Raw genomic sequence first — 56208 nt, forward strand, 5'->3', positions numbered from 1 at the left:
TTCATTTGCGGCCGCTCCGAAAACAGCTGCGCCGCCGCCGACAGCCTGTCGTACTCGGCCTTGTCGCTCCATAGCCGCCTGACCGCGGCGACCCAGTCGTCGAGCGGTGCGTCATAGTCAAGTACAACGCCGCCGGCGCCGATCGCTTCCGGCAGGCCGCCGCGGCGGGACCCGACGACCGGAATGCCGCTGCAATGGGCCTCGGATGCCACGCGCCCCCAGGCCTCTTCCCATTTGCTGGGCGCCAGCAGGATCTTGGTGCGGCCATAGACCGTCTTCATGTCGCTGGTACGGCTTTCCAGCCTGACGTTGCGCAGCGGCGCGATGGTCCGTTCGATCTGCGCCCGGTGGTCGTCGTCGAGCTTCCAGCTTTCGACGAACAGAAACGGGATTTCGGGGCATTGGCCGGCGATGCGCACGGCGAGTTCGAACCCTTTTTCATTGTAAGGGTTGATCAGCGTGACGAATTCGCCGGTCGTCGGGGTGCTGTAGAGCCCGGGATTGATGGTCGGCGGAATCACGGTCGAGTCGATGCCGAACCTTTCCTTATAGGTGCGCGCGGTGAATTCGGAGTTGGCGATATAAAGCGCCGAATGCAATTCGCGCAGGTCGCCGGCCAGCTCGTGGAATTCGACGTTCCGCAGATAGACCACCAGCGGCACGCCGAGCGCCTGCAGCGCCTTTCCGATCGGCACCGATTTGTGGCACTGCACGACGGCGACATCGGGATCGAGCCGTTCGACCGCGAAGCGCGCCGCCTCCCAGGGAAACCACGCCCGCACGACCGGATAGCCGGGATAGCTGTCGATGACCGCACGCTGGCGAAGCAGTTTCATCTTGGCGCGCGCCTTGAAGCCGAACATGCCATCACCGAACAGTGCCGCCAGGACCGAGGCGTCATGACCGTGCTCGCGCAGCTGCTCGACCAGATGGTGCGTGCTCGACTGAACGCCACCGCTGAACTGCGGCGTGTAGCCGTTGCCGCCTGCAAACAGAACTTTCATGGACCTGGCTCCTTGCTGGACCGCCCTATCGTCACGCCGCCATTCTGCCGATGCTGTGGTATTCGATGCCGTGGCGGGCGATGACCTTGGGGTCGTAGAGGTTGCGTCCGTCGAAGATGACGGGCGTGGTCAGCGCGTCCTTCAATGCATCGAAGGACGGCGCACTGAAGCTCTTCCACTCGGTCACGATCAAGAGCGCGTCGGCACCTCGCACAGCGGCCTCTTTGGTGCCGCACAGCTGCAGGTCGTCGCGCAACCCGTAGATCGCCTGGCATTCCTGCATCGCCTCGGGATCGTAGGCCTGCACATTGGCACCGGCGGCCCAGAGCGCCTCCATCAGCGTGCGGGCCGGGGCTTCGCGCATGTCGTCGGTATTGGGCTTGAAGGCCAGGCCCCACAGCGCAAAGGTCTTGCCCTTGAGATTGCCCTTGAAATAGCGGTCCACCTTCTCGAACAGGACCGACTTCTGCTGGTTGTTGCGCTCCTCGACGGCACGCAGCAGCTTGGCGTCGAACTTGATGGCTTCGGCGGTCTTGATCAGGGCGCGCACATCCTTCGGGAAGCACGAGCCGCCATAGCCGAGGCCCGGATAGATGAAGTGGTAGCCGATCCGCGGGTCGCTGCCGATGCCCTTGCGGACCTCCTCGATGTCGGCGCCCAGTTGCTCGGCCAAATTGGCCATTTCGTTCATGAAGCTGATCTTGGTCGCCAGCATGCAATTGGCCGCGTATTTGGTAAACTCGGCACTGCGCACGTCCATCACGATCATCTTTTCGTGGTTGCGGTTGAACGGCGCGTAGAGCTCGCGCATCACCGCCTCGGTGTCCTCGTTGCTGGTGCCGACGATGATGCGGTCGGGCTTCATGCAGTCGCTCACAGCGGACCCTTCCTTGAGGAATTCCGGATTGGAGGCGACGTCGAAAGCCAGATCCTCGCGCCCGCGCGCCCTCAGCGTCTCGGCAATCCTGGCCTTTATCTTTTCGCAGGTACCGACCGGCACGGTCGACTTGCCGACGACGATCTTGGGCGCGTCCATCTCACGACCGATGGCCTCGGCGACGGCCAGCACATATTTCAGGTCTGCCGAACCATCCTCGCCCGGAGGCGTGCCGACCGCGATCATCTGGATCTGGCCATGCTTGATCGCCGCGGCGGCGTCGGTGGTGAACTTGATGCGGCCGGCGGCATGGTTCTCCTTGACCATGTTTTCGAGCCCAGGCTCGAAGATCGGGACATGACCCTGGTTGAGCCGCTCGACCTTTTTTGCATCGATGTCGACGCAGACCACCTGATGGCCGACTTCGGCAAGCACCGCCGCCTGTACAAGACCGACATAGCCGATTCCAAAGACAGTCAAATTCATTCGGTTTCATTCCTGTTCAAGGCTTCGGGGCCTGTTCGAGCTTCGGGCTCGGACCACCTTCGGCCCGGCGGGTTCAGATGCGCTTCTAGTTCGTTTTGCATGCCAGCGATTCCGGGAATTGGCAGGGCTGGCCGAGGGCGGTGAATGCAACGCGGTCCACTTGCATGGCGAGCTTGCGGCCCGGATCCGAGAACGGCCCCATCCAGCCCTTCATCGTATCGCTGCCCCACAGGCTGAAATAGATTCTTTGCGAATGGGTGGGCAGCTTCGCCGGATCGGTGATCTCGTGGACAAGCTTGCCGTTGACGTACCAGCGCAGCCGGTCCTTTTCCCAGACGAAGGCGTAGTCGTTGAAGGCCTTGTCGGTGCCCCCGGCGACGTCGACCAGCTTCTCGTTCTTGCCCTTGCCGGCTATGTAGGCGTTGACCTGGACCTTGGACGTGTCCTTGGTCAGCACCTCGAAGTCGATTTCATCATGCGGCTGCTTGTCGGCATCGCCGACGAAGCTGAAGAATGCCGCGTTGATGCCGGAGCCCGTGTCGGTCTTCATCCGCGCCTCGTAGGTGCCGTAGCCGAAGCGCTGCTTGGTCTGGATCTCGGCGCAGGCGAATTCGCGATCCTTCAGCTTGCGCTTCTCGAAACCGAGCGTCAGCATGCCGTCGGAAAGGCCGATCAGGCTTTTGGACCAGGTGCAGTTCTGATGCTTGCCGTTCGTCCAGCCGTCGGAAATGTACCAGCGCGCGCGACTGAGGCTGGTGAAATCATCGACAAAGGACGGCGCGGTTGGGAGATCCTGGGCGCGGACGGGCACCAGGCCCGCAACCAGGCTGCCGAGAACGATCAGCAGAAACGCGCCGTCTGAACGGAGCCGCCGCAGCTTGCCTGGGATCGGGCGCGTGAACGGGGTGCCGCCGGTTGCCGGGGTGGACGTGCTTTTAGGATCTGCGTTCATATCAAACTCACCTTTGTGCTGTGCGCCCCCAAAGCGATCGTTCGAACCGTGACGAAACAAGCTAATCTTGACCTCTGTCGCTCCTAGGCTCCGTGTAGCGTGCCCAAAACCATTGCGCCGACTCCGGGATATTCGCTCAACCTGTGCCGGGACCGGCGGGTTTCACAAAATCGGTCCTTATGTCTGGGCCGTTCTGCCGATCCTCCTCGAAGATTTCATCCAGCGAATGACGGAGATCCTTCATCATCTGCTTCTGGCGCGAGAGCGCAGCGATGCGCCGCTCGCAATTCAGGATCGACCTGGTCAGTTCGCCAACTTCGGAAGACCTGCGGGAGGAGACCGCCCCGTTTTCCATGGCCTCGACCAGGAAGGCGGCATTGGTGGCCGTTGTCCTGTAGCGGTTCTCAAGTCCGTTCTTCTCCGCCTCGACCTCGGCCGCGATCTGGTCCAGCAGCTTCGCCAAGCGATCGAGTCGCGCGGTGTCGGTCTGCGTGTCGCGCGCCGGATCTCTCGATCGGAAGCGAAAGATCGAGGCCATGCAGTCAGCGCCCCATCATCGTCGAGATGATGACCGGCCTTGGCGCCCGTCCACGTTCAAAAGACATTTCTCGCATCGTCCAGCTCCTCTGACAGGGGATGTCTCGGGCCAGTTCGGTTGGCCGTCCAAAATTGCTGCACCGCAACATAGATTGCCATTCCCCGCGCGCATAGGCAACCACCTAGATCGTAAACTCATAAATCGCGTCGAAATGGTGCGAGCCGACCGAGGTAAGGCGATCGCCACGTTGACGAGCCTAGCTTTCGCCGGCTGTGCTGGTTCCGGCCATGAGGAAGCGCAGCGGCGGCACATGCTGACGCTTAGCGGCGAAGCCAGCGCGGCGAAACAGCGCATCCAGCTTGTCGGAGGCAACGCCGCGGACGACGGCCGTGAGGTTGGACGAGCCGGCCAAGGCATAGGCCACAGCCGGCGCCAGCCCGCGCTCAGTCTTCACGTCTAAGAACTTCCGCAACCGGTATTTGTCGCGAATGTGCCGCTCGTGCCTTCTCAGCGCAGCCTTCGATGCCTCCGGCAAACTGTCGATCGCAAGCAGTGCCAGGTCGGCATCGGCCAGATGCTTCAGATCCTGGGTGTTGTGCCGTCCGCTCAGCGAATCGGCGCGCACGATCGCGCCGTAGCCACAGGATTTGATGACCTTGAAGCGCGCGCCATGCGCAACCGCGCGCGCATAGAGTTCATAGTCTTCGCCAAGGCGCAGCTTCTCGTCGTAGCGCAGCTCATGCCGATCGAGGAAGGCGCGGCTGATCACGGGTTTGAGGAAGCCCAGTTCCCCTCGTTGCACACGGCGCCTGGAGATGTTGGCGTCGATGAAACCCTCGAAATCGAGGAATTCCGGCTCGGGCGAAAACGGTGGAGCGACGATTTTCGAGACGTCGGTTGCCGCGTCATCCCTGACAAGCATGATGTTGTCTGCCGCGAAATCCCAATCGGTGCTGGCGAACAGTCTGTGAAACCTGCCTTCGAAAAAGAAATCATCAGCGTCCAGGATGCTGATGAACGGCGACCTGGAACCGGCTATCGCGGCGTTGCGGGCAAAGGAGGGGCCGCGATTGACGTCGAAGCGGATGACGGAAAGACGGCCCGTGCCGTCGTCGGCTGCATGGGCGACTTTCGCGGTATCGTCGGTGGACGCGTCGTCGACGACGACGACTTCCGCAACCTCCGGCTCGCGCAATGCCGATGCAATGGCAGCCGGGATTGTCCGCGCCGCGTTACGGGCAGCGATGATCACGCAGACTTGGGATGATGTCATGGACATGCCTCTCGATTGCAGAAATCGTTGCGGATTTCCTCGCCCTCCCCGCTCAATGCCTCACCGCCCGTCTGACATGCATCGGCCCAAATGCCTATGCTGCAAGTGCGAAGCAAGCATCGCCAAAATCATCGGCGCCGTCCAGTTTTTCATTTGGCTGGGTGTCATGACGCGGCTGGGCAGGCGGCGAGCCGCAATCGGGATAGCTCCCGAAAGGCGCCGCTTGGCAGAGCCGCTCCTGCACGGCCCGGATCAAGCCACTGGCGCGCTCAGTTGGCCAACCAGTCACTGCCGAGTAGGTCGTGGCGATGGAGAGCGGCCGCTTGGTGGAGGCCGGGAGCATCGAGGAATTGAAGAAACGGGATGCCGACTTGCGGCGTGTTGCTGGAGGCCAACGCCCGAAATCAGTGAAGGCCTCTCCTGGCGCTTAATTTCTCGCCTTCGGCCGCTTCGTTCGAACTCAGCTTTCGTTCTGCGTCGCGAATTTTGTCGGCCGAGGTCGGGGCATTTCTTGCGACCATGGCAAAGACCAGCAGAAAATAACCGAGTTGGATGACTATGGCGCAGCCGATGACGCGAAAAAGCGTCGTGCCGAGCGAGGCGCCGCCCAAATAGGACCAGACGACCACGATCGCCAGCGCAAAACACATTCCGATAATGAACTTTGGCAGTGACATACCCGATAGCCCATCAACCGGCTCGGGAAAAAATGTCGACAAGCCCACCCCGAGCACCTCCCTTAAACTCTGCGAGCTTGTTTAGGTTGCCCGCTTCTGGCCGGTTGCTTCCGGCCTTGCCCAATCTGTCCATACTCCGACAGAAACAATTTGCAACTCTATTGAGGCGAGCAATAGGCGGCAAGGGCAGCTACGGAATAATTTTAAGCGAATCCTCAGGATCGCCTCTGCCATGGTGCAATGCACACGTCGGCATCACCACTGATTGACGGATATCGACTCGCTCCAGTAAGATTTATAATATTGACCAGTATCTTATCATAACATCAGTCGATATTTTGAACTTCTAAGTGACGGCAAAGCTCCACAACCGGGTATAAAGAGCGATTCGCCCAAAATCAGCCCCAAAATTGGACTAGATTTTCCAAAATTGCCCATAATCTGTCGCCTTTGCGACATAAAGGCAAAATTTTGTGCAGGACGGGTTCATTATTTAGTCAGTTCATGACGCGACTATTACAGCCGGCTGGGAAATTGTGTGTTGCGCTGCAGCATTTTTTTGGTATCGTGCGCTAAACCATCCGTTCAACGTATGGAGTTTACGCATGAGGGACGTAGCCAAGCCGGCCGACGCGGATTTTTCGCAGGCCGGCGTCGATTTTCCGCCGCCGATCGGCGGCCTGCTCAAACGCAGCTTCGATATTGCCGGTTCGCTGATCGGCCTGATCGCTCTCAGCCCGCTGTTCGTGATGATAGCGCTGCTTGTCAGGTTTTCCGATGGCGGGCCGATTTTCTATGGTCATAGCCGGATCGGCCGCGGAGGACGGATTTTTCCGTGCCTCAAGTTCCGCACTATGGTTCCAGACGGCGAGCGGGTGCTTGCTGCCTATCTCGCCGCGAATCCGGAGGCCAACGCCGAATGGATAGCGACCCGCAAGTTGAAGAACGACCCGCGGATCACGCGCGTCGGAGCGGTGCTGAGGAAGCTCAGCCTCGATGAGTTGCCGCAGATCATCAACATCCTGCAGGGGGATATGAGCCTGGTTGGGCCTCGTCCCGTGGTACGCGATGAGTTGGAGATCTATGGCAATTCGGCCGTCTATTACCTGAAATCGCGCCCCGGCCTGACCGGGCTCTGGCAGGTTAGCGGACGCAACGATGTTTCCTACGACAGCCGCGTCGCGTTCGATCGACACTATGTCGAGAACTGGTCGATGTTCGAAGACATTCGCATCATCATCAAGACCGTACCTGCGGTCTGGATGTCGCGAGGCTGCTACTGACGGCCGCTTGCTGGCCGTGCATCGAGGAGCGACTGTCCAGAATTCGAGCCCGGAACTCAGGCCCCGGGACTCAGGCATCGGGCGGGGCAAACCAGATCGGAAACGCTCAGTTGAAAGCAGATATAATCGATATCTTTTGCACCGGCATTCTCTCCAGACGCATGCGGCGAGTACGACTTTTGACGACTTGCCTCACGCTGGCGACCGGCCTGTCGCTGGCCCTGCCGCAGTTTGCCTTCGCCGATGACTATCGGCTTGGAGCACAAGACAAGCTAACCATCCGCGTAGCGGAATGGCAGACCGTCGAAGGCACGTTCCGTGACTGGTCGGCCATCAATGGAGAATACACGGTCGGGCCGGCAGGAACCTTGTCGGTGCCGTTCGTCGGCGAGATGCCCGCATCCGGCAAGACGACCTCGGAGATCGCGGCATCGCTCGGCGAGGCGCTACAGCGTAAGCTCGCCCTGGCTGACAAGCCCGAGGCTTCCGTCGAAATGGCGCAGTACCGGCCGTTCTATATTTCTGGCGAGGTGCAATCGCCCGGACAGTATCCTTGCGTGCCTGGGCTGACGGTGCTGAAAGCGATGAGCATTGCCGGCGGAACGCGGCGGAACTCGGAGAGCGGGCAGCGCTACGACCGCGACCTGATCAATGCCAAGGGCAATTTCGACGTACTTCAAGACCAACAGGTCAGGCTGATCGTCAAGCGCGCCCGCATCGAAGCGGAACTGGCGAACAAACCGTCATTCGAAGTGCCGAAAGAAGTGGCCGACGATCCGAAGCTGCCCAGCATCGTTGCCGATGAGACGGCGATCCTGGCGGCCGACCAGAAGAAACTCAACCTACGCTTGCAGGCGCTCGACGACTTGAAGGCGCTGCTGCAGAGCGAGATCGATTCGCTGCAGAAAAAGATCGTCAACCAGCAGAAGCAGGTCGATCTGGCGAAGGAGCAGCTCAACGGTATCGGCTCGCTGGCGCAAAAAGGCCTGGTCGTCAACACCCGGGTTTTGAATTCCCAGCAAACCATCGCCGACCTCGAAGGCCAGATACTGGATTACGAAACGGCGATTCTCACGGCCAAGCAGTCGATCAGCAAGGCCACTCAGGACGCTATCGATCTGGAGAACACCCAGAACTCCACCCTCGCGACCGACCGGCAACAGACGGAAGCCGACCTCAACGAAGCGACGCTGAAGCTGAATATGGAAAAAGGCTTGATGACCGAAGCCCTGTCGGGCAACCCCATGCCGCAATTCTATGGCAACAACGAACCAGCCGCCATGTCGTTTTCCCTGGTGCGGGTGGTCGACGGCAAGACCAGCGAAATCACCGCCGACGAAGACACGCCGGTACTGCCCGGGGACGTGATCAAGGTCAAACCGGCGCCCCTGGCCATCCAGTAGCTTCTTTCCACCGGAGCGAAGCACCCACCTCGCAGGCGGCGGCCTGCGGGGTTTTGGGCTTCGTATTTTATGGATCAGAAAACAAGGCGGCCTTTGGGCGACGAACAGCCCGGATCGGCCCGCTCTAGCCTCGCACGGCGTCCGGTTCCTCGAGATGGTTCGCGGCGCTCCACCGGGAACGGGCGACGGACGGCACCTTCACCAGCTTGAAGTAGCTGTAATACAGCAGGAACGATCCCATGATGTAGGGATTGAGGGTCTCGACCTCGACGAAGGAGCGGATGAACAAAAGCACCATGACGCCGGCGAGAATCACAGACTCGGCTTGCCATGTCCTGAATATCAGCGCCGAGACGTGCCCCCAGAGCGTGCGCAGGATGATCAGCGACAGCAGTGTCGCTCCGACGAAGCCGAGTTCCACCAAGGTCTCGATGTAGGTGTTGTGGAAGTGGAAGCCGCTTCGGGCGGCGATGTAGAATTCATTCCACAGCCGCTCGGCCTCGGAGAAGCCCTGCACCCAATACGCCGCGTAGCCGACGCCGAGGATGGGCGATTGCTGCGCGGCATTCCAGCCCTGCTGCCAGAGGTAGGTCCGTCCGGTGAGCGTCGAATCCTTGCCAAAGAGGCCAAGGACAAAGTCCATTAACCCGAGATTCAGCGCAACCACGGTGCAGGCGACCAGCCCGCCTGCACCGATCACGAAAATCACCCGGCGATGGCGGAGCGAAAGCAGCTTGCCCATGGAAAGCAGCGCGACCAGGGCGAGAACCGCCGGGGTCGATGCCATCGACGTGGCCGAATGCGACACGACCAGCAGATAGCCCGACAGCAGGACGATCGGTACAATCAACAAAAAACCTATGCGGCCGCGCCTGAGAAAGGCCAGGTAGACAACGCAGAAATAGATGCCAAGCGATGCGACAAAGCCGATCTGGTTCTTGGAGCTGAAGGCGCCGACGAAATTATATGTCCCGTCGAGAACGTCGTAGGAATAACTCGCGACCTTGAGCGAGTAGAGCAGGACGACGAAAATCCCTATTAGGGCGCCTATGGTCAAGGTCCGGACGCTGACCGTGCGCGCGGCAATGTAGGCGCATGCGATATGGGAACAATATTGCACGGCCGTCCTTGCCGTGGTGCCGGGAGCTGCCGACCAGAACACCGAGAAGCAGACATAGGCTGCAAACGCCAGCGGAAGCCAGGCGCTGGAAGCGTGCCTTAATATTTTCCGGTAGTCGACCAGGATGAGCGGCAGCCAGACTGCATAATAGGCCAGGATCATGGCCTGGCCGAAAATGGTCGAGTAGGAGAACGCCCAGATCGAGACTGCAACGGCAAAGCTGCCATAGACCGTGTTCTTGTCCGGATCGATCAACAGAGATTTTGGAATCTTCATCTCGGTATCGGTTTTCCGCCCTTGCAGCTCAATGCCGATTTCATGGGCCGCTCATGGGTCGATTCATTGGATCGATGGGAGCCTCGCCTGCAGGCGCTCGCATTGTGCAGTGCAATATAGCGCATCCGGCGCTGCATGTCACCCGGATGACAAACTGGGCGAAGTCGTTCCTGCAGTTCTCCCATGCCGGACGAGACGATTTGGCCAGGAGGCAGTGCCGTTCAATTGCCTGGTGCTGGCCCATCACGAAGCTGTTCGGAGGCTGCAAGTCCGCGCTTGAACTTGTCCGCCGTTGACTTCACATTCGCCGCCGATTGGGAGGAAGACCACATGCCGATGAGTTTCGCGGGACGATTTGCCGGACGATCTGCTGTTATCACCGGCGGCGCCTCAGGCATCGGCCTTGCCGTCGCGCAAAGGATCACTAAGGAAGGCGGGCGTGTTTCGGTCTGGGATCGCGATGCCGCCCAGATCGAGCAGGCCAAGGCCATTGTTCCAGGCCTGCACAGCGTCACCTTAGACGTCGCCGACCCCATAGCGGTCGAAGCCGCCGCCCGAGAGACGATCGAAGCGATTGGCGCAGTCGATGTCCTTGTCACCAGCGCTGCCATCACCGGACCGAACATGACGACCTGGGAGTATTCCGTAGAGGATTGGCGCCGGGTCATCGACATCAACATCAACGGCGTCTTCTTCTGCAACAAAGCGCTGGTCCCGCATATGCTCGAACGCAATTACGGCAGGATCGTCAACATCGCCTCGATTGCCGGCAAGGAAGGAAACCCGAACGCCTCGGCCTACAGCACCTCCAAGGCCGCGGTGATCGGCATGACCAAATCGCTCGGCAAGGAACTGGCCAAGACCAGGGTAACGGTGAACTGCGTCACGCCGGCGGCCGTGCGCACCGCGATCTTCCAGCAGATGAGCCAGCAGCACATCGACTTCATGCTGTCCAAAATACCAATGGCGCGGTTCGGCGAGGTCGAGGAGGTGGCGGCGCTGATTTGCTGGATCGCGTCCGAGGAATGCTCGTTCACGACGGCGGCCGTCTTCGACGTCTCCGGCGGCCGGGCGACCTACTGAGGCCGGCCGGACGCAAACCGCCCGACCGGATCGCGGCGCCTCAGTCGTGAAGCTGCCGCGAGATCGGCGGGCCGATCGAAAAGTCGCTGAATGTGACCTCGAAGCCCTCGCGCTGCGGCGAGCAGCACATCATGCCGACATCGACCGTTTTCGACGGCGGGAAATAGGCAAGCCGCACCGGCTTCCAATGTTTGTCGGTCGCGTCCAGATACTGGACACGGATCGTCTCGGCATGACGCGTCAAGCGGATCCTGACGCCGTCCGGGTCGGCCGGAATATTGGCCAGCGACCAGTCGGAGGCATCGTTGGTGACGACGACGGAAAAATACATCAGCCCGTCGGTGTATTCGATGCCGGCCTTGATCCAATGGGTCTCGCTCAGGCGGACCATAAGCCCGGCTTGGTCGTAAAGCACCTCATAGTGCCCCTTGGCCGTGACTTCGGCGCTGAAATCGCCCTCGACCTCACGATAGAGGAAATGGCCATTGTCACGCCAGAAGCCGTAGAACGTCTCTCGCCAGAAGTCGGTCTCCTTGCCGGTCCGCACATGCACCGTATTGTCGCCGAACTCGTGGTGCGGCGGCGGATTGAGCCAGGTCAGGTCCGTATTTTCAGATGCCATCGATTTGCTCGCCTGCCTGGCTGGTCCCGGATGAGTGCCGCCGTGATCAGCCAGCGAATGTATAGGCGGTCTTCACGGTCGTGTAGAACTCCGCGGCGTAGCGGCCCTGCTCGCGTGGGCCATAGCTCGACCCCTTGCGCCCGCCGAAGGGCACGTGGAAGTCGACGCCCGCCGTCGGCAGGTTGACCATGACCATGCCGGCTTCCGAATTGCGCTTGAAATGCGTGGCATGCTTGAGGCTCGAGGTGCAGATGCCGGACGTCAGCCCGAACGGCGTGTCGTTGGCCACCGCCAGCGCCTCATCATAATTCTTGACGCGGATGACGTTAGCGACAGGTCCGAAAATCTCCTCACGGGAAATGCGCATGGCGTTGGTGGTTTCGGTGAACAGCGCCGGTTGCAAATAGAAGCCGCGGGTTTCGCGATCGAGCCGCTCACCGCCGAAAGCGAGATCGGCACCTTCCCGACGTCCGATGGCGATATAGTCCTCGTCCTGTTTGAGCTGGCTCTGGTCGACCACCGGCCCGATCTGGGTCTTGGCATCGAGAGCGTCGCCGATGACCAGCTTGCCCAGGCGATCTTTCATCGCCTCGACGAAGCGGTCATGGATGCCGTCCGTCACCACCAGGCGGGACGACGCCGTGCAGCGCTGGCCGGTCGAGAAGTAGGCGCCGTTGACCGCGCAGTCGACGGCGACGGCAAGGTCGGCATCATCGAGCACGACAAGCGGGTTCTTGCCGCCCATTTCGAGCTGGAACTTGCGCATGTGCTCGACGCTGGCGGCGGCCACGCGCTTGCCGGTGCCGACCGAGCCGGTGAAGGTGATGGCGTTGAGATCAGGGCTGTCGAGCATGGCCTGGCCGACCACCGAACCTTTGCCCATCACCAGGTTGAGCACGCCGTTGGGCAGTCCGGCGCGGTGCAGGATGTCGACAATTGTCCAGGCGCTCTCCGGAACGAGTTCCGCCGGCTTGAAGACGATAGTGTTGCCGTAGGCCAGCGCCGGAGCGATTTTCCAGGCCGGAATGGCGATCGGGAAATTCCACGGCGTGATGATGCCGACGACGCCGACCGCTTCGCGGGTGATCTCGACGCCGACGCCGGGCCGCACGCTTGGCACCAGCTCGCCCGACAGGCGTAGCGTCTCGCCGGCGAAGAAGTCGAATATCTGGGCAGCCCGCACAGTCTCGCCAATGCCCTCGACCAGCGTCTTGCCTTCCTCGCGCGCCAAGGCCCGGCCGATTTCATCTTTCCGCGCGGTGATCTCGTCCGACGCCTTCCTCAGCACCGCGTGGCGTGCCAGCAGGCCCGATCGGGACCATGCCGGAAATGCCGCCTTCGCCGCCGCGATGGCCTGCCGGGCGTGCTCGGCGCCTCCCGATGCATATTCGCCGACCACGTCGTCGAGATTGGACGGGTTGATATTGCGGGAGCCGGCATCGCCCACCCACTCGCCATCGATGAGGTTCTTTCGAAACGGGATCATGTCGCTGTCTTCCTTGTCGTCCTTCGATCGCCGTCTATCTGGACCACCGACCGCCACACCGCAAGGCCGAAAGGCGGGCAAACTTCTCCTCCTCGACAGGCATGTGATAGGGGTCGGGCTGGAAAAGATGATTCCAGTATGGTGCGTCGTGGATCGCACGGGAGGAAAAGTATCATGTCCGACAACGCGTTGCCGCTGGTGATCAGCGCACCCCATCCACGCACGCTCGACCTGATCTTCACGCCGGCTGCGCTGACGAAATTTCGGTCGAAATACCGCATCGTCGAAACATCGCCCGAAGGTGTCGCGGCGCTGCCGGCCGATATCCTTGGCGAGGCGCGCTACATTGTCGGCCAGCCGCCGATCGCGCCAGAGACACTGGAAAAAATGAAGGCGCTGCGCTGCATCTTCAATGTCGAGAGCAACCTCATCAACAACATGCCATATGAGACGCTGTTTTCGCGCGGCATCCATGTCGTCACCACTGGGCTGGTCTTTGCCGAACCGGTGGCCGAGCTCGGCCTTGCCATGGCGCTCAACCTTGCCCGCGACATCGTCGATGCCGACCTCGCTTTTCGTCAAGGCAAGGAATTGTGGGGCGGCGACGGCAACCGGACGGCGCGGCTTCTTTCCGGCGCGGATGTCGGCATCATCGGCTTCGGCGATCTCGGCCGCGCGCTCAACCGGCTTTTGACGGGTTTTCGCACGCGGACAAAAGTCTTCGACCCGTGGCTGCCGCCGTCGATCCTGATCGAGAACGGCGTTGAGCCGGCTTCGCTCGATGAAGTCCTGTCGAGCAGCGATTTCGTCTTCGTCGTCACTTCGGTGACCAGCGAAAACCAGGGTTTCCTCGGCGCCGAAGCCTTTGCCAGGATGCGCGAGGGATCCGCTTTCATCCTACTCAGCCGGGCTGGCGTGGTCGATTTTCCGGCACTGATGGATGCTGTCCGCAGCGGCCACATCGTCGCCGCCAGTGATGTTTTTCCTGAGGAGCCGCTGGCCCAAGATCACCCGGTCCGCACATTGCCGGGGTTCCTGCGCTCCGCCCACCGGGCCGGCGCACTCGACATCGCTTTCAAGCGGATGGGCGACATGGTGCTGGAAGACATGGACCTGGTCGACCGCGGCCTGCCGCCGATGCGTTCGAAGCGGGCCGAGCGTGAGACCGTTTCGCGAATGCGCTCAAAGCCGGTCGACAAGAATTAAGCCGTCTGTCCCGACGGTCGCACATGCTCAGATCGTGAAGGACCAAAACAGGCAGGCCAGTGTCGCAGCGGCGAAGACGACGAAGAACAGGCTTCTCAACAGGATGTTGCGCCGCAGTTCGTTGATGAAGAGATGGCATCCGACGATGGCTGCGACAAACAGGAACCGCCAGTTCAGCAGTGCCGAGAGCACATCGTGCTGACCGAAAGCAAATCTGGCGGCGAGACATCCAACGATGACCGCGAACAACACGATGACCGTCCAGAAGATTGCATCGGCGGCATGCGTCAGGACGATGCCGGCGAGCCTGATCGGCAGAACCATCATCAGCAGTGCGCTGAGGAAGTAGACCGCCGCGAGCGGAATGAATGCCCCTGCATCGGCGACGTCACTCAAGCGCTTGGCGCCGATCGCGCCATAGGGATAGCCATGCCTGGCCACCGCCAGGCTGAGCGCCATCAGCAAAGCCGTCAGCACGGCCGCAAGCGCGAATGAGGTCAGGGCTTTACTCATGGGGCTCCCGTTCCGAACGAATCGAAGTCAGAACGGTGGTAGCCTATGGTTTGTAAATTGCTAGTAAGCATCATGCAGCGGCGCGGCAGAGTTCCTCGGCGCATTCACTCTGCAGCTTGCAGACGCCGCCCGTCGATAATGGTCTTGATCTCGGCGCGGCAGGAGCCGCAATTGGTGCCGGCGTGAAGGGCGGCGCCGATTGCCGCGACGCTGGTGCAGCCGCCGCGCACCGCTTCCGCGATCTGGTTGGCACCGACCCCGAAACAGGCGCAGACGGTGGCGCCGCGGTCGACGCTCTTGCCGCCAGGCCTGCCGGCGACGATCGCCAGCCGCGCCTGCCGATCGGCATGGTCGGCACCCAGTTGTTCGGCCGCCCAGCCGCGCGACACCGCTACCGGGGTAGGCGCAAGATAGAGCGCGCCGACCAGCCGACCGCCCGCGAAACGGGCGAAGCGATGGTGCCCGCCGGCGATGTCGTGATAGGCGAGCGCCTCGCCTTCCGGGCCGAACAGCGCGGCGGCAAACCCGGTCCAGTCGCGGCTGTCCTGCAGCGCAATTTCAAGGCGCCAGCCGGCGGGGCAGCGGGCGAGGCTCCAATAATCGGCGTCGATGGATGCGGGCCGTTCCGCAAGCACCGCGAAGCCGAAGGCCGTGGCGGCGAACCGCTCGATTCGGGCGGCAACGTTCTTTGAAGCCGGCTGGCCTGAAATCGCATCAGTCGTCGGCGCGACCAGGGCATCGACGCGCGCGCGCGCGGAAAACTGATCGGTCCAGTGCATCGGCACGAACACAGAGCCTTGGCGTTGGCGCCCTGTCACCAGCGCGCGGACCACGACCTCGCCATAAGCTGTCGAGACGCGCACAATATCGGCATCGCCGATGCCGTAGTGCTGCGCATCCGCCGGGTGGATTTCGACGAACGGTTCGGCCATGTGCTGCGACAGGCGCGGGCTCTTGCCGGTCCGCGTCATGGTGTGCCAATGGTCGCGGACGCGCCCGGTGTTGAGGACGAGCGGGTAGTCCGGGTTGGTGCGGGTTTGTGCGGCTGGGCGGATGGCAATGAAGCGCGCCTTGCCGTCGGGCGTGTAGAAATTGCCGTTGGCGAAGAAGCGGGTGCTGGCTGAGCTATGTCCAGCCTGAACACCCCCCTCTGGCCTGCCGGCCATCTCCCCCTCAAGGGGGGAGATTGGCGGCTTTGCCGGCACCGCCTTTTCAGCAATGGCAACGATTGGCGAAACCGGTGGCGACATCCAATCTCTCCCCTTGAGGGGGAGATGGCCGGCAGGCCAGAGGGGGGTGCCTTGGCTCGGCGCTGGCCATTGGAATGGCGCCAACTCCTCATACGTCCCTGCATCAATCCCGGCGTACGCGCCTATATCAAAATCGCGAACGCCATCATTCTCGAAGCCCGACAACGCGGCATGCTCGGCGAAGATGTCGGCCGGCGACACATGCGAAAAAGCCTCGCCGAAGCCCATCCGCTTGGCGACTTCAGCGATGATCCACCAATCTGGCCTTGCCTCGCCGGGCCTGGCCAAAAAAGCCCGCTGGCGCGAGATGCGGCGCTCCGAATTGGTGACGGTGCCATCCTTTTCGCCCCATGCGGTGGCCGGCAGCCGGACATGGGCGTGGCGGACCGTGTCGGTCTCGCCCAGCACGTCCGAGACCACAACAAACGGGCAGGCCTTGATCGCCGCTTCGACGGCATCGGCATCCGGCATCGAATCGACCGGGTTGGTGGCCATGATCCACAGCGCCTTGATGCGTCCGTCGGCCACCGCTTGGAACATCTCGACCGCTTTCAGGCCGGGTTTTTCGGCGACGGTTGGGGCATTCCAGAAGCGCTGCACGCGTTCGCGGTGCCCGGGGTTTTCGATCTCCATGTGGGCGGCCAGCATGTTGGCCATGCCGCCGACCTCACGGCCGCCCATGGCGTTGGGCTGGCCGGTCACCGAGAACGGCCCGGCGCCGGGCTTGCCTATGCGGCCGGTGCCTAGATGGCAGTTGATGATGGCGTTGACCTTGTCGGTGCCCGAAGACGACTGGTTCACGCCTTGGCTGTAGACGGTCACCGCCTTCGCCGTCGCGGCAAACAGGCTGTAGAAGCGGGCCAGTTCGTCCTCACTGAGACCCGTGGCAGCCGCGATGCCGGCAAGATCGAGCGCCGAGGCGGCGAAAAGCGCTTGCCCGAAGCCGGTCGTGTGCGCCGTGATATAGGTGCGGTCCAGCGCGTTGTGCTGGCCGAGATAGGCGAGCAGCCCGGTGAACAAAGCGACGTCGCCATCGGGCGCGATCGCCAGATGCATGTCGGCGATGTCTGAGGTCATGGTGCGGCGGGGGTCGATCAGCACCACCTTCATCTCGGGCCGCTTTTCCCGGGCGGCGGCAATGCGCTGGTAGAGTACCGGATGGCACCAGGCGAGATTGGAGCCGACCAGCACGATCAGGTCGGCAAGTTCCAGATCCTCGTAATTTCCCGGAACGGTGTCCGAGCCAAAGGCGCGGCGGTGGCCGGCGACCGACGAGGCCATGCACAGACGCGAATTGGTGTCGATATTGGCCGAGCCGATAAAGCCTTTCATCAGCTTGTTGGCGACGTAATAGTCCTCGGTCAGCAACTGGCCGGAAACATAAAAGGCGACCGAGCCGGGGCCGTGTTCGGCAATGGTTTGCGAGAAGGTCGAAGCGACAAGGTCGAGCGCTTCGTCCCAGTCGGTGCGGCGACCGTGGATCTCCGGGTGTAGCAACCTGCCGTCGAGGTCGATGGTCTCAGCTAGCGCCGAGCCTTTGGAGCAGAGCCGGCCGAAATTCGCCGGGTGGTCCGGGTCGCCGCGAACGGTTATTTCACCGTCCGCGGCGACCTTCGCCAGCACGCCGCAACCCACCCCGCAATAGGGGCAGGTGGTCCTCACCTCGCGCGCTTCATCAATCTGCATGGTTCACGCCGCGCGGCTGGCCAGCGCTTCCAGCGCAATGAACAGCCGCTCGCCGTCGATCCGCACGGCAATGGTGCGCACCGCGCCCTCGTCCGCGCCGAGCGCCTTGCCTGTCTCCAGCGAGATCACCCAATTGTGCAAGGGACAGGTCACCGCCGTGCCATGGACGATGCCCTGGCTGAGCGGCCCACCTTTGTGCGGGCAATGGTCGTCGATGGCGAAGACTTGATCGTCGGCCGTGCGGAAGACGGCGATCTTGCCTTCGGGCGTGGCGACGCAGCGCGCGCCGCGACGCGGAATGTCCGAGAGCGTGCCGATCGATACCCAATTCATGTGGCCATTCCTCTTTTGCGCGTGTTCTTGTCCGAAAACCGCATTCCACTTTTCGGGAACACGCGCCTACTCCGCCGCCTGGGCAAAGCCGACCGAAGCCATCGGCCGGAATTCATGCTTGTCCTTGCCGGAAGCACGTTCCGACCATGGGTCGACCTGGGCGAATTTCTGCGAAAAGACGAAGCGCTCGAAATAGGCTTTGCGCTTCTCGCCATCGTCCATGATCTGACGCTTGATCTCAGCTATGCCGACGCGCTTGGCCCATTTGTAGATACGCTCGAGATAGCGGCCCTGCTCGCGATACATCTGCGTCAACGCCACGATATGCTCCAGCGCCTCGTCCTCGGTCTTGACCAGGCCGAGCACTTCGGTGCCCTTGATGTCGAGACCGGCGGCGCCGGCGAAATGGATCTCGTAGCCGCTATCGACGCAGATCACGCCGACATCCTTGCAGGTCGCCTCAGCACAGTTTCGCGGACAGCCCGACACCGCCATCTTGACCTTGGCCGGGGTCCACGAGCCCCACATGAATTTTTCTATACGGATGCCCAAGCCGGTCGAATCCTGCGTGCCGAAGCGGCACCAGTCCGAGCCGACGCAGGTCTTCACCGTGCGCAGCCCTTTGGCATAGGCGTGGCCGGAGACGAAGCCGGCCTGGCCGAGATCGGCCCATACCGCCGGCAGGTCTTCCTTGCGGATGCCGAGCATGTCGATGCGCTGGCCGCCGGTGACCTTGACCATCGGAATCTCGAACTTGTCGACGACATCGGCGATGGCGCGCAATTCGGCGGCGTTGGTGACGCCGCCCCACATGCGCGGAACCACCGAATAGGTGCCGTCCTTCTGGATGTTGGCGTGGACGCGCTCGTTGATGAAGCGCGACTGGTAATCGTCGGCGTATTCGTCGGGCCAGTCGCAGACGAGATAATAGTTGAGCGCCGGCCGGCATTTGGCGCAGCCGCAGGAGGTCTTCCACTCCAGTTCCTGCATGACGGCGGGAATGGTCTTCAAGCCCTTGGCCTTGATCAGCCGGCGGACCTCGTCATGGCCAAGCGCGGTGCAGCTGCACATCGGCTGGACCGCCGCGGGGTTGTATTTGTCGCCGATGGTCAGCACCATCAGCTTTTCGACCAGCCCGGTGCAGGAGCCGCAGGAGGCAGACGCCTTGGTGTGCGCGCGCACCTCGTCGAGCGAGGTCAGGCCCTTGGCCGTGATCGCGCCGGTGATCTTTCCCTTGCATACGCCGTTGCAACCGCAGATTTCCGCATCATCCGGCAAGGCTGCAACGGCCGCCATAGGGTCCAGGGGGGCGCCTCCCTGGTAGGACTGGCCGAAGATGAGCGTATCGCGCATCTCGGATATATCGGTCTGCTTCTTCTTGAGGTCGTTGAACCAGGCGCCGTCGGCCGTCTCGCCGTAGAGCACTGTGCCGATGATGCGGTCGTCCTTGAGCACCAGGCGCTTGTAGACGCCGGCCGCCGCATCGCGCAGCACGATCTCCTGGCGGTCATCGCCCTCGGCGAAGTCGCCGAGCGAGAACAGCTCGATGCCGGTGACCTTGAGCTTGGTCGGCGTGTCCATATGGACGAAAGCCGCCGCCTCGTTGCCGGCCAGATGGCTGGCGGCGACGCGCGCCATCTCGTAGAGCGGCGCGACCAGTCCGTAGACCTGGCCGTTGACCTCGGCGCATTCGCCGATTGCGTAGATATCGGGATCATTGCTGCGCATGCCGGCGTCAACGACGATGCCGCGATTGACCGCAATGCCGGCTTCTTTTGCCAGGACCGCGTTCGGCCTGATGCCCACCGCCATGACGACGAGCGTTGCGGGAATGACAGTGCCGTCGGCAAGTTCCACCCGCTCGACCTTGCCGTTGCCGGTGATCGCCTGGGTGTTGGCCTTGGTGATGACCTTGATGCCGCGCTGCTCGACGGCGCGCTGCAGGAGATATCCGGCGGCCGGATCGAGCTGACGCTCCATCAGCGTCGGCATGACATGCAGCACGGTGACGTCCATGCCTTGCGCATTCAAGCCCGCTGCTGCCTCGAGCCCGAGCAGGCCGCCGCCAATGACCACAGCCTTGGCCCGCGACTGGGCGGCAAGCATCATGGCCCGGACGTCGTCCAGATCGCGATACGTGAGCACGCCCGGCAGGTCATGGCCCGGCACCGGAATGATAAACGGCACCGAGCCGGTGGCGATGACGAGTTTGTCATAGGGCTCGGTCACGCCATGATCGGAGGTGACGGTCTTTGCCTGCCGGTCGATGGCGACGATCTTGTGGCCCTTGTAGAGGGTGATGCCGTGCTTGATGTACCAGCCGTCGCCATGGATGATGATCTCTTCATAGGCCTTTTCGCCCGACAGAACCGGCGACAGCATGATGCGGTCGTAGTTCACGCGCGGCTCGGCGTTGAAGATGGTGACCTGGTAGCGCCCAGGCGCCTTTTCCAGGAGGTGCTCCAGCATGCGCCCGGGGGCCATGCCGTTGCCAATGATAACGAGTTTCTCGGTCATGTCCTGATCCACTCCGGTCTCACTCAGCCGCGTAGGAAAGGCCTGAAGCTTCGTCAGACGCCGTGCGCTCCATCCGCCGGATGGAAAAATGCATCCAGGCAAAGCAGGTGGCGACGATGACGAAGAGCAGCATGAAGCAGCTCGACCAGACGCCGGTGAGGTCGTTGAGCGCGCCGAAGACGATTGGCAGGATAAAGCCGCCGAGCCCGCCAATCATGCCGACAACGCCGCCGACCGCGCCGACACTCTGCGGATAGTAAGCCGGGATGTGCTTGTAGACGGCAGCCTTGCCAAGGCTCATGAAGAAGCCGAGCACACAGGCAACGGCTATGAAGGCGAGCGGGCCGACCTCGAAATGGAAGGCGATCGGCCCGCTGACACCGCGCACGACGTAGTCTGCCGAGGGGAGAGACAGAACGAGAGTCGCGGCGGCACTGACAGCGAAGGTCCAGTAGAGCACGGTGCGGGCGCCGATCCGGTCGGAAAGCACGCCGCCATAGGCGCGGAAAATACTTGCCGGAATTGAATAGGCCGCGCCGATCATACCGGCGGTCGCAAGCCCGAAGCCGTAGACGCCGATCAGGTAGCGGGGCAGCCATAGCGAGAGCGCCACGAATGCACCGAAGGCGAAGAAATAATAGAAGGCGAAGCGCCAGACCTGCAGGTTCTTGAGCGGCGCGAATTCCTGCCAGAAGCTTCTCGAGGGCGCGGCCTTGCCGGCGCGGCGCTCGCGGATGACCGGATCGTCGCCGGTCGTGAACCAGAAGACGGCGGCCATGACGACGAGTGCTGCCGCCCAGATCAGCGCGACCGACTGCCAGCCCCAGGAGAGAAGCACGAACGGTGCCAGGAACTTGGTGACCGCGGCGCCGACATTGCCGACACCGAAAATGCCAAGCGCCGTGCCCTGCTTGCCGGCCGGGAAGAAGCGCGAGACATAGGCGACACCAACGGCGAAGGAACCGCCAGCGAGCCCGACGCCCAGCGCAGCGACCAGCATCTGCCCGTAGGTGTGCGCAAAAGCGAGCAGAAAGGTCGCGACCGCCGCCGCAAGCATGGTCGCGGTGTATACCAGCCGTCCGCCAAAACGGTCGGTCCAGACACCGAGCACCATACGCACGAGCGAGCCGGTGAGGATCGGCGTGCCGACGAGCAGGCCGAACTCCGTCTCGTTCAGCCCCAGCTCCTGCTTTATGCGCACGCCGATGATTGAAAAGATCGTCCACACCGCGAAGCAGACGGTGAAGGCGATGGTGGACATGACAAGCGCCTGCCGGGGAGCACTGTCCTGGCTGGGCGCGGCTGGGAGATTTGCGGTCATTTTCTGGCTCCGGTTAGCGGCGTGGGAAGCACCGCCCTTGTGCTGTTCGTTCGCGACTGTCAGCGGCGCGGCATCGCCCGCAGCGCGCTGACGGCGAGAAAATCGCGGCGCGTGAAGTCCGCGAGGGACGCGCCAGTTCCGATCCGTTTCGTCATCGTCGTCTCCGGTTGGGCGCCGCTTGGGACCAGCGCCGTCGATTGCGTCAAAACAAAAAAGCCGCCGGCCAGGTCTTCGCGTCCGGAGTTCCGGGAGCGCGTGTGGACCTGAGCGGCAGCTTTGCCTGTGGCGCCCGCCATTGGACGCCGTGTCACTTGGCCCTTGCGGACCTACATGTTGAAAAGCAGGAAGCGTGCCAATTCGACAGCGCTCTGAATTATCGAATGAAACCAATGTGAACCGCAGCCGCGCGACTTTTGACCAAGCTCGGCAGCGGATCAAAGATTAGTCAGAATGCCTTGCACAGCAGCATAATATTTGTGCAATGCGGTAGATTGCCCATTGCCGATGCAGATTGCCAATGATGATGACGAGTTTTCCGGTTATTGCCTTACTCCGCGGCTTCGACGAAGCGGTGGCGTTCGTAGAGGAATTTCAGCACCGCCTCGCGGCAGCGCAGGAAGGTGCGGTCGGAGGAAAGCTCGATGCGCCGACGCGGCCGGGCCAGCGGCACGGGAAGAACCTCGCCGATGGTGGCCGCCGGGCCGTTGGTCATCATGACGATGCGATCGGACAACAGCACCGCCTCGTCGACATCGTGGGTGATCATGACGGTCGTCGAACCGAGCCTCGAATGGATATCCATCACCGCGTCCTGAAGATGGGCGCGCGTCAGCGCGTCGAGCGCGCCGAAGGGCTCGTCGAGCAGCAGGATCTTCGGCTCCATGGCCAGCGCCCGGGCGATGCCGACGCGCTGCTTCATGCCACCCGAAATCTCGGCCGGACGTTTGTCCTTGGCATGCGCCATCTGCACGAGATCGAGATTGCGCATGATCCATTCATGCCGCTGGGCCCGGCTCTTGCTCCGGCCAAAGACCTTCGTGACTGCCAAATTGATGTTCTCGTAGACGGTGAGCCAGGGCAGCAGCGAGTGATTCTGGAACACCACGGCGCGTTCCGGGCCAGGGCTGTCGACTTCCTTGTCCTCGAGCAGCACGGCGCCGGCCGAGACCTTGGTCAGGCCGGCGATCAGGTTGAGCAAGGTCGACTTGCCGCAGCCTGAATGGCCGATGATCGAGACGAATTCACCTTTGTCGATGGTCAGCCGGATGTCCTTCAGCACGTCGCTGACCTGGCTGCCGCGGGCGAAGGATTTGTCGATGTGGTCGAGTTTCAGATAGGCCGTCATCGTCCCTCTCCTCACTTTGCCGTTGTGCCGCGGGTGACGAAGACGCCGACCGCCGCGACCAGGCGGTCGAGGCAGAAGCCGGTGACGCCGATATAGGCGAGCGCGACGATGATGTCGGGCAGCCGCGATGAGTTCCACGCGTCCCAGATGAAGAAGCCGATGCCGACGCCGCCGGTCAGCATTTCGGCGGCGACGATGGCGAGCCAGGACAGACCGATGCCGATGCGCAGGCCGGTGAAAATGTAAGGTGCAGCTGCCGGCACCATGATCTTCACGAAGAATTCGAACTGGTTGAGCCTGAGGATGCGGGAGACGTTGCGGTAGTCCTCAGGGATGTTGCGGACGCCGACCGCGGTGTTGATGATGATGGGCCAGATCGAGGTGATGAAGATGACGAAGATCGCCGACGGGCTGGAATCGCGGAACGCCGCCAGCGACAGCGGCAGCCAGGCGAGCGGCGGCACCGTGCGCAGGATCTGGAACACCGGATCGAGGCCGCGCATCGCCCAGATCGACTGACCGACAAGCGCGCCGAGCGCAACGCCGACGATCGCCGCAAGGCCGAAGCCGACGGCGACGCGCTGCAGCGAGATCAGCACCCGCCAGGCGAGCCCGATATCCTGCGGGCCGTTGTCGAAGAACGGATGGGCGATCAGGTCATAGGCCTCGTTCCACACCTGGCTTGGCGGTGGCAGGCTGGCTGTGGGCGACGAACAGGCGACCTGCCAGACGACGAGCATGATGGTGATGACAATGACCGGCGGCACCAGCGTGCTGGCCAGCTTGCCGGCGATCGCGGCCGGGTCGAAGCGGCGCCGCGCCCTGGCGGTGAAAGCGATGACCTCGGCGGGCTTGGCCGGCGCGGGGAACGGCTTCACCTTGCTGTCCTCGATGGCTTGGATAGACATTTCTCGAAAACTCCTTGGCAGCACATGCACAACGGGCGGCGTTGCCAACGCACTGTCGCGCATCTATGTCGGGCTCAGGCCGACGCCTTGATCTTCAGGCTGTCGAGATAGGCCGACGGATTCTCCGGATCGAAGATCTTGCCGTCGAAGAAGGTTTCGGTGCCGCGCGACGAAGACGCCGGAATATCGGCCGCGGCGACACCAAGATCCTTGGCCGCCTCGCGCCACAGATCCTCACGGTTGACCTGGCCGACCAGTGCTTTGATGTCGGTGGTCGGCGCGAACTTGCCCCAGCGGATGTTCTCGGCGAGGAACCAGCTGTCGTGGCTCTTGAAGGGATAGGACACGCCGCCCTGCCAGAACTTCATGTAGAGATCGGTGCCGTTGGCGACGCGGCCATTGCCGTAGTTGATGTCGCCCTTGAGGCGGCCGATGATGTCGGCGGTCGGCACGTTCATCCACTGCCGCTTGCCGATGATGGCGGCCATCTCGTCCTTGTTTTCTTTTGCCTCGCACCATTGCTGGGCCTCCATGACGGCCATCAGGATCGCCTTGGTGGCGTTCGGATATTTGTCGATGAAGGCGGCGCGCAGGCCGAGCGCCTTTTCCGGATGGCCCTTCCACAGTTCGCCGGTGGTGGCGGCGGTGAAGCCGACGCCCTGATGGACGAGCTGCTCGTTCCATGGCTCGCCGACGCAGAACACGTCCATGTTGCCGACCTTCATGTTGGCGACCATCTGCGGCGGCGGCACGACGATGGTCGAGACATCCTTGTCGGGATCGATGCCGCCGGCAGCCAGCCAGTAGCGCAGCCAGAGGTCGTGCGTTCCGCCCGGGAAGGTCATGGCGGCCTTGACCTCCTTGCCCGCGGCCTTCTTGGCGGCGAAGGCTTCCTTCAGCTTTGAGGCATCGAGGCCGACGCCGGTGGCGGCATATTCCTGGGCGACGGAAATGCCCTGGCAGTCGTAGTTGAGCCGGGCCACGATCGCCATCGGCAGCGGCTGTTTGTTCTGCGTCACCTTGCCGGTGTGCATCAAATAGGGCATCGGCGTCAGGATATGGGCACCGTCAATGCCGTTGGCTTCGCCGCCGAGCACCAGATTGTCGCGCGTTGCGCCCCACGAGGCCTGCTTGAGCACCTCGACATCGGGCATGCCGAATTTCTCGAACAGGCCTTTTTCCTTGGCAATCATCAGCGGTGCCGCATCGGTCAGCGCAATGAAGCCGAGCTTGGCGCCGGTGACTTCCGGCGCGGCGGGTGCCGCATAGGCCCCGGAGGGCAGCAGCGCACGCGCCGCCGCCAGCGTTGCCGCGGTGGCCGCGCTGATCCTCAGGAAATCGCGGCGGCTGATCGCCGGTTGGGCGGAATGGCTATTGGTGCGTTTCGTCATCGTCATCTCCGGTTGGGCGCGGCTTGGGATCGGCGCCGTCGATTGCGTGTTCGACCAAAACAAAAAGCCGCCAGCCAGGCCGCGCGCGTCCGTCATCCGGGATCGCGTGTTGACCTGAGCGGCAGCTTTGCCTGTAGCGCCCGCCATTGGACGCGTATTCCGTGACCCCGAGAAGAGTCTGCCTATTGCATTGCAGGAACCGTGCCAGTTTTCGGAATGGATGGCAAACATCAATGAGATCAATGACATACCACAATCGTCGGCGCGCCGGCCCGCTGGGCGCGCAAGCTAAGGAGTGTTCATTAGCGCAGTTGCACGCACATTTTTTGTGCAGTGCACAAGAATGGCGCGGAAATGATCAGGCTTCGGCGCGCGCCAATTTCTGGCCGGCAATGTAGGCGTCGATCTCGTCGGGATCGAAGATCTGGCCATCGAAGAACCCGTCGGGACCGAGCACCAGGCTTGCCCCCGCCGAACCAACTGGAGTCGCGGCCTTCAGCGCGCCCTCGACCTTGGCATTAGCACCGGGAAGCGCCACGCCAAGCGGCTTCAACGCCGAGCGGTAGAGATCGGGGCGGTAGCAGTCGCGGGCAACAGCGAGGTTTTCCGGCGTGTGCGCGACATGCCCCCAGCGCACCATCTGCGTGTAGAACCACAGCGCATGGCTCTTCCACGGGAAGTTTGCCGCCTTGTCGAAGGGCAGAAAGAAGTCGCCGACGCTCAGTTCGGCGCCGCCGCCGAGCGCAAGATGACCGCTGAGGATTGGCATCTGCAGCGCTGGCGCGAGGCCGAGGAGGGCCGGCTGCGCCATCAGGGCCGTGAGTTCGCCGCGGTTTGCCGGATCCTGGCACCAGCGCGCCGCATGATGCAGCGCGCGCAGCAGGGCCGAAAGCGCGTCCGGCTGTTTTTCCGCCCATGCCTTGCGCACGCCGATGACTTTCTCCGGGCTGGTCTTCCAGATGGCCGCCTTGACCGTGGCGATATGGCCGGTGCCGGCGACGACAGAGGCGCTGTTCCAGGGTTCGCCGACGCAGTAGCCGTCGATCCTGCCGGCGGCGAGCGCGTCCGCCATGAAGGGGGGCGGCACGATGACGATTTCGATCTCATGCGACGGGTCGATGCCGCAGGCGGCGAGCCAGTAGCGCAGTTCGTAATTGTGCCCGGAGTGCGGATGGACGACGGCGAAGCGAAGCGGATCGCCGCCGGCATTCGCCCGTTTGCGGATCAGCGCCCCCAACGCCCTGCCGGCCCGCGCCGGATCGAGGTCGGGTCGGGCGCCGTGCGCGGCCATGCCCGCCCAGACCGCGTTCGAAACCGTGACGCAATTCCCGCCAAGGCCGAGCGAGAACGGCACGACCGTGTCGGAGGCGAGCGGCGTCAGCCCCAGATTGCAGGCGATCGGCATCGGCCCCAGCATATGCGCGAGATCGAAATGGCCGATGGCGATGCGGTCACGGATGTTGGCCCAGGATGTTTCCCGGTTGAGCGTCAGATCGATGCCTTCGCGCAGCGCGAAGCCGATTTCCTTTGCCGCAACGAGGACAGCGCTGTCGAAGAGCGGCATGAAGCCAGCATTGATCCGGTGCTCGGCCGCCATCGTCAACTCTCCTCGGGATCCAGAAGGCCTGCCGCCGTCACCAGGCTCTGGGCGATTTCGCCGATCTTGCGGTTCTGGTTCATGGCGGTCTTGCGCAGCAGCGTATAGGCCGCGTCCTCCGACAAGCCGCGCGACTTCATCAATATGCCCTTGGCGCGATCGATCACCTTGCGGCTTTCCAATTCGCTGCGGGCCTCCTCCAGTTCGCGCGCCATGCGCGAAAACGCGTTAAAGCGGCTGATCGCCATGTCGAGGATCGGCTTGACCCGCTCCTGGCGCAGGCCGTCGACGACATAGGCCGACACCCCGGCTTCCACCGCGGCTTCGATCGAAGCCTGGTCCGAGCGGTCGACGAACATGGCGATCGGCCGCTTCACCACGCGCGAAAGCTGGAACATGTTTTCGAGCATGTCGCGGTTTGGATTTTCGAGATCGATGACGATCACGTCGGGTTCGATCTCGGCGATCCGCCGCGCTATGCCGGTGACGTCATGGATGACCGTGACCTGCTGATGCCCGGCCTCCCGCAGTCCTGCTTCGATTATCGAAGCGCGGATGTGGTTTTCATCGATCACCAGGACAGTGAGGGATTTGCGGATCATGCCGCATTTTGCGCAGGCGAGGCGATTGTGCAATGCGGTATGGCGAGATTCACGGAAACAAAGCCGGCGTCCAGGCGCCGCCTGAGGCATTAGATGCAACGGCCGCAGCGACCAACTTGATGCCGCGGGCGCCGGCACCAGCCTTCACCTTGAGCCGCACCGGCTTTGACCGCCTTCTCTATGCCGTCGGCGACAACGAGGCGGATCGCCAGGGAAGCGAGGCAAGCGAGGCAAGCGAGGGAAGGCAGCGTCACGTCGAGCCAGAGATTAAGAAGAACGGAGCCATCGCGGCATAGGCGTCTGCCTCCGTGGGTATGGACGGATTCACTCATGCGCAATATGGATGGGGAGGCCTGCCGTGGCGTTCACATTTTCGCCGCGTCGCTAAGGCAGGTGACGATCGTTCAATGACGCTACGCAGGGCGGGTTGCCGCCCGCAGAAGTGTCGATATCAGGGGATCTGGTCGATGACCGACAACAAGCCAGACGTTACCAAGGATTGGCAAGCGACGCAGGGCCAGAAGTCCTCCGCCACGCGTCTTCGCCTTTTCGCCGCACTCTCGTGGATCGTCGCCATTGGCGGCGAGATCTACGGGGTTATTCTGCTTCGCCAGAACAAGTTCGACCAGGGACACCTGCCGCTGATCATCGGCCTTCTGGTCGGCATCGCGATTTTCGCAATCGCCGGCAACTTGCTGTGGAAGGCGGCCAACAGGCACGATCCGGCCCGTGCATCCGACGCGGCCAGGTTCTTCTTCCAAAACCAGCTCGGCGCAATCATCACGCTGATTGCCTTCCTTCCGCTGGTTTTCCTGATCCTCACCGACAAAAACATGGATCCGCAAACCAAGAAGGTTGCCGGCGGCCTCGGCGCTGCGCTGGCCGTGCTCGCGACGGTCATGGGGATCAGTTTCAAACCCCCATCGGTCGAACAGTACACCCAGGATATGAACGCATGCGCAGCTCAGATCAAGTCGGGGCAGCCCACCACCGCCTGTTCGCCCGATGTCGCCGCTCAGGCGCAGGCGATCGCGACGGACACCGCCGCGGTGGCGGCGGCGACGCGGGACGCGAGCCACCCCGCCGGTCAGGATGTCGTCTACTGGATCGCGCCCGAAAACGGAGCCGCGAAGTCCACCGAGCCGCATGTTTTCCACCTCTGCGCAGGCGTGAGTCCGCTGAAGGACAAGACCGTGAATAGTGGCTCCGTGACGGAGGCCTACGCACAGAACGCCGTCCGCATCACGAAGCAGATCGATATGGAACAGAAGCAGTGCGGGTTCACCCCCACAACCAGCACCAACTGAACCCGCCTGCGCTCGATCGCGTCCAGCCGTTGGTCTTGTCGAGAGGGATGACGCGTAAGCGCAGGCTCAGTATTGACTCGCCGAAGCAACGCTAAATACCGGGATCGCCCCGGCTGGCCATTATTGTCCAGCTGCAAACTTATCCGCTGCGGGCAATGACTGGGCGTCCTTCCGCACGGCAGCTTCCGGCCTGAGCGCTTCGAATGGAGAATGACGTTAATGCGGCGCAAAGCAGACTTCACCCCGGCCTGATCCAGCGGCGCTTTCTCAGCGCGCCTGCCCCGCCGCTTCACCCCACGGCACGCCCCTGCTCCGCCTCCGCCGCATTCGGATCGCCCGGTGCCGTCGCCCAGGCGAGCTCCACCAGCGTCACCGTCCGCCGCCCGACCCCGTCGAGCTGGCACACGATCAGCCCCTGCTCCTCGATGTAGGTCAGCAGGCGCCGGGCGCGGCGTAGCGAGTGCGAGCCGTAGGCACGGGCGATCGCGGCATCGCTTGGGCAGGGCCAGCCCTCCTTGGCGGCGCGGGCGATCATCATGAACACGCCTTGCATGTCCTCGGGCAGCAGCGAGGCGCGCGCCGAGACGTCCTGCCAGGCGTCGTTGCCTGCCATGTCGGAGCCGAGCCCGGCGCGGGCGCGGGTCAGCATGCGGCGAAACTCCGGCAGGTCCGGCACGACCGCGGCGAGGCCCTCGATGCGGCAGCGGACCACGAACTCCTGATAGAGCACGCCGATGACGCGGAAGCCGGCATCGGGTTGCGCCAAGAGGCGGCTGATGGTGTCGGGACTGCGAGCAGCGCGGCATTCGCGGTCGGCTACGAAAGCGGGATGCCGAAGAGGCGAGAGGCAGAACCTTGGCCGCAGCATGAGCAGGCCGTGAGCAGCGATGAAGCCGGCAAAGGTCATCCTCAGGAGGCTAAGCGGTCGGCCGGAAATAGCCGATGTCGCGCTTGCCTTGCCGGGAAATATACCGTCCGTCAGGTCCCTCCATAGCGCCAATCATCGCGCACGTCCTCCCGATCAGCGCGAAAATCAGCGTGGAGCGATCTCTGCGACGAGATCGTTCGTCGTCTTGACCCCAGCCATGAAGCCGGCGGCATTGAATTCGTTCATGACGAAGAAAGCGCCGACGCCGCGTGTCGGTGCAATCGCAACATAGAGAAACATCCCTTGCAGGCCGCCGCTCTTCTGGAGGATGAGCGGGCGATGCTCGTTAGGGAGCATGATGACCCATCCGAGACCCATGGCGTCCATCGGCCCGCCGTCATCCAGCCCCATCACCGACGCGAGCCCGTCCCGGTACAAAAAAGCCGCGTGGTTCAAAAGGCGCAACTCGGCGTCGGCCGCGGAAGGCTTGTTGTCGACATGCCAGTTCATCCAGCGCAGCAGGTCGTCCGCGGTCGAGTACAATCCACCGGCGCACTCCATGGCTGTGCTCGTCGGCACGATTGGCATGGGGCTGCCGTCGAAGTTATGGCCCTGCATCAGGCGCGGCTCGTCCTCCGGTCTTGGGTTGAAAACCGTGTCTTTCATGCCGAGGGGATCGAGGACACGCTCTCGAAGGACCTCGGCATAAGGCTTTCCAGAGACATTCGCGAGCGCCGCTCCGAGGAGGTCGTATCCGAAGTTCGAATAGAGAACGGCGGCGCCCGGCGCGAACAGCAGCGGATTGTCCTTGAGGGCGGCAATCTGCGCCTCTTTGGTGTTCGTAGAGAAAGGGTCTGAGGGGGGCGCCTCGGCCACTGGCACCTCCCGCGGAAGGCCGGAAGCTTGCGCGACGAGATCGATCAGGCGGAGGGCGCGGCCGTCCTTCTCCGGGAGCGTGACGTCCCAGCCAAAGCGATCCTGCAGCCGGTCGGTGAGTTGTACCTTGCCGTCGATCGCCAGCGAGGAAAGCACACCGCCGCAGAACACTTTGCTCACGGACGCGGTGCGGAACATTGTGTCGCCGTCGGGCACTTTTTCACTCCCGTCGGCAATCTTGCCGAAACCGGCCAAGGCCGTCTCGCCGTTGCGGACGGCGCCGAAGATCAGGCCAGGCACCTTGGTGGAGAGATACAGGATCGTACCGTTGAACTGCACCGCTTCCGTCAGCAGCTTGTCCTCGGCATGTCCATAAGAGGGAAGGGTGACGGCTGCGATTGCCGTCAAAGCGATGGCCATAAGTCGGGCGCGATCGAGACAAACGCATTGCCAAAATCCTTTGATAAAGCTGCAGAATAAAATCTTCGGAAGAAGGGCCGCCGCGTAGTATCTTACCATCTCTCCAGAAGCAGGAGATGTCAACAGAATGAACCGAAGGGGTAATCGGCGGAGGTGGCGTAGGTTCGGCGGCTATTTGCGCTACAGTCCTGCCGTATTTCTCGTCCTTCTTCAGTTGATCGTGGCTGATCTCTTCATTCGCAAACTGACCCGCTGGTAGTTTAGAAGATATGTAAAGCGCCGTCGGCAAGAGGGAGTGCTGTAGCGTCGAACAACTTACAATAGCGGATCTGCGTCGCGCCAATCGTCGTCGTATGATGAAGACCGCGCTCGGCCGCCGCCTCACCCCACCGCACTCCGCTGCTCCGCCTCCACCGTATTCGGATCGCCCGGCGCCGTCGCCCAGGCCAGCTCCACCAGCGTCACCGTCCGCCGTCCGACCCCGTCGAGCTGACAGACGATCAGCCCCTGCTCCTCGATATAGGTCAGCAGGCGGCGGGCGCGGCGTAGGGAGTGCGAGCCGTAGGCGCGGGCGATCGCCGCGTCGCTCGGGCAGGGCCAGCCCTCCTTGGCGGCGCGGGCGATCATCATGAATACGCCCTGCATGTCCTCGGGCAGCAGCGAGGCGCGCGCCGAGACGTCCTGCCAGGCATCGTCACCGGCCATGTCGGAGCCAAGGCCGGCGCGGGCACGGGTCAGCATGCGGCGGAACTCCGGCAGGTCCGGCACGACCGCGGCGAGGCCCTCGATGCGGCAGCGGACGACGAACTCCTGATAGAGCACCCCGATGACACGGAAGCCGGCATCAGGCTGCGCCAGCACGGCGCGCAGCACCCGGTCGACGCGCTCGCGCCGCTCCGCCAACTCCTCGGCGCTGATCGGCGGCTCCACCGGTTCGGGGCGGATTTCCAGCGCCGCCGATTTTGCCGCCATCAGCTGATCGAGCAGGTCCGGCGACGAGCGACGCTGCGGCCGGACGGTTTCCGGCGGCGGCGCGGCCAGGATGATGGCGCGCGCATCCTCCAACGCCGCTTCCGGCAGCGGCATCAGGCGCGGGGTCGCGTTGCGCGGACTTGTATCGGTCGGGCCGATGCGCAAGCCGAGCGGACGGCGCGACAGCGCCGGGCCGAGCGCCATGAACTGTCCGCGCTCGAGGTCGCGGAAAGCCTCGGCCTGGCGCCGCTCCATGCCGAGTAGGTCGGCGGCGCGCGCCATGTCGATGTCGAGAAAAGTCCGGCCCATGAGAAAATTGGAAGCCTCGGCGGCGACGTTCTTGGCGAGCTTGGCCAACCGCTGGGTGGCGATGATCCCGGCCAGCCCGCGTTTGCGGCCACGGCACATCAAATTGGTCATGGCGCCGAGCGAGAGTTTGCGCGCTTCGTCGGAAACCTCGCCGGCCACTGCCGGCGCGAACAGCTGCGCCTCGTCTACCACCACCAGCATCGGATACCAGTGATCGCGGGCGACCTCGAACAGCCCGCCGAGGAAGGCGGCGGCGCGCCGCATCTGGTTCTCGGCGTCGAGCCCCTCGAGATTGAGCACCGTGGAGACGCGGTGGATGCGCGCCCGCTCGCCGGCGCTCTGCAGGCCGCGCTCGGTATGCTCCTCGGCATCGATCACCAGATGGCCGAAACGGTCGCCCAGCGTCACGAAGTCGCCTTCGGGGTCGATGATAGTCTGCTGCACCCAGGGCGCACTCTGCTCCAAGAGCCGGCGCAGCAGATGGGATTTGCCGGAACCCGAATTGCCCTGCACCAAAAGCCGCGTCGCCAGCAGTTCCTCAAGATCCAGCGCCGCCGGGGCGCCTGCGCTCGTCTGGCCCATCTCGATCGCAACGGTCATATCTTCGACTCTCCTTGGGGAGAGGGCTTATCAACCACATCACAGCCCGTCGAGCGCGCCATGGCCGGCGCTCCGTGTTGCGCACAGGCTGGATGCTGCTAGGGTCAAAGATACGAAACGTACCGTTTCGATTCGAGACTGCCGCTAAGGGGTGGATTCCTGTCCTTGGCATCGGCAACCGGATCAAACCGATCGCCCAAAGCCTTCATTGACGCGATGGAGATCGAGCGGCCGAAGCCGGTTTTTTGCGGACATTTGCCCGCTCCTCCAGGTCTCGCCAGAAGCCAAGCACTGTCGCCACGATCGCTTCCGGCGCGTCCTCCTGCATAAGATGCTTCGCGTTCGGCACGACATGGAAGGAAGCACTCGAAATGCGGCGCGCGAGCTCGCGACCGTCATCGATGGGAATCCACTGGTCGTCCTCGCCCCACAGGATGGCAACGGGGCAACGAATCTCGCCGTAGCGCCACTCGACCTCTTGCGAGTATTTGTCATCCATCTGAGCGACCTGGCGCCAGAAAGCTTTTTGACCTTCGGCTCCCAGCCACGGCGCGAGGTAGAGCGCCATCTCTTCCTCGCGCAGCGCATTCGCTACGGCGGCGCCGATATAGGCGCGCAGGATTGCTTCATGAATGTAGTGCGGAAGGCCGGAAAAGACCGCCTCGTGTTTCTTGGCGGCCTGAACAAGTGGTGAGCCTTGCGGGCTGATTGCGACCGGATCGATCAGCACCAGCGACCGATAGTCGAGCCCATTGAGCAAATGACCGCGTAACGCTGTAGAGCCGCCGAAATCATGCGCGACGACATCGGGGGCACGCAGGCCCCAATGATCGTAAAGGGCCGCGAAAAGCTCGTTCTGAATGCCACGAGACACGTCGCTATCGGGTTTATCAGATCGACCATAGCCGAGCATGTCAAAGCAATAGATTCGCCTCTGTTGGCCGAGCAAAGGCGCAATTCTACGCCATGCCGACGATGAGAAAGGCGTGCCATGCAGCAATACCGCGGGTGAGCCCTCGCCCATCGCGCCCCAGGCGATCGAGTTCCCTTGAAAGGTGAAGCGTTCAGGAAGAGGCCAGTCCGCTGTCGCCATCAGTCTCTCCTCCGATCCTAGCGCAGCCAGAGACCTACCCAACGGCAACCCATGGATCAGGTTCCAATGGTCCGCCTTTCACCGGCTGGCCTGCTTGGCCCTCGGCGATCCGGCGCGCGCAGCCGCTGCAAGAATGCTCTCCATCAGGTCCTTTTCGCGCAGCGGTTTGCCGAGCAGCGGCACGTCGGGGGGCCGGTCGGCGATCGCGTCGGCGTCGGCATATCCGGTTATCATCACCGCCGGCCAATCGGACCGCAGATTGCGGGCGAACCGGATGACCTCGAGCCCCGAGACGAGCGGCATGGCAAAATCGGTGACGATGACATCGAAATCGTACGGCGCCCGCTCGATCATCGCCAGCGCTTCCGCACCGCCCCCGGCGCAGGTAACCGCAAAGCCATGTTGGCGAAGCGATTGCGCCGTCAGTTCCCGCAGTACATTGCTGTCGTCAATCAGCAGGACCGACGGATAGTCCTCGCCGGCATTCACGACGGTGTTGTCGGCATCGGACTTGTCGGCGATTTCCACCGGGCGCTCGATTGAACGCGGCAGCCAGAGCTGGACGGATGTTCCACTGCCGACGGTGCTCTCAATGCGGAGCGTGCCGCCCGATTGCTTGACGAAGCCATGCACCGTGCTCAGACCGAGGCCAGTGCCCTTGCCGACCGGTTTTGTGGTGAAGAACGGTTCGACGACCTTGGCGAGAATGTCGGCCGGTATGCCCGACCCCGTATCCTTGACGGTGACCACGACATAGTCGCCCGCCGAAATATCCTCGGCTGCACTGCCTAGCGTTCGATTTTGCGCCTCCACGATTATCGTGCCGCCGGACGGCATGGCATCGCGCGCGTTGAAAACCAGGTTCATCAGCGCCAGCTCCAGCTGGCCGGCATCGACATGCGCCGGCCACACCGTGTCGTCGACAAGCCAATCGAAACGGATCAGGCCGCCCAGAACCGGGGCCACCAACCCGTTCATGGTGCCGCCAAGCGCAGCGAGGCGCACGGCCTGCGGCCTCAGTGTCTGGCGGCGCGAGAACGCAAGCATGCGGTTGACGAGCTCGGCGCCTTGTTTTGCCGACCGGCGCGTCAGTTCCAGAACTTGCCTGGCCTGTCCATCGAACTCGGCGTGGCGCTCGAGCAATCCCAATCCGCTGAGAATTGCGGCAAGCAGATTGTTGAAATCATGCGCCAGGCCGCCGGTAAGCTTGCCAATCGCGTCGAGGCGCTGCGATTGCAGCAGCTGGTTCTCAAGCTCGCGCCGCTCGGTAACGTCCAGCAATGTGCCGAGGATCTCGGGCCTCTGGCCATCGGAACCGTTCGACAGGACGCCCTGGTCGAGGAAAATCCGGTAATTGCCGTCGGCGCATTGCCAGCGGAATTCGCAGGTGTAGGAGCCGATGGCCTTGGCTGCGAGCAGGGCTTGCCTCACTCTCGGCAGATCGTCGGGATGAACCCGGCTTAGGCCGAAGCCTGGATCGGAGGTCAGCCGTTCGGCAGGAAAGCCGGTCAAGCGTTCGACCCCTTCAGTCACAAAGCTGGCGCCGAACGGCGGCTCCGCCGCCCTTGCGTGGAAGCAGACCGGAAGAGAGCTCAAAATGGCATGCTGCCGCTCCTGGGCGCTACGCAGCGCCCGCTCGGCCTCGAGTTTTTCCTGCTGCGCCTGCAGTGCCTGGGCCAGCAGCCGTTGCTCGGCAGCCGCCTTTTGCTGGATTTCGAGCGTCTTCTCATGAAGTTCGACGAACACGGCTACCTTGGAACGCAGCATGGCCGGGTCGAAGGGCTTGAACACGTAATCCACCGCGCCGGCGTCATAGCCGCGCAGCATGTGGGCGTCTTCCTTGTTGATGGCGGTGAGAAAGATTATCGGCGTTCGCCTGGATTGCTCGCGCTGGCGAATCAATCCAGCGGTCTCGTAGCCGTCCAGCCGAGGCATCAGCACATCCAGCAGGATGACTGCGAAATCCTCTTTCAGCAGAGCGCGCAGCGCCTCTTCGCCCGACTGCACGCAGACGACTTCGCCGACAGGGGCCAGAACCTCGCCGATCGCCAGCAGATTGCGCTCGTCGTCATCCACGGCCAGGATGCGCGCCTTTGCCGGCCCTGTCGCCGGGGCCATAACCTCCAGCTTCCTCGCTCCGTTTCTCGACAGTTTCTGCATCGAGCGGCCGTCAGTTCACTGCCATGAGCGTCTTTTCCGGACGATGGACACGGGATCGCGAGCGGCCGATCCAGACACGCAGCAAGGCCAGCAGCAGGTCGAGGTCGACCGGCTTGGCGATATAGTCAGAGGCGCCGGCGTCGAGGCACTTCTGCCGGTCGCCCTTCATTGCCTTGGCGGTAACCGAGATCAACGGGATATGGGCGATTGCCGGCATGCCGCGGATCTGCCGCATCGTCTCGTAGCCGTCCATCTCCGGCATCATGATATCGATCAATGCGGCGTCGATATCCGGGCTCTGCTCCAGAAGCGCAATACCTTCCCTACCGCGCTCCGCGTGCAGCACCTGGATGTCATAGGTCTCAAGAACGCTGGTGAGCGAATAGATGTTGCGGATGTCGTCGTCGACGATGAGGACCTTTGCGCCGGCGAGGTCGAATTTATCCGGCTGTTCGGCTGCCGAACTGTCGTGGCCTCGCCCCGGGAGCGTTGCGGATATCAGGAGAGCCAGCTGCGCGAAATTCTCCGCCCGCGGAACGTCCGCCAATGCCGGATGCAAGGCGAGCGACTGTTGCAGCGCTTCCGGATGCGGCGCGAAGAACAACAGTCGCGACACGGACTGCCCGAACAGGACGGCAATCTCATCCAGCATCTGGGCGTTGTCCTTGGCCGAGCGGCCAAGGCCGAGCACAACGGCATCATAGCCGGCGATGCCGATGTCGTCGGCATTCGCCGCGACGCGGCCGATCGCGGTGACCGAGGTGACGCCGTCGCGGATCGCCTCGATCAACGAGAGACGGCGCTCGGGATCGGTATCGGCAATCAGAACGCGGCGCTGGACGCGGAGCTTTCTGGAGTGAATGTCCTGGAAGACCTTCATCAGTTCGTCCGCCGACACGGGCTTGGTTGAAATGGTGGATGCGCCCTTGCGGGCAAGCACCTCGATATCTTCGGCACCCGAGATGACATGGACGGGAATGTCCTTGGTTTTCGGGTCATGGCGAAGCAGATCGAACAACACCCAGCCGTCGATATCCGATAGTCCGAGATCCAGCGTGATCGCATCGGGAACCAGCTTGCGGGCCAAAGCCAGCGTGCCAGAGCCCGCGGTCGACAGGACGCCCTTCAGCCGGGCCGAACGCGCCAGGCCGAGCAGCAAACCGCCAAAGGTCGGGTCGTCCTCGACGATCAGCACGACCCTATCTTCCGGTGAGATCGTATCGCGGTCATCAAGCAATTCGGAGGATGGCGGGCTCGGCTGCGCCGTCGTCGCGACCACCTCCATCGCCGGCAGCAAGGCCGCTTGCGGGGCCAAGGCCATCCGAGGTCCGTCGAACGGGACGACCAGCGTGAACGTCGAACCCTTGCCCGGCGTGCTCTCGACCCGCAATTCGCCGCCGATCAGCCGGGCGATCTCCCGGCTGATCGAGAGCCCAAGCCCGGTGCCGCCATATTTGCGACTGGTGGTGCCGTCGGCCTGCTGGAAGGCCTCGAAAATCAGCTTCTGCTTGTCCTGCGGAATACCGATGCCCGTATCGGTGACCGCGATAGCGAGCGCTTCCATCGGTTGCACCAAGCCGTTGTGACGGCCAGTCTTTTCGGCCCGGAAATTCAAGCTGACTTCGCCCTCGGAGGTGAACTTGAACGCGTTCGACAAGAGATTGAGCACAATCTGCTGCAAGCGCTTCTCGTCGGTGCGGACGGTCTCCGGAAGCTCGGGATCGACGTTGATGGCGAAGCCAAGCCCCTTGTCGGTCGCCAGCTGCCGGAAGGTTCGCTCCATATGCTGGCGAAGATGCACCACCGGCATGTCGTTGATATCGATCGAGACGGTACCCGATTCGATCTTCGACAGATCGAGGATATCGTTGATGAGGCTCAAAAGGTCGGTGCCGGCCGAGTTGATGGTGCGCGCGAACTCGACCTGCTTGTCGTTGAGATTGCCTTGCTGGTTGGTTGCGAGCAGGTTTGAAAGGATGAGCAGCGAGTTCAGCGGCGTACGCAGTTCGTGGCTCATATTGGCGAGGAATTCCGACTTGTATTTCGAGGTAAGCGCCAGCTGCTCGGCCTTCTCCTCCAGCGCACGGCGCGCCATCTCGATTTCGAGGTTCTTGTTCTCCACCTGCTTCTTTTCGTTCTCGAGCAGCTGCGCCTTTTCCTGCAGCTCCTCGTTGGTGGCGTGCAGCTCTTCCTGCTTTTTGGTCAGCTCGGTCTGACGCGCCTGCAGCTCCGAGGTCAGCAGCTGCGACTGCTTGAGCAGGCCTTCGGTGCGCATGGTGGCGGCGATGGTGTTGAGAACGATGCCGACGGATTCCATCAGCTGGTTGAGGAATGACTGGTGCGTGTCGCGGAATTCGCTGAACGAGGCGAGTTCGATGACGGCCTTCACCTCGTCCTCGAACAGAGCCGGAAGAATGATCACGTTGGCCGGCGCGGCATTGCCAAGGCCCGACGTGACGCGCAGGAAATTCGGCGGCACATTGTCCAGCATGATGGCGCGCTTGTCGGCGGCACTTTGCCCGACAAGGCCTTCGCGCAGATCGAGGCGTTGCTTGATCTCCGCCTTGCTTTCGGCGCCATAGGAGGCGGCGAGTTCCAGATAGAATTCATCCTCGTCGCGGTTGGTCACGTAGAACACGCCATATTGCGCATTCACCAGCGGCGCGAGTTCGGACATGATGAGACGCGAGACCGTGGCCAGGTCGCGCTCGCCCTGCAGCATGCGCGAGAACCGGGCGAGATTGGTCTTCAGCCAGTCCTGCTCGGCATTCTTCAGCGTCTGGTCCTTCAGATTGCGGATCATCTCGTTGATGTTGTCCTTCAGCGCCGCGACCTCGCCGGAGGCCTGGACGCTGATCGAGCGGGTCAAATCGCCCTTGGTCACCGCCGTCGACACCTCGGCAATCGCGCGCACCTGCGTGGTCAGATTGGCGGCGAGCTGATTGACGTTGTCGGTCAGGTCGCGCCAAAGGCCGGCAGCGCCGGGCACACGGGCTTGGCCGCCGAGCTTGCCTTCGATGCCCACTTCGCGGGCGACGTTGGTGACCTGGTCGGCGAAGGTCGCAAGCGTCTCGATCATGCCGTTGATGGTGTCGGCGAGCGAGGCGATCTCGCCCTTGGCATCGACCGTCAGCTTGCGCTTGAGATTGCCTTGCGCGACCGCGGTCACGACATCGGCGATGCCGCGCACCTGGTTGGTCAGGTTCGTCGCCATCAGATTGACGTTGTCGGTCAGGTCCTTCCAGGTGCCGGCGACGCCCTCCACCCGTGCCTGGCCGCCAAGTTTGCCCTCGGTGCCGACCTCGCGGGCGACACGCGTCACTTCGCCGGCAAAGGAGTTCAACTGGTCGACCATGGTGTTGATGGTCGATTTCAGCTCCAGGATCTCGCCCTTGACGTCGACGGTGATCTTCTTCGACAGGTCGCCGCGCGCCACTGCGGTGGTGACCTCGGCGATGTTGCGAACCTGGCCGGTCAGGTTCTCGGCCATCGAATTCACATTGTCGGTCAGATCTTTCCAGGTGCCGGCAACGCCGCGCACCTGCGCCTGGCCGCCGAGCTTGCCCTCGGTGCCGACCTCGCGCGCCACGCGCGTCACTTCCGAGGCAAAGGAATTCAGCTGGTCGACCATCGTATTGATGGTGTCCTTCAGCTCGAGGATCTCGCCGCGCACGTCGACCGTGATCTTCTTCGACAGATCGCCAAGCGCCACCGCAGTCGTCACCTCGGCGATGTTGCGCACCTGCCCGGTCAGGTTGGCGGCCATCGCATTGACGTTGTCGGTCAGGTCCTTCCAGGTGCCGGCAACGCCGCGCACCTGCGCCTGGCCGCCGAGCTTGCCGTCGGAACCGACTTCGCGCGCCACGCGCGTCACCTCGGAGGCGAAGGAATTCAGCTGGTCGACCATCGTGTTGATGACGTCCTTGATCTGCAGGATCTCGCCCAGTGCATCGACCGTGATCTTCTGGGTGAGGTCGCCGGTCGCAATTGCCGTCGCCACCTTGGACACGTCGCGCAACTGCACGGTCAGATTGCCGGCCATGGCATTGACGTTGTCGGTCAAATCTTTCCAGGTGCCGCCGACACCCTCGACATGCGCCTGGCCGCCGAGCTTGCCTTCCGATCCCACTTCGCGCGCCACACGCGTCACTTCGGAGGCGAAGGAGTTCAGCTGGTCGACCATCGTGTTGACGGTGTCCTTGAGCTCCAGGATTTCGCCCTTGACGTCGACGGTGATCTTCTTCGACAGGTCGCCGCGGGCCACGGCGGTCGTCACCTCGGCAATGTTGCGCACCTGGCCGGTCAGGTTGGCGGCCATCAGGTTGACGTTGTCGGTCAGATCCTTCCAGGTGCCGCCGACGCCCTTCACCTCGGCCTGGCCGCCGAGCTTGCCTTCGGTGCCGACCTCGCGCGCCACACGCGTCACTTCCGAGGCGAAGGAGTTCAATTGGTCGACCATCGTGTTGATGGTGTCCTTGAGCTCGAGGATTTCGCCTTGCACGGCGACGGTGATCTTCTTCGACAAGTCGCCCGAAGCAACCGCGGTCGTCACCTCGGCGATGTTGCGGACCTGGCCGGTCAGGTTCTCGGCCATCGAATTGACGTTGTCGGTCAAGTCCTTCCAGGTGCCGGCAACGCCGCGCACCTGCGCCTGGCCGCCGAGCTTGCCCTCGGTGCCGACTTCGCGGGCGACGCGCGTCACTTCGCCGGCAAATGAGTTCAGCTGGTCGACCATGGTGTTGATGGTTGATTTCAGCTCGAGGATCTCGCCCTTGACGTCGACCGTGATCTTCTTCGACAGGTCGCCAAGCGCCACAGCAGTGGTCACCTCGGCGATATTGCGCACCTGGCCGGTCAGGTTCTCTGCCATCAGGTTGACGTTGTCGGTCAGGTCCTTCCAGGTGCCGCCGACACCTTCGACGCGCGCCTGGCCGCCGAGCTTGCCTTCTGTACCGACCTCGCGCGCAACGCGCGTCACTTCCGAGGCGAAGGAATTGAGCTGGTCGACCATCGTGTTGATGGTGTTCTTGAGCTCGAGGATTTCGCCCTTCACATCGACGGTGATCTTCTTCGACAGGTCGCCGGAAGCGACGGCGGTCGTCACCTCGGCGATGTTGCGCACCTGCCCGGTCAGGTTCGTCGCCATGGCGTTGACGTTGTCGGTCAGGTCCTTCCAGGTCCCGGCCACACCTTTCACGCGGGCCTGGCCGCCGAGCTTGCCTTCGGTGCCGACCTCGCGCGCCACGCGCGTCACCTCCGAGGCGAAGGAGGCCAGTTGCCCGACCATGGTGTTGACGATCTTGCCGATGCGCAGGAATTCGCCGCGCAACTGCCGGCCGTCGATTTCGACCATCATCGTCTGCGACAGGTCGCCTTTGGCGACCGCGCCGATGACGCGCGCCACTTCGGCCGTCGGCTGAACCATGTCCTCGATCAGATCGTTGACGGAACGGACGCTCGATTCCCAACTGCCGGTAGCGTTGCGGACACGGCCGCGTTCGCCGATCCGGCCATCCTTGCCGACGACCTTGCTGAGGCGTTCGAACTCGCGCGTGACCTGATCGTTGAGTTCTACGATTTCGTTGAAGGTGTCGGCGATCTCGGAATCGAGGCCGGTGTAGACATTATCGATGCGAACGGAGAAATCACCGCTCCGAAAAGCCTTCAGCGCGTTCAGTATTTGACGGTGGTCCAATTGCCTTGTGGATGCAAGCACGCTCACAGCGCCCCTCCCAGCTCACGGATTTCTTGAATGTCCTGGTGAAACTGTCCCCTGCGGCCGACACAACTCCCCGCAAGCGCAATAACGCGGCATGCTCGATTTGGTTCCAGACGAAATTGCCGCTATGCGGCAGGAATTTCGCAGCCGCATTCACGAAACGACGAGCAACAAAGATCCATAATGGTTGTATCGATCACTATTTATGCCAAACGGAACATCTCGAAAAAACTCTCGTTGGGTATAGATCGCGATAGAGCGATGCAACTCGATGGAGACACTAAGATGATGAAAATTCTCTCTGCATTCCTACTTGCTATCGGCCTGGCCACATCTGCCATGGCACAATCGATGGGCTCCGGGACCGGTAGCGCCGATGGCAATACCGGCGTCAACACAGGCACTTCCGGCGGCAACATCGGGACCGGCAGCGCAACTACCCCGAACACCATCGATCCGAACGCAACGAACGCCACCACGCCGCAGACAAACGGTATGGAGGACCGCTGCAAGGATACGGCGGGCAGCGATACCGACAACAATACCCCCAGCGGCGCCATGACGTCGGATATGCAGAACTGCAACAAGTAACGGAGTTTTGCTCAGCGGTCATTTCAGCCCGCTGCCTGGTTCAGACCCGGCGCTCGCGGTTCAAACCACAGCCAGAAAAATGCACTGACCGGGCACGGGCTCACTACTTTTGGACCGGCGAGCCCAAGCCGGGCGGCCGACTACACTAGTCTCAGCTAGGTTCCGCGATAGGCGGCGGGCAGCCCGGGAGCGCAAAGAGTGGGGGAGTCATTTCCAAGCCAGTTATATGCGACGATGGCTTAGTCCAATTTAATGGACGATTTCGGTTAAGCGCTGCAACTGATAAAACAGTTAGGAAACAGTTGGCACTCTCGCTGAAAACAGCGGCGGAACAGTGTCCGATGCGCACTGAAAACAGTGAAGGAACAGCGACCCGGGCAAGGGAATTTCATGCCTGAAAACAGACCGGAAACAGACGGGACGCGACCCTGGATTCTGGCGCACTATATCCAGACTCCAATAGCGCGCGACGAATGGGATTCGCGACCAGTACGCGCGCCAGGGGGAGTTAGCTCAAAGAACCTGTATTAGGTGGCAGTTAGATAGTGTCTCAGTTTGAAATTTTGCCGCTCGCCGCTCGCCTGTCGCACCGCGCACGGCGCACGACCAGCCGAACCAAAGAAGAGGCGCGCTCCCTTGTTTCGCGCCGTATCCCCATCTAGCCTGCACTACTTTCAGTTGTGGGGATCGGGTATGAAACAGAATCAGGTTGGCACTCGGCGATCATTCGCAGGCAACGCATTGGCCATCGGGCTTTTGATGTCGAGCATATCTCTGGCAGGGTGCACTACAGTTTCGACTAGCGGCGCGGATGGATGGCTTACGAAGCGAACTGCTTACGGGGTTTCCGACGCAATGGCTAAGAAGGGCATGATGCCCGTAGCCGTCGACTGCCGGTTCGATAGAACAGATCCGGACAATGCGGCCTTTGGATCCAAGGTTACGTGGAAACCTGCCCCACCAAACTTCCTCTGGCAGTGGCATGTCGGCTATCCCGATTACGTTGCGACGAAGGAAGCTAGATCACGCGCAATGGGCCTCCATCGCGTGTTTTCGAAAAGGGTTCGTGATCAGGCAACGGGTCAAGTGGTTCAGTGTTCGATCTGGACGAATTGAAGCCGCTCGGCCTCGGCCCAAAAGGGAATCGATTCCGGCTTGGGGGTGACTACCGATAAACGCGATTATCGCTGGCGTCCGTCACAGCTGAAGAGGGAACCGATGGCAGAAGCTCAGCACATCACGAAGATCGTCGACGGCGTGGCAGCCTACGGCTCGGAGAAAGCGAAATGAGCCACCAAGCTGCAATAATGCGAGCACTTCTCGTTGGCATCCCTTTCCTGATTCTTATGGCGTTTCTGCTTTGGATGGCAAACCGCTCAAGGATCGTCATGGCAAACGCCGCGAAAGAGATCGCCAAAGAAATTCGGGAAAATACGGCAGCGGTGAAGGCTCTTAGCGAGCGTATCGACAAAATGAAGCGTTAGTCCAAAAGACCGATTTTCATGTGGCGATACCGGGCGCCGTCGAGCCACCGCATCCAATTGGCCGGTATAATTAGCGGTATCCCGGTCGACCGCTGCAGCTGAAAACAGTTGGGGAACAGTAGCTTCGGACCTCAGTCTTGGCTCGGCTTACCAGACATGCGGTTGTCGATATCAGTCAACTTGGTCAAGATGCCTTCTTGCGCCTGCACCATCGCTTGCTGAACGTGGATGAGTTTGAACGTGAGCCAGATAGAAACCCAAAGGCTTGCTGCGAGATAAATCAGCATCGGCATCCAGGAGATGAAGATCCCGAGCAGCGAGTTTTCCGATTCCATATTGCCCCCACATACGATGTTGCCGCGATATCCTTGCCGCCGGGCGTGCATGAACGCAAGCTACTGGCGCCAAGATCGATATCTTGTCCACCGCTGTCAGGCATTGCTGCTTCGGACCTGAAAAATGTTTTGTGCGGTGCGCTGGCGGTGCCCCGGACCTTTCCAAGGCAAGGGCCCCTGAGGGGGTGGAAACTGATTTTCTGAAAACGTGAAAGAACTTTTGGTGGAGCCAATCGGAATCGAACCGACGACCTCTTGAATGCCATTCAAGCGCTCTCCCAACTGAGCTATGGCCCCACTCCGGCAGTTCGCCGGCGCCGTTTCCGGCGAAGAGATCCGGCGCGGGTTGAGACCGCGTCGTTAGTGCAGGCGGCTTCTAACCCCGCCTTCAGTCAATATCAAGCCTTCAAGAACCGCTTTTTCTAGGCAGCGCCGCGAAAGCCGGCGAATGCGGTTCGCTCAGACTTCGTCGTCGTCTTCGCCGACGCCGATCATGTCGGCAACGTCGTCGTCTTCTTCCTCCTCGTCGGCAAGGAACGCGTCATCCTCGTCATCGCCAAGGTCAACGTCGTCCTCGTCATCGCCGAGATCGGGAAGCTCGTCGGCCTTCGCGTCCTCGTCCGCCTCTTCGAGAGAGACGACCTCGACGCCCTCTTCCTCCTCGGCGTCCACTTCCTTCTCGGCAACTTCCTCTTCCTCCTCGAGGGCGGCTATCTTGCCTTCCTCGAAATAGGAGCGCGGATAGCTCTTGCCCGTGTAAGGCGAGACGATCGGGTCCTTGTTCAAGTCATAGAATTTTCGACCCGTCTCCGGGTCGATGCGTTTGGTGCCAAGTTCGGGTTTTGCCACAGCAAGCCTCGTCGATGAAAGTTTGGTCCCCTTAACCAGAGTTTACGGCGCTGTCAAAGCGAAAAGCCGGCGTCCCAAAAAGCTTGAATTCGAAGGCCTTCGTACCAAGGGGATGACCATCTCGATCCGCCATGATAGGAGACCGCGCAAACCACAAGAAAATGGCCGGCCGCCGGCGTTTCCAGGAAAGAACCATGTCGCACACTGCCGCCCCGAAGCAGGCCACCGCCCGAAAATCATCTGGTCTTTCCGGCGCGGCACGGGTGCCGGGCGACAAGTCGATCTCGCACCGTTCCTTCATGTTTGGCGGGCTGGCCTCCGGCGAAACCCGCATCACCGGACTACTGGAAGGCGAGGACGTGATGCGTACGGGCGCTGCCATGAAGGCGATGGGCGCTCATATCGAGAAGCATGGCACTGAGTGGGTGATCCGCGGAACCGGCAATGGCGCGCTGCTGCAACCGGAGTGCCCGCTCGATTTCGGCAATGCCGGCACGGGCTCCCGCCTCACCATGGGCCTGGTCGGCACCTATGACATGGAAACCACCTTCATCGGCGACGCCTCGCTGTCCGGCCGGCCGATGGGCCGCGTGCTCGAACCGCTTCGCCAGATGGGCGTGCAGGTGCTGAAGGCGACACCCGGCGACCGCATGCCGATCACGCTGCGCGGGCCCAAGCACGCCGCGCCGATCACCTACCGCGTGCCGATGGCCTCGGCGCAGGTCAAGTCGGCGGTGCTGCTGGCCGGGCTGAACACGCCGGGCATCACCACGGTCATCGAGCCGGTGATGACGCGCGACCACACCGAAAAGATGCTCAAGGGATTCGGCGCCAATCTGTCGGTCGAGACCGACGAGCGCGGCGTGCGCCACATTTTCATCGAAGGCCAGGGCAAGCTCACCGGCCAGACCATCGCGGTGCCTGGCGACCCCTCCTCGGCCGGCTTTCCTCTGGTGGCCGCGCTGATCGTGCCGGGCTCGGACATCACCATCGAAAACGTGCTGATGAACCCGACGCGCACGGGCCTTCTTTTGACGCTGCAGGAAATGGGCGCCTGGATCGACATAATCGATCCGCGCAACGAAGGCGGCGAGGACGTCGCCGACCTGCGCGTACGCTATTCCGAACTGAAAGGCGTCACCGTGCCGCCCGAACGGGCGCCGACTATGATCGACGAGTATCCGGTGCTTGCCGTGGCGGCGAGCTTTGCCGAGGGCGAAACGCTCATGCTCGGGCTTGAAGAGCTGCGGGTGAAGGAATCCGACCGGCTGTCGGCGGTCGCCAACGGGCTGAAGCTCAACGGCGTCGATTGCAGCGAGGGCGAGGCCACGCTGGCCGTGCGCGGAAAACCTGGCGGCAAGGGCCTCGGCCAACACCCCAACGGACAGGGCACCATCGTCCAGACCCATCTCGACCACCGCATAGCCATGAGTTTTCTGGTTATGGGGCTGGCGACGGAAAAACCCGTGACCATCGATGATCAAGCGATGATCGCGACAAGTTTTCCGGAATTCATGGGCCTGATGAAGGGGCTCGGTGCGGCGATCGAGTGAGATACTTTTACGTTCATTGGAAACATAGCATACCGGAGGAGCCGTCCCATCTCTGGTATGAAGTTGCCGACGACAATTTCCAGAACCGGACTATAGAGTTCTATGCCGATGGCTCCGTGGGTTTTGCCATTCGCGGCGCTGCCCTCGACGGGTCGGAGGATATTGAGATCGGGGGCACCAGAAATTCCGTATAAGGCTTTCCCGATCTCACAGAAATCAACTCCGACAATCAGTTCGAGGCCTCGGAGGTCAACGCGGTTGACTTCGAGCGCCGATGGAGTGAGGCACTTGCATCGAGGTTTCGAATGACGACAGGCTTCACCATCGCCATCGACGGACCTGCAGGCGCTGGAAAGGGCACCCTTGCCCGACGGCTCGCCGATCACTACCGGCTGAACCTGCTCGACACCGGCCTTACCTATCGCGCGGTAGCGCATTCGCTGCTTCGGCTGGGCCTGCCGCTCGACAATGTCTCGGCCGCTGAAACCGCGGCTCGCCAGGTCGATCTGGCAAAACTCGACCGCGCCGTGCTTTCGGCACATGCCGTTGGCGAGGCGGCGTCGAAAGTGGCTGTCATCCCGTCAGTGCGGCGCATACTGGTCGACAAGCAGCGCGACTTTGCAAAAGCCCCGCCGGGCGCGGTGCTCGACGGTCGCGACATCGGCACCGTCGTCTGTCCCGATGCCGACGTAAAACTCTATGTCACGGCCAGTGCCGAGGTGCGGGCAAAGCGGCGGCTGGATGAAATCGAGAGCATCGGCGGCACTGCCAATTTCGAGGAAATCCTTGCCGATATCGTGCGCCGCGACGAGCGCGACATGGGCCGCATGGACTCGCCCTTGAAACCGGCAGCCGATGCGCACTTGCTCGACACGTCGGAAATGGCTATAGAAGCCGCGTTTCTGGCAGCACGGGCGATCATCGACGACGTCCTGGCCAAGAGAAACAATGCCTGAGGCTGGGTTTTCCTGCCGCCGCCGATTGCCGGCGACAAAAAGAATTCCCATATCGGGCATGAACCAGCCTGCCAGCATTCTTCATGCGCCGGAATTGCCGCCCAAAGGCGGCCAAGGGCTTTTTGCCCGGAACGCCGGCAGGCCAACGCAACACTAACCCACGGCGCCCGCCTCGCGACAGATTGCGGGGCAATCCAGGAGAACCTATGTCAGTTGCAAATCCCACTCGCGATGATTTCGCGAGCCTGCTCGAAGAATCATTTTCCGCCGGCCATTCCGGCGAAGGTCAGGTCGTAAAGGGCGTCATCACCGCCATTGAAAAAGACATGGCTATCATCGACGTCGGCCTCAAGGTCGAAGGCCGCGTGCCGCTGAAGGAATTCGGCGTCAAGGGCAAGGACACGACGCTCAAGGTCGGCGACACGGTCGAGGTCTATGTCGAGCGTATCGAGAACGCGCTTGGCGAAGCCATGTTGTCGCGCGAAAAGGCTCGCCGCGAAGAGAGCTGGGTCCGTCTCGAAGAGAAGTTCACCAAGGGCGAACGCGTCGAAGGCGTCATCTTCAACCAGGTCAAGGGCGGCTTCACCGTCGACCTCGACGGTGCCGTTGCGTTCCTGCCGCGCAGCCAGGTCGATATCCGCCCGATCCGCGACGTCTCGCCGCTGATGCACAACCCGCAGCCCTTCGAGATCCTCAAGATGGATCGCCGCCGCGGCAACATCGTGGTGTCGCGCCGCACAGTGCTCGAGGAAAGCCGCGCCGAACAGCGTTCGGAAATCGTGCAGAACCTCGAAGAAGGCCAGGTGGTCGAAGGCGTCGTCAAGAACATCACCGACTATGGTGCGTTCGTCGACCTCGGCGGCATCGACGGCCTGCTGCACGTCACCGACATGGCATGGCGCCGCGTCAACCATCCGACCGAAATCCTCAATATCGGCCAGACGGTCAAGGTGCAGATCATCCGCATCAACCAGGAAACCCACCGCATCTCGCTCGGCATGAAGCAGCTCGAGAGCGATCCGTGGTCCGAGATCGGCACCAAGTTCCCGATCGGCAAGAAGATCAAGGGTACTGTCACCAACATCACCGACTACGGCGCGTTCGTCGAGCTGGAGCCGGGCATCGAAGGCCTCATCCACGTTTCGGAAATGTCGTGGACCAAGAAGAACGTGCATCCCGGCAAGATCCTGTCGACGACGCAGGAAGTCGACGTGGTGGTGCTCGAAGTCGATCCGGCCAAGCGCCGCATCTCGCTCGGCCTCAAGCAGACGCTGGAGAACCCGTGGGAGGCCTTCGCGCGCAGCCATCCGGTCGGCAGCCAGGTTGAGGGCGAGGTCAAGAACAAGACCGAGTTCGGCCTGTTCATCGGCCTCGAAGGCGATGTCGACGGCATGGTCCACCTTTCCGACCTCGACTGGACCCGTCCGGGCGAGCAGGTGATCGAGGAGTACAATCGCGGCGACATGGTCAAGGCGCAGGTGCTCGACGTCGACATCGACAAGGAGCGCATCTCGCTCGGCATCAAGCAGCTGGCCAAGGACACGGTCGGCGAAGCGGCGACGTCAGGCGAACTGCGCAAGAACGCAGTCGTCACCTGCGAGGTTATCGGCGTGAAGGATGGCGGTCTGGAAGTGCGGCTGGTCGACAGCGGCATCGAGACCTTCATCAAGCGCTCCGACCTCAGCCGTGACCGCGACGAGCAGCGCCCCGAGCGCTTCACTGTCGGCCAGAAGGTCGACGCCCGCGTCATCGCCTTCGACAAGAAGACCCGCAAGCTGCAGGTCTCGATCAAGGCGCTGGAAATCGCCGAAGAGAAGGAAGCGGTCGCCCAGTACGGTTCGACTGACTCCGGCGCTTCGCTGGGCGACATCCTGGGTGCCGCGCTGAAGAAGCAGGGCAGCTAAGCCAACACTGCGCCTCGCGCAGGTTGTAAACGAAACAAAAAGCCCCGCCGGAGCGATCCGGCGGGGCTTTTTTTGCACCCGACCTGAATTTCAGGCCCTGCCGTAAAGCGGCACCAGCGTGCCGCTCATCGCCAGATTGGCCGGCGAAGCGAGGTAGGCAATGGCCTCCGCGGCTGCTTCCAAGCTGACCCATTTGCTGAAATCGGCGCCCGGCATGTCAGCCCGGGTGGCCGGCGTGTCTAGGGTCGAGGGCGCCACGGCGTTGACCAGTATGCCCTTGCCCTTCAGCTCTTCGGCCATCGCCACGGTCATCGCGGCGACCGCCGCCTTGGCGGCAGCGTAAGCCACCTTGCCGGAGCCGCGCCGCGGATCGAGCCCGGCTCGCGCGGTGACATTGACGATGCGGCCCGATACGGAAGATTCCAGCATCGAGCGTATCGCCGCGCGGCAGCACAGGAAGGTGGTGCGGGCGTTGGTGTCCATCATCTCGGCAAAGGAGGCGGGCTCGATCTTCTCGACCGGTGCGGCGGTGAAGCCGCCGGCCAGATGCACCGATGCCCACAAATCCGGAACGCTAGCATAGAAGGCATCGACCTTGGCAGCGTCGGCGAGGTCGACATTGTGCGCCAGCCTGACGCGGTCATGTGCCGGGAAGGGAAAATGGGCAGGCGCGGCAGCGTGGGCATTGGGCACATGGCAAATCGCGCCCTGCTCCAGCAGTTTCCCTACGACCGCGCCGCCAAGCGCCCCGGTGCCGCCGGTCACCACGATATGTCTGCCGTCCAGTGTTTCCGTCATATTCGACCGCTCCGTCGTTGCGCGCCGCCGATGCGGAAGGTCGCGCCTTTCGCGCGATCACTCAACCGAAATCTCGATGACGTAGGGTCGTCCAGCCGCCCGCGCGCGCCGTAGCGCGTCCGCCAAGCCGCCGGCGCCGGAAATCCGCTCGGCGGCAATGCCATAGGCTTCGGCCAATTTGCAGAAATCCGGCGGTGCCGGGGAGACGCCGACCGGCTCGACGCCGACATCGAGCATCGAGGTTTCGATCTCGCGGTAGCCGCGATTGTTCCAGACGGCGAAGATCACCGGCGCCGCCGCGTCGAGCGCGGCGCCCAGTTCCGGCAGGGTGAACTGGAAGCCGCCGTCGCCGGTGAGACAAACGACCGGCGCCTCAGGCCTGGCAAGGGCAGCACCGATCGCCGCCGGCGGGCCATAGCCGAGCGCGCCGAAGCCGGTAGCGGCGTTGAACCAGCCGCCCGGCCGGTCGTGATCGTAATAGAGGTTGGCGGCGTAGACCGGCTGGGTCGAATCGCCGACGATGATCGAGCCAGGCAGCGCATCACGGATCGTCTCGACGGCGCGCAATTGCGCCTGCATAGCTGGGCCAATCTCGGCAAAGGCCGCTTGCCGCGTCGCGGCCGCGCGAGCGGCGCCGTCGCCTGATTGCGCCTGGCCCATGCCGAGTTCGGCATGCAGCGCCTCGAGCGCTGCGCCACAATCGGCCTGGATCGAAATCCGGGCCGGCCGCCTGGTAAGTTGGTCGGCGCCGATGTCGATGCGGATCAGATTGGCGGGTAGGACAAAACCGCCGTCGCCATAGCCGTCATAATCGGTCGGACCGAATTCGGTACCGGCGGCGATGACCAGGTCGGCATCGGCCATCAGCGCACGCACCGCCTTCAGGCTGGGGCTGGCCGGCACGCCAAGCGGATGGCGATAGAGCAGGCCGCGCGCATTGGCGGTCTGGACGACCGGCGCTCCCAACCTCTCGGCCAGGCGCTGCAACGGCGCTTCGGCAGCTTTGGCGCCGCCGCCGGCCAGGATAAGCGGCCGGCGGGCGGCAGCGCAAAGCCTGGCTGCCTCAGTGATCACCGCGGCGCCCGGCTCGGGCGGGGCCGAATTCCGCAGCAGCGCCACGATGCCGGTGGCGGGCATGGTCATGACATCGGTCGGGATCTCGATATGCACTGGCCCCGGACGCGAGGATGAAAAAAGTGCAAAAGCGCGGGCGAGCACGCCGGGCAATTCGCCGGCCTCGGTGACACGGTGCGAAAACCGCGCCACCTTCTCCATCATGCCGCGCTGGTCCGGCAGTTCATGCAGATGGCCAAGGCCCTTGCCCAGCGTCGGCGTGGCGTTGACGCCCGAGATTACCAGCATCGGCACCGAATCGGCGCGCGCCTGGCCCATGGCGGTGATGGTGTTGGTCAGCCCCGGCCCGGTGATGACGAAGGCGACACCCGGCTTGCCGCTGGCGCGCGCATAGCCGTCAGCCATGAAGCCGGCGCCCTGCTCGTGGCGCGGCGTGACGTGACGGATCTTCGACCGCGCAAGCCCGCGGTAGAGCTCGACCGTGTGCACGCCGGGAATGCCGAAGACGGTGTCGACGCCGTGCGCTTCCAGCAAGGTGATGAGCGCTTCGCCGATCGTCGTCATTGTCTTAGCACCGGGCGCGTGAGGCAGGTTGGGCCGCCCTCGCAGGCAATGCACAGCGCATCGGCCTCGAATGTCGAGACCGTACAGCCGGCGGCCTGCATGGCAGCCGCCGTCTTCGGAAAACCGGCAACGGCGATAACCTGGCGCGGCGCGGTCGGCAGGACGTTCAGGCTGAGCCCGCTCGAGGCGAAGAATTCGTCGGCGTCGCCCTCGACCAGGCGAATGCCATGCGCACGCAGCATCTGGTGGAAGGCGACCGGCAGGAGCGGCCCATAGACCAGCGCCAGATCGTCGGCGAGCGGGCTGATCACCGACATCAGATGCAGGCAGGCGTCCTCGCCTTGCCAGAGCGGCAGGTCGAAGCCATAGACCTGGATGCCTTTGGGTGAAAGCAGGTTGGAGAGCTGCTGGATGCCGTGCTGATTGGTGCGTACGCCGCGGCCGACCGCCAGTGTGTTTGCATCCATCCACACGCAGTCGCCGCCCTCGACCTGGCCGGGAGTCTCGATACGGCCGAGGACAGGTATGCCCATGCGCCCATAAGCTGCCTCGTGCAGGCCGGGCTCGGGCCGGCGCAGCGCCTTGCCCATGGCAAGGATGACCGCGCCATGGTCGGTCATCAGCGAGGGATCGTGGGTAAAGACAGAATCGGCAAGCCCGTCATCGGCGTCGCTCAGCCATTCGATCTCGGCGCCTGAGCCGGAAATCAGCCCGGCCAGCGCTTCATGCTGGGCCGCCGCTTTTTGCGGATCGAAGCCGGGACCGTAGTGCCATTCCAGTGCTTCGGCCCGATGCATGGCGCTGGCGGCGGAGCGCATCAGCACGCGCTGCAGCGGCCCGGCCATCGACTGCGACCCGTATGCTTTGCCCACTAAATTCTCCTGAAACGCGCTCCCTCCTGCCAATAGCCACTCGGCAGGCCGTGATCAATGGTCCAAAAACTGCGGTTGACGGAGGCAAGCGGAACGGTCCATCTTGAGAATCGGAACGCTGTCCAGTGACGGGTAATGGGTAATAAATTCCAGCAAGGACTGCCTCGGCTGCTCCGCGGGGCACCGCGACGATGACAGCGCCGGCCACCGCCCTGAAGCATACGGTGCAGAACGGCGCCGCCGAAGCCATCCACGTCGAGAACCTGCACAAGAATTTCGGCAAGCTGCACGTATTGAAGGGCGTTTCGCTGTCGGCGCGCGATGGCGAGGTGATCGCCATCATCGGCGGCAGCGGCTCGGGCAAGTCGACGCTGCTGCGCTGCATCAATTGCCTGGAGAACCCGACCAGCGGCATCATCCGCGTCAATGGCGAAGAGATAAAGCTGAAGGCCGACAGCCACGGCCACACCGTGCCCGCCGACCGCAAGCAGATCGAACGCATCCGCTCCAAGCTCGGCATGGTCTTCCAGAACTTCAATCTTTGGAGCCACATGACGTTGATCGAGAACGTCATCGAGGTTCCCGTGCATGTGCTCGGCGTCAAGCGCGATGTAGCGATCGGCGAGGCGGAAAAGCTGCTCGCCCGCGTCGGCCTGGCCGAAAAACGCGACGTCTACCCCGCCTATCTGTCGGGTGGCCAACAGCAGCGCGCAGCGATAGCCAGGGCGCTGGCCATCAATCCGCGCGTCATGCTGTTCGATGAGCCGACCTCGGCGCTCGACCCGGAGTTGGTCGGCGAAGTGCTGAAGGTGATCGGCGACCTGGCGCGCGAAGGCCGCACCATGGTGCTGGTCACGCATGAGATGAAGTTTGCCCGCGAGGTGGCGACGCATGTCGTCTATCTCCATAACGGGCTGGTCGAGGAAGAAGGGCCGCCGGAACAGATCTTCGGCGCACCAAAATCCGAAAGGCTGAAGCAGTTTCTGCGCAATGTTGGATGACTTGCGAGAAAAGCAGACGGGAACGTCAAAACCAAAAAACGGGAGAACTGAAAAATGAAACCTTTTCTCAAAACGGCGCTCGCGGCCACGCTGATCGCATTGTCGGGCGCATTTTCGGCAAGCGCCGAACAGATCAAGGTGGGTTTTTCGCCGGAAGCCTATCCGCCGTTTTACTCGCAGGATGCTTCCGGCAAGTGGGGTGGCTGGGAAGTCGACATCGTCAACGCCATTTGCGGCGAAGCCAAGCTGGATTGCGCATTGACGCCAGTCCCGTGGGACGGCCTCATCCCGGCGCTTAAAACCAAGAAGATCGATGCGATCATGAATTCGATGTCCATTACCGACGAGCGCAAGAAGGAAATCGACTTCTCCGACAAATACTATAACACGCCGACTGCGGTGATCGGCGCCAAGGATCAGAAATTCGATGCGACGCCAGAGGGGCTGAAAGCCAAGATAGTCGGCGTTCAGGCGTCTACGGTGCACGCCGCCTACGCCAAGAAGCACTTCACCGACGCTGCGGAAATCAAGGAATACCAGACGCAGGACGAGGCAAATCAGGATCTCGCCGCCGGCCGGATCGATGCCACTCAGGCCGATTCGATCGCGCTCGACGCGTTTTTGAAGTCGGACCAAGGCAAGGCGTGCTGCGACCTCAAGGGTTATGTCGCGCCGGACCTTGAAGTGCTCGGGCCGGGCGTCGGCGCCGGCATGCGCCAAGGCGACACCGAGCTCAAGGACAAGATCAATGCTGCCATCAAGGCCATTCGGGCCAATGGCAAATATGCCGAAATCACCAAGAAGTACTTCGATTTCGACATCTACGGCGAAGCGTCGCAGTCCAACTGACGGCAACGGCGTCAAGCCGGGCATGCCTAGCCGCCGTCGTCGCGGTGGGCATGTCCGGCTTGACGCATCATTGGCGCCTCAACCCGCAAGTCCAGGGGGACATAAGCTGAGCGACGTTCTCGCCACCATGTTCGGAGCCAGTTCGCTGGAATTGCTGTCCTTCGAACCGCCGAACGGCAGGGGTCTCAGCCTTCTGCATGGGCTGGCAAACTCCGTCGGAATTGCTTTCGGTTCCTTTGGGGTTGGTCTTTTGATCGGCGTCGGCGGCGCCTATGGCAAGCTCTATGGCGGGCCGGTGGTCCGTGACCTGCTGGAAGTTTACACCACAGTGGTCCGCGCCGTGCCCGAGCTGGTGCTGATCCTGCTGCTTTATTTCGCTGGTACCGACCTCATCAACCAGTTGCTTACCGCGCTCGGCTATGCCGCGATCGACATCAACGGGGTTGTCGCCGGCATAGGCGTGCTCGGGGTCGTGCAGGGCGCCTACTCCACCGAAGTCTTGCGCGGCGCAATCCGCGCCGTTCCGCAAGGCCAGATCGAAGCCGCGCGGGCCTATGGAATGCCTCCCGGCCTGCTTCTCAGGCGTATAACGCTGCCGGCGATGCTGCCCTTCGCCATTCCGGGGCTGGCAAATTTGTGGCTGATCGCCACCAAGGACACCGCGCTTCTCGCGATCGTCGGCGTCAATGAACTGACCCAAACCACACGGACGGCAGCCGGCGCGACGAAGGCTTATTTCACCTTCTTCATGGCGGCGGGCGCGCTTTATCTCGTTCTGACCCTCGTCTCCAACGTCGTCATCGGGCGGGTTGAGCGCTGGGCGCGACGCGGCATGCCGTCGATCGCGGGATCGCACTGATGGCGACCGAAACCCCGGTCATTGACGCCGTCGCACGGGCCTCGCTCTGGATGCAGCCACACCGCATAGCTCTGATCCTGATCGCGCTGGTTGTCGTACTGGCATCGATTTTCCTCATGCGCTGGGATTGGCTTCCCACCTATCTGCCGCTGGCTTTGCAAGGCATATGGCGGACCATCTGGCTGCTTGTGGTAACGTCGGCTCTGGGCATCGCGCTCGCCATCCCCCTCGGCCTGGCGCAGGTGATCGGCCCGCCGATCTTGAGCGTGCCGGCCAAGGTGTTCTGCACGATTGTTCGCGGCACGCCGCTGCTGCTCCAGCTCTGGCTGCTCTACTACGGACTGGGTTCGCTGTTTCCGCAATTTCCGTGGATACGCGAGTCGTTCCTCTGGCCCATTCTAAGGCAGGCATGGCCCTACGCCGTTCTTTCTCTGACGATCTCGTAT

Annotated in this window: 44 protein-coding genes, 1 tRNA gene and 1 pseudogene (1 of these 46 cut by a window edge); 15 read left to right on the top strand and 31 right to left on the bottom strand. The window is 62.5% G+C overall.

The window, feature by feature from the left end:
• The 6 genes from NKI50_RS24445 to NKI50_RS24470 form a co-directional block, all read right to left on the bottom strand.
• On the bottom strand, positions 1 to 1004 hold the 5' portion of the coding sequence (locus tag NKI50_RS24445) for a glycosyltransferase (protein ID WP_023717986.1). It extends 76 nt beyond the left edge of the window; only the first 1004 of its 1080 coding nucleotides appear in the window; it begins with the start codon at positions 1002 to 1004; its stop codon lies off the left edge, out of view.
• A 31-nt stretch (positions 1005 to 1035) separates the two neighbouring features.
• The gene (locus tag NKI50_RS24450) at positions 1036 to 2367 is read right to left on the bottom strand and encodes a UDP-glucose dehydrogenase family protein (protein ID WP_352717841.1); all 1332 of its coding nucleotides are present in this window, start codon (positions 2365 to 2367) and stop codon (positions 1036 to 1038) included.
• 85 nt (positions 2368 to 2452) lie between these two features.
• The gene (gene exoK, locus NKI50_RS24455) at positions 2453 to 3319 is read right to left on the bottom strand and encodes an endo-1,3-1,4-beta-glycanase ExoK (protein ID WP_352717843.1); all 867 of its coding nucleotides are present in this window, start codon (positions 3317 to 3319) and stop codon (positions 2453 to 2455) included.
• A 136-nt stretch (positions 3320 to 3455) separates the two neighbouring features.
• On the bottom strand, positions 3456 to 3857 hold the full coding sequence (locus NKI50_RS24460; RefSeq protein ID WP_023717989.1) for a hypothetical protein: 402 nt from the start codon (positions 3855 to 3857) through the stop codon (positions 3456 to 3458).
• Between the two features lie 256 nt (positions 3858 to 4113).
• Positions 4114 to 5136 (bottom strand): glycosyltransferase family 2 protein, encoded by a 1023-nt coding sequence (locus NKI50_RS24465; protein ID WP_352483969.1) that lies wholly within the window; start codon positions 5134 to 5136, stop codon positions 4114 to 4116.
• Between the two features lie 398 nt (positions 5137 to 5534).
• Positions 5535 to 5807 (bottom strand): exopolysaccharide production repressor protein, encoded by a 273-nt coding sequence (locus NKI50_RS24470; protein ID WP_023717992.1) that lies wholly within the window; start codon positions 5805 to 5807, stop codon positions 5535 to 5537.
• Positions 5808 to 6412: 605 nt separating this feature from the next.
• Between NKI50_RS24470 and NKI50_RS24475 the strand changes: the two genes are divergently transcribed.
• Entirely contained in the window at positions 6413 to 7090 is a 678-nt protein-coding gene (locus NKI50_RS24475; RefSeq protein WP_292659405.1) for a sugar transferase, read from the top strand.
• 161 nt (positions 7091 to 7251) lie between these two features.
• Complete coding sequence (locus NKI50_RS24480) at positions 7252 to 8493, top strand: polysaccharide biosynthesis/export family protein (protein ID WP_156948041.1); 1242 nt, start codon at positions 7252 to 7254, stop codon at positions 8491 to 8493.
• A gap of 124 nt (positions 8494 to 8617) precedes the next feature.
• On the opposite strand, the gene NKI50_RS24485 is transcribed toward NKI50_RS24480, so the two are convergent.
• On the bottom strand, positions 8618 to 9889 hold the full coding sequence (locus tag NKI50_RS24485) for an O-antigen ligase family protein (protein ID WP_352483968.1): 1272 nt from the start codon (positions 9887 to 9889) through the stop codon (positions 8618 to 8620).
• A 330-nt stretch (positions 9890 to 10219) separates the two neighbouring features.
• Here NKI50_RS24485 and NKI50_RS24490 point away from each other — a divergent pair, with 330 nt between their 5' ends.
• On the top strand, positions 10220 to 10972 hold the full coding sequence (locus tag NKI50_RS24490; protein WP_352483967.1) for an SDR family NAD(P)-dependent oxidoreductase: 753 nt from the start codon (positions 10220 to 10222) through the stop codon (positions 10970 to 10972).
• Between the two features lie 40 nt (positions 10973 to 11012).
• Here NKI50_RS24490 and NKI50_RS24495 read toward each other — a convergent pair whose 3' ends face one another.
• The gene (locus NKI50_RS24495) at positions 11013 to 11594 is read right to left on the bottom strand and encodes a DUF1349 domain-containing protein (protein ID WP_352548921.1); all 582 of its coding nucleotides are present in this window, start codon (positions 11592 to 11594) and stop codon (positions 11013 to 11015) included.
• Positions 11595 to 11640: 46 nt separating this feature from the next.
• Entirely contained in the window at positions 11641 to 13077 is a 1437-nt protein-coding gene (locus NKI50_RS24500; RefSeq protein ID WP_352483998.1) for an aldehyde dehydrogenase family protein, read from the bottom strand.
• A 177-nt stretch (positions 13078 to 13254) separates the two neighbouring features.
• Here NKI50_RS24500 and NKI50_RS24505 point away from each other — a divergent pair, with 177 nt between their 5' ends.
• Entirely contained in the window at positions 13255 to 14286 is a 1032-nt protein-coding gene (locus tag NKI50_RS24505; RefSeq protein WP_352483965.1) for a hydroxyacid dehydrogenase, read from the top strand.
• 27 nt (positions 14287 to 14313) lie between these two features.
• Here NKI50_RS24505 and NKI50_RS24510 read toward each other — a convergent pair whose 3' ends face one another.
• From NKI50_RS24510 to NKI50_RS24555, 10 genes are all read right to left on the bottom strand, one after another.
• On the bottom strand, positions 14314 to 14799 hold the full coding sequence (locus NKI50_RS24510) for a hypothetical protein (RefSeq protein WP_023717999.1): 486 nt from the start codon (positions 14797 to 14799) through the stop codon (positions 14314 to 14316).
• Positions 14800 to 14903: 104 nt separating this feature from the next.
• A complete protein-coding gene (locus NKI50_RS24515) occupies positions 14904 to 17735 on the bottom strand; it encodes a nitrate reductase (RefSeq protein WP_352717846.1) in 2832 nt (943 codons plus the stop codon).
• A gap of 3 nt (positions 17736 to 17738) precedes the next feature.
• Entirely contained in the window at positions 17739 to 18068 is a 330-nt protein-coding gene (gene nirD, locus NKI50_RS24520) for a nitrite reductase small subunit NirD (RefSeq protein WP_023676297.1), read from the bottom strand.
• Between the two features lie 66 nt (positions 18069 to 18134).
• Positions 18135 to 20585 (bottom strand): nitrite reductase large subunit NirB, encoded by a 2451-nt coding sequence (gene nirB / locus NKI50_RS24525; protein ID WP_352548923.1) that lies wholly within the window; start codon positions 20583 to 20585, stop codon positions 18135 to 18137.
• Between the two features lie 19 nt (positions 20586 to 20604).
• On the bottom strand, positions 20605 to 21906 hold the full coding sequence (locus NKI50_RS24530) for an MFS transporter (protein ID WP_352483961.1): 1302 nt from the start codon (positions 21904 to 21906) through the stop codon (positions 20605 to 20607).
• A 547-nt stretch (positions 21907 to 22453) separates the two neighbouring features.
• Complete coding sequence (locus tag NKI50_RS24535) at positions 22454 to 23251, bottom strand: ABC transporter ATP-binding protein (protein ID WP_023718003.1); 798 nt, start codon at positions 23249 to 23251, stop codon at positions 22454 to 22456.
• 11 nt (positions 23252 to 23262) lie between these two features.
• Positions 23263 to 24159, bottom strand: a complete 897-nt coding sequence (gene ntrB / locus NKI50_RS24540; RefSeq protein WP_352483959.1) for a nitrate ABC transporter permease — start codon at positions 24157 to 24159, stop codon at positions 23263 to 23265.
• Between the two features lie 74 nt (positions 24160 to 24233).
• Positions 24234 to 25550, bottom strand: a complete 1317-nt coding sequence (locus NKI50_RS24545; RefSeq protein WP_352717849.1) for a CmpA/NrtA family ABC transporter substrate-binding protein — start codon at positions 25548 to 25550, stop codon at positions 24234 to 24236.
• A 358-nt stretch (positions 25551 to 25908) separates the two neighbouring features.
• Entirely contained in the window at positions 25909 to 27147 is a 1239-nt protein-coding gene (locus NKI50_RS24550) for a CmpA/NrtA family ABC transporter substrate-binding protein (protein WP_352483957.1), read from the bottom strand.
• A 2-nt stretch (positions 27148 to 27149) separates the two neighbouring features.
• Entirely contained in the window at positions 27150 to 27749 is a 600-nt protein-coding gene (locus tag NKI50_RS24555) for an ANTAR domain-containing response regulator (RefSeq protein ID WP_352548924.1), read from the bottom strand.
• A 467-nt stretch (positions 27750 to 28216) separates the two neighbouring features.
• Here NKI50_RS24555 and NKI50_RS24560 point away from each other — a divergent pair, with 467 nt between their 5' ends.
• Complete coding sequence (locus NKI50_RS24560) at positions 28217 to 29056, top strand: hypothetical protein (RefSeq protein ID WP_023718009.1); 840 nt, start codon at positions 28217 to 28219, stop codon at positions 29054 to 29056.
• 289 nt (positions 29057 to 29345) lie between these two features.
• On the opposite strand, the pseudogene NKI50_RS24565 reads toward NKI50_RS24560, so the two are convergent.
• The 6 genes and pseudogenes from NKI50_RS24565 to NKI50_RS24590 form a co-directional block, all read right to left on the bottom strand.
• Positions 29346 to 29822 (bottom strand): annotated as a pseudogene (locus tag NKI50_RS24565) (ATP-binding protein); the annotation flags it as partial.
• Between the two features lie 267 nt (positions 29823 to 30089).
• Complete coding sequence (gene ampH / locus NKI50_RS24570) at positions 30090 to 31319, bottom strand: D-alanyl-D-alanine-carboxypeptidase/endopeptidase AmpH (protein WP_352483953.1); 1230 nt, start codon at positions 31317 to 31319, stop codon at positions 30090 to 30092.
• Between the two features lie 282 nt (positions 31320 to 31601).
• Positions 31602 to 33101, bottom strand: coding sequence for a helicase HerA domain-containing protein (locus tag NKI50_RS24575; RefSeq protein ID WP_352483952.1), 1500 nt, complete (start codon positions 33099 to 33101; stop codon positions 31602 to 31604).
• 205 nt (positions 33102 to 33306) lie between these two features.
• On the bottom strand, positions 33307 to 34194 hold the full coding sequence (locus tag NKI50_RS24580; RefSeq protein ID WP_352640724.1) for an alpha/beta fold hydrolase: 888 nt from the start codon (positions 34192 to 34194) through the stop codon (positions 33307 to 33309).
• A gap of 78 nt (positions 34195 to 34272) precedes the next feature.
• Positions 34273 to 36312, bottom strand: coding sequence for a PAS domain-containing hybrid sensor histidine kinase/response regulator (locus tag NKI50_RS24585; RefSeq protein WP_245278536.1), 2040 nt, complete (start codon positions 36310 to 36312; stop codon positions 34273 to 34275).
• 52 nt (positions 36313 to 36364) lie between these two features.
• Positions 36365 to 42070 carry a HAMP domain-containing protein gene (locus NKI50_RS24590; protein WP_352717856.1) on the bottom strand — a complete coding sequence of 1902 codons (5706 nt, stop codon included), beginning with the start codon at positions 42068 to 42070 and terminating at the stop codon, positions 36365 to 36367.
• A 288-nt stretch (positions 42071 to 42358) separates the two neighbouring features.
• On the opposite strand from NKI50_RS24590, the gene NKI50_RS24595 reads away from it, so the two are divergent.
• Positions 42359 to 42664, top strand: a complete 306-nt coding sequence (locus NKI50_RS24595) for a hypothetical protein (RefSeq protein WP_031193686.1) — start codon at positions 42359 to 42361, stop codon at positions 42662 to 42664.
• Between the two features lie 1286 nt (positions 42665 to 43950).
• Positions 43951 to 44148: a hypothetical protein gene (locus NKI50_RS24600; RefSeq protein WP_031193688.1), complete on the top strand. Its 198-nt coding sequence runs from the start codon at positions 43951 to 43953 to the stop codon at positions 44146 to 44148.
• 131 nt (positions 44149 to 44279) lie between these two features.
• Here NKI50_RS24600 and NKI50_RS24605 read toward each other — a convergent pair whose 3' ends face one another.
• The 3 genes from NKI50_RS24605 to NKI50_RS24615 all read right to left on the bottom strand — a co-directional run bounded on the left by NKI50_RS24605 (position 44280) and on the right by NKI50_RS24615 (position 45332).
• Positions 44280 to 44483: a hypothetical protein gene (locus NKI50_RS24605; protein WP_352548929.1), complete on the bottom strand. Its 204-nt coding sequence runs from the start codon at positions 44481 to 44483 to the stop codon at positions 44280 to 44282.
• A 221-nt stretch (positions 44484 to 44704) separates the two neighbouring features.
• A tRNA-Ala gene (locus NKI50_RS24610) sits at positions 44705 to 44780 on the bottom strand.
• Between the two features lie 162 nt (positions 44781 to 44942).
• Positions 44943 to 45332 (bottom strand): TIGR02300 family protein, encoded by a 390-nt coding sequence (locus NKI50_RS24615; protein ID WP_023718020.1) that lies wholly within the window; start codon positions 45330 to 45332, stop codon positions 44943 to 44945.
• 194 nt (positions 45333 to 45526) lie between these two features.
• Between NKI50_RS24615 and aroA the strand changes: the two genes are divergently transcribed.
• The 4 genes from aroA (at position 45527) to rpsA (ending at position 49745) form a co-directional block, all read left to right on the top strand.
• Positions 45527 to 46885: a 3-phosphoshikimate 1-carboxyvinyltransferase gene (gene aroA, locus NKI50_RS24620; RefSeq protein WP_352483949.1), complete on the top strand. Its 1359-nt coding sequence runs from the start codon at positions 45527 to 45529 to the stop codon at positions 46883 to 46885.
• Entirely contained in the window at positions 46882 to 47079 is a 198-nt protein-coding gene (locus NKI50_RS24625; protein WP_352495730.1) for a DUF6881 domain-containing protein, read from the top strand. The genes aroA and NKI50_RS24625 overlap by 4 nt, the downstream gene beginning before the upstream one ends.
• A gap of 111 nt (positions 47080 to 47190) precedes the next feature.
• Positions 47191 to 47841: a (d)CMP kinase gene (gene cmk, locus NKI50_RS24630; RefSeq protein ID WP_352591552.1), complete on the top strand. Its 651-nt coding sequence runs from the start codon at positions 47191 to 47193 to the stop codon at positions 47839 to 47841.
• Positions 47842 to 48047: 206 nt separating this feature from the next.
• Positions 48048 to 49745 carry a 30S ribosomal protein S1 gene (rpsA, locus tag NKI50_RS24635; protein ID WP_352495728.1) on the top strand — a complete coding sequence of 566 codons (1698 nt, stop codon included), beginning with the start codon at positions 48048 to 48050 and terminating at the stop codon, positions 49743 to 49745.
• Between the two features lie 90 nt (positions 49746 to 49835).
• On the opposite strand, the gene NKI50_RS24640 is transcribed toward rpsA, so the two are convergent.
• The 3 genes from NKI50_RS24640 to NKI50_RS24650 are packed head-to-tail and all read right to left on the bottom strand — an operon-like array spanning position 49836 to position 53026.
• On the bottom strand, positions 49836 to 50543 hold the full coding sequence (locus NKI50_RS24640) for an SDR family NAD(P)-dependent oxidoreductase (RefSeq protein ID WP_023718023.1): 708 nt from the start codon (positions 50541 to 50543) through the stop codon (positions 49836 to 49838).
• 57 nt (positions 50544 to 50600) lie between these two features.
• Positions 50601 to 52181 (bottom strand): 5-guanidino-2-oxopentanoate decarboxylase, encoded by a 1581-nt coding sequence (locus NKI50_RS24645; protein WP_352717853.1) that lies wholly within the window; start codon positions 52179 to 52181, stop codon positions 50601 to 50603.
• Entirely contained in the window at positions 52178 to 53026 is an 849-nt protein-coding gene (locus tag NKI50_RS24650; RefSeq protein WP_031193690.1) for a dimethylarginine dimethylaminohydrolase family protein, read from the bottom strand. The genes NKI50_RS24645 and NKI50_RS24650 overlap by 4 nt, the downstream gene beginning before the upstream one ends.
• A gap of 218 nt (positions 53027 to 53244) precedes the next feature.
• Between NKI50_RS24650 and NKI50_RS24655 the strand changes: the two genes are divergently transcribed.
• From NKI50_RS24655 to NKI50_RS24670, 4 genes are all read left to right on the top strand, one after another.
• On the top strand, positions 53245 to 54054 hold the full coding sequence (locus NKI50_RS24655) for an ABC transporter ATP-binding protein (RefSeq protein WP_023718026.1): 810 nt from the start codon (positions 53245 to 53247) through the stop codon (positions 54052 to 54054).
• Positions 54055 to 54108: 54 nt separating this feature from the next.
• Positions 54109 to 54903 (top strand): transporter substrate-binding domain-containing protein, encoded by a 795-nt coding sequence (locus NKI50_RS24660; RefSeq protein ID WP_352483947.1) that lies wholly within the window; start codon positions 54109 to 54111, stop codon positions 54901 to 54903.
• Positions 54904 to 55030: 127 nt separating this feature from the next.
• Positions 55031 to 55762 (top strand): ABC transporter permease, encoded by a 732-nt coding sequence (locus tag NKI50_RS24665; RefSeq protein WP_036244431.1) that lies wholly within the window; start codon positions 55031 to 55033, stop codon positions 55760 to 55762.
• On the top strand, positions 55762 to 56208 hold a 447-nt coding region (locus tag NKI50_RS24670; protein WP_352515997.1), incomplete at its 3' end, for an ABC transporter permease subunit. The genes NKI50_RS24665 and NKI50_RS24670, both read left to right, overlap by 1 nt.

Source organism: Mesorhizobium sp. M0563, assembly GCF_040321065.1.
Classification (GTDB): domain Bacteria; phylum Pseudomonadota; class Alphaproteobacteria; order Rhizobiales; family Rhizobiaceae; genus Mesorhizobium.

Coding starts and splice junctions, on each gene's coding strand:
- NKI50_RS24450 (WP_352717841.1), bottom strand. CDS start 2,367: ATGAATTTGACTGTCTTTGGAATCGGCTATGTCGGTCTTGTACAGGCG.
- exoK (WP_352717843.1), bottom strand. CDS start 3,319: ATGAACGCAGATCCTAAAAGCACGTCCACCCCGGCAACCGGCGGCACC.
- NKI50_RS24460 (WP_023717989.1), bottom strand. CDS start 3,857: ATGGCCTCGATCTTTCGCTTCCGATCGAGAGATCCGGCGCGCGACACG.
- NKI50_RS24465 (WP_352483969.1), bottom strand. CDS start 5,136: ATGTCCATGACATCATCCCAAGTCTGCGTGATCATCGCTGCCCGTAAC.
- NKI50_RS24470 (WP_023717992.1), bottom strand. CDS start 5,807: ATGTCACTGCCAAAGTTCATTATCGGAATGTGTTTTGCGCTGGCGATC.
- NKI50_RS24475 (WP_292659405.1), top strand. CDS start 6,413: ATGAGGGACGTAGCCAAGCCGGCCGACGCGGATTTTTCGCAGGCCGGC.
- NKI50_RS24480 (WP_156948041.1), top strand. CDS start 7,252: ATGCGGCGAGTACGACTTTTGACGACTTGCCTCACGCTGGCGACCGGC.
- NKI50_RS24485 (WP_352483968.1), bottom strand. CDS start 9,889: ATGAAGATTCCAAAATCTCTGTTGATCGATCCGGACAAGAACACGGTC.
- NKI50_RS24490 (WP_352483967.1), top strand. CDS start 10,220: ATGCCGATGAGTTTCGCGGGACGATTTGCCGGACGATCTGCTGTTATC.
- NKI50_RS24495 (WP_352548921.1), bottom strand. CDS start 11,594: ATGGCATCTGAAAATACGGACCTGACCTGGCTCAATCCGCCGCCGCAC.
- NKI50_RS24505 (WP_352483965.1), top strand. CDS start 13,255: ATGTCCGACAACGCGTTGCCGCTGGTGATCAGCGCACCCCATCCACGC.
- NKI50_RS24510 (WP_023717999.1), bottom strand. CDS start 14,799: ATGAGTAAAGCCCTGACCTCATTCGCGCTTGCGGCCGTGCTGACGGCT.
- NKI50_RS24515 (WP_352717846.1), bottom strand. CDS start 17,735: ATGCAGATTGATGAAGCGCGCGAGGTGAGGACCACCTGCCCCTATTGC.
- nirD (WP_023676297.1), bottom strand. CDS start 18,068: ATGAATTGGGTATCGATCGGCACGCTCTCGGACATTCCGCGTCGCGGC.
- nirB (WP_352548923.1), bottom strand. CDS start 20,585: ATGACCGAGAAACTCGTTATCATTGGCAACGGCATGGCCCCCGGGCGC.
- NKI50_RS24530 (WP_352483961.1), bottom strand. CDS start 21,906: ATGACCGCAAATCTCCCAGCCGCGCCCAGCCAGGACAGTGCTCCCCGG.
- NKI50_RS24535 (WP_023718003.1), bottom strand. CDS start 23,251: ATGACGGCCTATCTGAAACTCGACCACATCGACAAATCCTTCGCCCGC.
- ntrB (WP_352483959.1), bottom strand. CDS start 24,159: ATGTCTATCCAAGCCATCGAGGACAGCAAGGTGAAGCCGTTCCCCGCG.
- NKI50_RS24545 (WP_352717849.1), bottom strand. CDS start 25,550: ATGACGAAACGCACCAATAGCCATTCCGCCCAACCGGCGATCAGCCGC.
- NKI50_RS24550 (WP_352483957.1), bottom strand. CDS start 27,147: ATGGCGGCCGAGCACCGGATCAATGCTGGCTTCATGCCGCTCTTCGAC.
- NKI50_RS24555 (WP_352548924.1), bottom strand. CDS start 27,749: ATGATCCGCAAATCCCTCACTGTCCTGGTGATCGATGAAAACCACATC.
- NKI50_RS24560 (WP_023718009.1), top strand. CDS start 28,217: ATGACCGACAACAAGCCAGACGTTACCAAGGATTGGCAAGCGACGCAG.
- ampH (WP_352483953.1), bottom strand. CDS start 31,319: ATGGTAAGATACTACGCGGCGGCCCTTCTTCCGAAGATTTTATTCTGC.
- NKI50_RS24575 (WP_352483952.1), bottom strand. CDS start 33,101: ATGACCGTTGCGATCGAGATGGGCCAGACGAGCGCAGGCGCCCCGGCG.
- NKI50_RS24580 (WP_352640724.1), bottom strand. CDS start 34,194: ATGGCGACAGCGGACTGGCCTCTTCCTGAACGCTTCACCTTTCAAGGG.
- NKI50_RS24585 (WP_245278536.1), bottom strand. CDS start 36,312: ATGGCCCCGGCGACAGGGCCGGCAAAGGCGCGCATCCTGGCCGTGGAT.
- NKI50_RS24595 (WP_031193686.1), top strand. CDS start 42,359: ATGATGAAAATTCTCTCTGCATTCCTACTTGCTATCGGCCTGGCCACA.
- NKI50_RS24600 (WP_031193688.1), top strand. CDS start 43,951: ATGAGCCACCAAGCTGCAATAATGCGAGCACTTCTCGTTGGCATCCCT.
- NKI50_RS24605 (WP_352548929.1), bottom strand. CDS start 44,483: ATGGAATCGGAAAACTCGCTGCTCGGGATCTTCATCTCCTGGATGCCG.
- aroA (WP_352483949.1), top strand. CDS start 45,527: ATGTCGCACACTGCCGCCCCGAAGCAGGCCACCGCCCGAAAATCATCT.
- cmk (WP_352591552.1), top strand. CDS start 47,191: ATGACGACAGGCTTCACCATCGCCATCGACGGACCTGCAGGCGCTGGA.
- rpsA (WP_352495728.1), top strand. CDS start 48,048: ATGTCAGTTGCAAATCCCACTCGCGATGATTTCGCGAGCCTGCTCGAA.
- NKI50_RS24640 (WP_023718023.1), bottom strand. CDS start 50,543: ATGACGGAAACACTGGACGGCAGACATATCGTGGTGACCGGCGGCACC.
- NKI50_RS24645 (WP_352717853.1), bottom strand. CDS start 52,181: ATGACGACGATCGGCGAAGCGCTCATCACCTTGCTGGAAGCGCACGGC.
- NKI50_RS24650 (WP_031193690.1), bottom strand. CDS start 53,026: ATGGCCGGGCCGCTGCAGCGCGTGCTGATGCGCTCCGCCGCCAGCGCC.
- NKI50_RS24655 (WP_023718026.1), top strand. CDS start 53,245: ATGACAGCGCCGGCCACCGCCCTGAAGCATACGGTGCAGAACGGCGCC.
- NKI50_RS24660 (WP_352483947.1), top strand. CDS start 54,109: ATGAAACCTTTTCTCAAAACGGCGCTCGCGGCCACGCTGATCGCATTG.
- NKI50_RS24665 (WP_036244431.1), top strand. CDS start 55,031: ATGTTCGGAGCCAGTTCGCTGGAATTGCTGTCCTTCGAACCGCCGAAC.